Raw genomic sequence first — 52,629 nt, forward strand, 5'->3', positions numbered from 1 at the left:
CATTTCGCGCCCGTCCGGCAGAGCCTGCACTCTATATTGTCGCCACGCCAATAGGCAATCTTGGTGATATAAGCCTGCGCGCGCTGGAAGTGCTGGCATCATGCGATATGCTGGCCTGTGAGGATACGCGTGTTACCCGTATATTGCTCAATCATTATGCTATTTCCCGACGCCCATTTGCCTATCATGAGCACAATGCCGCTGAGGCAGGAGCAAAAATTCTGGAGGCGCTGGCAGAGGGCAAGAGCGTGGCGCTTGTTTCTGATGCGGGAACGCCGCTGGTTTCCGATCCGGGCTATCGTCTGGTGGAGGAGGCACGCAATGCCGGTTATAAGATTGTGCCGGTGCCCGGTGCCTCTGCGGTTATGGCGGCCTTGATGGCCAGCGGCCTGCCCACAGACAGTTTTATGTTTTGCGGGTTTTTACCGCCAAAACAAGGGCAGCGCCGCAACAGGCTGGAAACCTATAAGGCTATTGATACAACGCTGATCTTTTTTGAATCCCCTAATCGTGCGGCTGGTACATTGCAGGATATGGCTGCCGTTTTTGGCGCTGATCGCCCTGCAGCCCTGTGCCGGGAACTGACCAAAGCCTATGAAACCTTTTCAACATCAACTTTGGGCGAATTATGCGCACAATATGATGGTGAGGATCGCATCCGCGGTGAGGTGGTGTTGCTTGTTGGTGCGCCGCTGCAAAAAAGCGTAGCGGTGAGCGGGCAGGAGCTTGATGCATTGCTGGTATCTCTTGCACAGGAGCTTTCCCCGTCCAGAGCTGCCGGTGAGGCGGCGCGCATGACCGGCAAGGCGAAAGGTGAGCTTTATCAGCGCCTTATGAGCCTGAAAGCGCAGAACAGATGAAGACAGCGCGCGAGAAAAAACAACGGGCATTTTCTCGCGGAATAAGGGCGGAACGTCTGGCTGCGCTGGTTTTGATGCTGAAGGGGTTTCGCATTGTTGAGCGGCGTTACAAAACCCGTTTTGGCGAGATTGATCTGATTGCCAGACGCGGCCGGCTGGTGCTGATTGTCGAGGTGAAGGCGCGGCATTCTGTTGAGGCGGCAATGGAGGCTGTGAGCCGTACAAATTTGCAGCGCATTGAGGCGGCTGCCGATCATTGGCTGACACGCCAGCCGGATTATGATAAATTGTTTTTGCGGTTTGATCTCGTCGCGGTTTTGCCGCGCCGCTTTCCGGTGCATATACCGGCGGCAGTGAGCTTCCGGAACTAAATTTCACGAAATTTGAGAAATACGGAAAAGTGATGCGGATGTCTGTCATCCGCAGACAAGCCTGTTTCTTATCTGTTTTTATACAATGGGAGATACTCGGCATTATCTTTTAATAGTCTTGAAAGTTACCGATGATGCCCGCCAAGCAAACCAGATTAACGGCTTTTCCGGCCTTTTTCCGAGTGGAAAATGCCGTCATACTGATTGTTGGCGGTGGCTTGGAAGCATTGAATAAAGCGCGGCTTGTTGCTGAAACCACGGCACAGATCCGCATTATTGTGCCGGAGGGAGACAGGCCGCAGCCCGATCTCATTCAGTTTGTGCTGGATGGCGGCTATTCCCTGCGCACAGGCACTTTGCAGCATAATGATTTTACCGGTGTCAGGCTTGCCTTTGTTGCAAGCGGGGATGCAGCGCGTGATGCAGCCCTTGTTGCACAAATCAGGGCGCGGCATATTCCGGTCAATGTGGTTGACAGGCCGCATCTGTGCGATTTTTTCACGCCGGCTCTGGTTGCCAGCGCGCCGGTGGCTATTGCAATCGGTACAGAAGGGGCAGGGCCGGTATTGGCGCAAAAATTGCGCCGTGAAATCAGTGCCGCACTTTCGCCCCGTCTTGGCGCTCTGGCGCAACTGGCGGCGGATTACCGTGAAAAGGCCGGACATATATTGGCGCAGGGGCGTGTGCGGCGGCAGTTCTGGAACCGTTTTTTCAATGGCGCTGTGGCGCAGGCCGTTGAGCGCGGCGACCTTGAAGCAGCGCGGCAACTGGCTGATCATGCACTGGAAGAACCAGACATATCCGCCGGATATGTCTGGCTGATTGGCGCAGGCCCCGGCGCAGAAGATTTGCTGACCTTGCGTGCGCAGCGCCTTTTGATGCAGGCCGATATTATTCTCTATGATGCGCTGGTGCCGGAACAAATCGTTGCCATGGGCAGGCGCGATGCTGAACGCATTGCGGTTGGTAAACGCAAAGGCTGCCATTCCAAAACACAAAGCGAAATCAATGCATTGCTGATTGATTTGGCACTTCAGGGCAGGCGTGTTGTGCGGCTTAAATCCGGTGATCCGCTGATTTTTGGCCGTGCGGGGGAGGAAATGGCTGCTTTGCGCGCTGCTAATGTTGCTTTTTCCGTGGTGCCGGGCATTACCTCGGCACTGGCGGCAGCGGCAGATATGCATTTGCCGCTGACATTGCGCGGTGTTGCCTCATCCCTGATTTTTACAACCGGCCATGATATGGCCGGAGATGTGCTGCCAGACTGGGCGCGGCTGAGCTTAAGCGGTGCAACAATTGCTGTTTATATGGGGGCAAGTGTTGCCGCCTCTGTGGCAAAACGGCTGATCGGTGCGGGCTTGCATGAAGATACTGCCGTGGCTGTGGTGGAAAATGCCGGGCGGGCAGAACGCGTTATGCTGCACGGATTATTAAAGGATCTGGCACATCTGGAACATCATAAAGCACTGCAAGGCGCAATGACCGGCCCTGTGATGGTGATTATCGGGGATGCGGTTGCCGGTGCCTCGCTTGATGGCGCGCGCCCGCTTGCAGCACAGGCGAAGGTTCCTGCCTGATGTGCAGGTTTATGAAAGCGGCGCAACATATTTTGCAGACTGGTAAAAAGGAGAAAGCATCATGACAGGCAAGGTTCTCAGTGCCAACCGTCTGGCAGACGGTGTTTCGGTCTGGCTGGCTGCAGATGGTCATTGGGCAAGTTCTATCCGGGGTGCATTGCTTGCACGCCATCCTGAAGCGGTTGCGGCGCTGGAGGCGGCAGGCAGGCAGGCCAGCCTTCTTGATGAGGTGGTGGATATTAATCTGGTTGATGTGGAGGAACGTGGCGATCAGCTTGTGCCGCTGCGTCTGCGCGAGCGTATCCGCTTGTCCGGCCCCACGATCACGCCGCTGGTGCGGCTGCATCCCGCGGCCGGATAAAAGGCATGGATTGCACAAGGCTGATTGCACAGGGCGGAGGCGGATTGCATGTATCGTTATGATGAGTTTGACCGGGAGTTTGTATTTGCCCGTGTTGCGCAATTTCGTGATCAGGTGGCGCGCCGCCTGAACGGCGCGTTAAGTGAGGAGCATTTCAAGCCATTGCGCCTGATGAATGGCGTCTATCTGCAACTCCATGCCTATATGCTGCGCATTGCCATTCCTTATGGCACCCTGTCTTCCAGGCAGATGCGCAAATTGGCGCATATTGCCCGTATCTATGATCGCGGCTATGGGCATTTCACCACGCGGCAGAATTTGCAGTTCAACTGGCCAAGGCTCATTGATATTCCAACCATCTTGGAAGAATTGGCAACCGTGGAGATGCATGCCATTCAAACATCAGGCAATTGCATCCGCAATGTAACGGCGGATCATTTTGCCGGCGCTGCACGCGATGAGGTGGCTGATCCGCGCCCCTATGCGGAGATTTTGCGGCAATGGTCATCCCTGCATCCGGAATTTTCTTATCTGCCCCGCAAGTTCAAAATTGCGGTAACCGGTTCTGTGCGGGATCGTGCGGCCATTCAGGTGCACGATATTGGCCTGCATTTAAAAGAGGATGGTCAGGGGCAACGTGGCTTTGCAGTCTATATTGGCGGCGGGCAGGGGCGCACACCGATGATTGCCAAAAAAGTGCGTGATTTTCTGCCTGAAGCAGATTTGCTATCCTATATTACAGCTATTGTGCGGGTATATAATCTCCATGGGCGTCGTGATAATAAATATAAAGCACGCATTAAAATTCTGGTGCATGAAACCGGAATTGAAGATCTTAAAAACCAGATTGAAGCCGAGTGGCAGGTTATCAGGAACAGTGATCTGAAGCTGCCGGAAGCAGATATTGCAGCTATTAATGCCTATTTTGCCGCCCCCCGTTTGCCGGAACGGGCAGAGGGACACGGGCTGGTTGCTGCTGCAGGCAAAAATGATGCGGCCTTTGCCTCATGGGTCACGCGCAATGTAACGGCGCATAAACATCCTGATTATGGTGTGGTGACAATCTCGCTCAAGGCGGTTGGTGAAATTCCGGGCGATGCATCCGCTGATCAGATGGATATTGTGGCTGATCTTGCCGAGCGTTTTTCACAAAGCGAAATCCGCGTCAGTCATGAGCAAAATCTGGTGCTGCCCCATGTGGCAATGGCTGATCTTCCCGCACTTTTCGGGCAATTGCGGCAGGCAGGGCTTGCCGCAGCCAATGCAGGACTGATCACGGATATTATTGCCTGCCCCGGCCTTGATTATTGCGCCCTTGCCAATGCCCGTTCTATTCCGGTGGCGCAGCGCATTTCCGAGCGTTTTTCCAGTCAGGCGCGGCAGGAGGAAATCGGCGATCTGAAGATTAAGATTTCCGGCTGTATCAATGCCTGCGGCCATCATCATGTTGGCCATATCGGCATTCTTGGCGTGGAGAAAAAGGGCGAGGAGCTCTATCAGATCACTCTTGGCGGCTCGGGGGATGAACAGGCCGCCATTGGCGATATTACCGGGCGCGGTTTTTCTTCTGACGATGTGGTGGATGCGGTGGAGACAGTGGTCAATACCTATCTTGATTTGCGGCTTAACCCGCAGGAGAGCTTTATTGAAGCCTATCGCCGCCTTGGAGCCAAACCTTTCAAAGAAGCACTTTACGGGGAGACACTCCATGCAGCCTGAACAGCCGGTTTGTGCCAGAGTGCATAAGCTTAATCAGCTTTATAGTGAGGCCGATGCAACCGCCATTATCGCGGCGGCAATAGAGGAGTTTGGCGCAGGACTGGCGGCAGTTTCTTCTTTCGGGGCGGATTCTGCGGTGCTTTTGCATATGATTGCACAGCAATTGCCATCCCTGCCGGTTTTGTTTCTGCAAACCAACAAGCATTTTCCGGCAACATTGCGCTATCAGGCGCAACTGGTGCAGGAACTGGGGCTGACTGATGTGCGCGACCTGCTGCCTGATAGTGCGGCATTGAAGGCGCATGATCCGCTGGGCGCTTTGTGCCTTACAGATAAGGATTGCTGCTGCGATCTGCGCAAGACACAGCCTCTGGCGCAAGGCATTGCACCATTTCAGGCATGGTTTACCGGGCGCAAGCAGTTTCAGGCGGCAACACGGCGCGATCTGCCGGTGTTTGAACTGGTCGGGCAGCGTGTGCGCATCAATCCTTTGAGCCGCTGGAGCGCGCAGCAACTGGAGGCCTATCGCCAAAAGCATCATTTGCCGACGCATCCTCTGGCAGGGCAGGGCTATCGCTCCATTGGCTGTATGCCATGCACGCGGCCGGTTGATGAGGGGGAAGATCAGCGGGCAGGGCGCTGGTCAGGCTCAGGCAAAACGGAGTGCGGCATTCATCTAAGCGGGCTTGAGCATTATCTAACACCGCAAAATAACAAGGGGGCACAACCATGACGGGAACTGCAAATGTGCCTGTGCTCTGGACACGCGCCGGTGTGACCACAGATATTTTTACCCCTGTTGAGGCTGTTGAAGATATGGCGGGGCATAATGCGGTGATTGTGCCATTGACGCTCTGGCCGCAGATTCGTGCTGCCGGTCTGCATAGCTGCAATATCCGTATTGGTGTGCGGGTGGAAGCCGGTGAGGTACTGGACAGCCTGCTTGCGGATTTGACGCTTGTAGAAATGATCGGGCTGAATTTTCCGGCCTTTAATGACGGGAGGTCATTTTCCAAGGCGGTGCGTCTGCGCTCTCATTATGGATTTGGCGGTGAAATCAGGGCAATGGGCGCTGTGCATATTGATCAGGTCAGTGCCATGCTGCGGGCAGGTTTTGATGCGCTGGAGATCGGTGATGAATTGACATTGCAGCGTCTTCTTGCCGGAGAGCTGCATGATAGCGGCCGCTATTATCAACCGGCCGCAGGGGCGGTTTTGGGGGCAGAGCAGCCTCTGGCAGGCTATAGCTGGCGGCGGCAGGCGATATGAACAGGTTTTCGCATCGCCCCGCGCCGCAAATCCTGTTATTTTATCACTGATAGGCGGTAAGGCAGGAATAATGCTTGTTTTATGGGGCAGAAACATTATCTAGCATTATGTCATCCCACGTCTTGGCTGTTTAAAAGGCATTGTTGTGAGTTCTGATACACTTCTCATTCATGTAACGGATCAAAAAGGTGAACGTCATACGCTGGAGGCTCTTGAGGGCTTTCGCATTATGGAGGTTATCCGTGACTGGGGGCTGAATATCAAGGCGGAATGCGGCGGCGCCTGTGCCTGCGGCACTTGCCATGTCTATGTTACACCGGAATGGGCGGAAAAGCTTTATGCCCCGCAGGATGAAGAGCTGGATCAGCTGGATCAGACATTCCATGTTGAGGATAATTCCCGCCTGTCGTGCCAGATTATTATGACACCGGCGCTGAACGGGCTGGAAGTGCGCCTTGCGCCCGGCACCGAAGCAGATCGTGAAGCTGCCTGAGGCTTAAGTGTATTTTCACCCTGAATTGAGATGACTTATCCAGTGTCTGTATGGTAGACAGCCTGACATTCATTGCAGTGACTGGTTAGGAAAGACTCGTGATACGGCATATTGTATTTTTCAGCGTCAAGAAAGATCAGGACGTGGAGGATGTATGTCGCCGCCTGCGTGCTCTGGCCACGATTCCGCATTCAGAATGTTTTGAAGTGGTTGCCAATAGCAAGGTTGATCCTATGTGTGACAGGATTGATCTGGTGGTTTACGGTGAATTCCGTGATGAGGCGGCGCTGGCGGCTTTCAAGGCGCATCCGATTTATGATGCAACCACACAGGCTGTGCGCCCGTTGCGTGAATTGCGGTTTTCTGCGGATTTTACATCAACTATCGCCTGAGATAATTTGCAAAAGAATATTGGGTTTTATACCACGGCCAATGATCAGCGGTTGAAGAATTCTGAAAATAATGATTGTCTGTTATTGCGATGACAAGCAGTCAGGCATAGTGTGCGCATTGACGGATATTGAATTCAGTCAGGCTGTTTGAGAGCCGGTTTCCGGTTTACAGAACCGGTTTGTATATAGGAAATGCATATGGACGATTATGAAAAATATGCCATGAGCATGATGATTGTCTTCGGCGCAGTTATTATTGGTGCGCTGATGACGGTGCATCTGGTAGTTTATAACAAGCCGGGCTTTTTATTTGCTCTGGGCGCGGCCATTGTTGCCTGGTTCTCTGCATTTGCCGTTTTGCTTGACAAACCGCGAGTTTATGGTGCGCTGATTGCCGCAGCCATTCTTCTGGTTGCCGGTTCAATTACGGCTTATGTCAAGTAAAGCCGCGATAAGTGCCGCAATAGTTATATCATTGTCACTTTGGATAAAACGCCGCCTCAAAAGGGCGGCGTTTTTCATTCCATGCGAATTAAGGCCTAGATATAGGGCGAATAACACTGCCGCCGCGGGCCGTAATGGGGCTGGAATGTATTGTCGGATGCACGATAGGAGCGGTAGCGATTATAGCACCAGTTGATATGGGCATTGCGCCCGGGGCGAATAACCCGCTCGCGGTAATAGCGTGGCGGTGCCGGGCGGTAATAGCGATAGTGCGGTTGATAATAGGGCCGGTAATAAGGCTTGTGGTAAGGCCGGTAATAGGGCCGGTAATAGGGGCGGTGATGTCTCCAGTGGCCATGGCGGTGGCTCCGGCGTTTTGAAGAATGACGTTCGGAATAATATTGTGTGTGACGGATCATCCCCTGCCGCGCATTGTCGTCCGGCGAGATTGTCATGTGAGCCGATGGGGCTGATTGCGCCTGTGTGGCGGGACTAAAGGACAAAAGCCCCATTATTATTGCTGCGAGGGCTGTGGTGAAATACGAAACCAGCTTTCTCATCCTTATTGTCTCCTCAGGTCAGGTCAAGAATAGTTTTCCGCAGTATAAATGCGCAAAACTGTTCTCGTTTTTGGCGCGTAAAGGCTCCGGAATTCGCGCCTTTGATGAAAAAGGCACAGTTCAGGAATGGAACAGCCTAGCCTGTAAGACATGAACACAACATGACTTGTGCTTTTTGGAAATGCGCTGTCTGCACCTTTATGGCGTTGCGGCTTTCACAAATCATAACATTTCTGCATTTGGGGTGAGGATTTTCTGCGCTATATTTTATGTGCGCCCATGTTTGACATAAAGATATGTTTATGTCATCAAGTCAACTTATCGGAAGAAAAGGCAGGATAAATCATGGGCGCTTCACTGGATAATTTGTTTGGCTCGGTCGCGGAAAAGCAGGATGGGGCGGAAGTTTTCAGTGCTTTGCAAAAAGCGGCACGGGAACGAATCCTCATTCTCGATGGCGCTATGGGCACGCAGATTCAGGGGCTTGGTTTCCATGAGGAGCACTTTCGCGGCACACGTTTTGCCGGCTGTGAATGCCATTTGCAGGGCAATAATGACCTCCTCACGCTGACCCAGCCGCAGGCCATTGAAAATATCCATTATGCCTATGCCATGGCCGGCGCTGATATTCTTGAGACCAATACATTTTCTTCCACCTCTATTGCTCAGGCGGATTACAGCATGGAGGCAGCGGTTTATGAGCTGAACCGTGATGGCGCCCGCCTTGCCCGTCGTGCAGCCTTGCGGGCACAGCAACAGGACGGGCGCCGCCGTTTTGTGGCAGGTGCCCTCGGGCCCACAAACCGCACGGCATCCTTGTCGCCGGATGTGAATAATCCGGGTTACCGCGCTGTGACTTTTGATGATTTGCGCATTGCCTATGCCGAGCAGATCAATGGTCTGATTGATGGCGGCTCGGATATTATCCTGATTGAGACCATTTTTGATACGCTCAATGCCAAGGCAGCCGTTTTTGCCTGTGAACAGGTTTTTGCAGAAAAAGGCATTCGCCTGCCTTTGATGATCTCCGGCACAATCACCGATCTCTCAGGGCGCACCCTTTCCGGTCAGACGCCGACGGCTTTCTGGTATTCGCTGCGCCATGCCCGCCCTTTTACCATCGGGCTGAACTGCGCGCTCGGTGCCAATGCCATGCGCGCCCATCTGGCAGAACTGAGCAATGTGGCGGATACTTTTGTGTGCGCCTATCCCAATGCCGGCTTGCCAAATGAATTTGGCCGCTATGATGAAACGCCGGATGTTATGGCCGCGCAGATGGAGGATTTTGCCCGTGAGGGGCTGGTTAATGTGACGGGGGGCTGCTGTGGCTCCACACCGGAGCATATTACCGCAATTGCTGAAGCCGTGCGCAAATATGAACCGCGCAAGATTGTAAAACTGGCGCCATTGATGCGTTTGAGCGGCCTTGAGCCTTTTACACTGACCAGGGATATTCCGTTTGTGAATATTGGTGAGCGCACCAATGTTACCGGTTCTGCGCGCTTTCGCAAATTGATTACCGCGGGTGATTACACCGCGGCGCTCGATGTTGCCCGTGATCAGGTTAATAACGGGGCGCAGATTATTGATATCAATATGGATGAAGGCCTGATCGACAGCCAGAAAGTGATGGTTGAATTTCTCAACCTTCTGGCTGCAGAGCCGGATATTGCCCGGGTGCCGATAATGATCGACTCATCCAAATGGGAGGTTATTGAAGCCGGCCTGAAATGCGTGCAGGGCAAATCACTGGTTAATTCTATTTCGCTGAAAGAGGGGGAGGAGGCTTTTATCCATCATGCCAAACTGGTGCGCGCCTATGGTGCTGCCGTTGTGGTGATGGCCTTTGATGAGGCCGGACAGGCAGATACGCAGCAACGCAAGGTCGAGATCTGCACCCGTGCCTATAAAATTCTCACCGAAAAGGTTGGTTTCCCGCCGGAAGATATCATTTTTGATCCTAATGTTTTTGCTGTGGCTACCGGTATTGAGGAGCATAGTAATTACGGCAATGATTTTATCAATGCAGCCAGAGAAATCACAAAAACCCTGCCGCATGTGCATATTTCCGGTGGTGTCTCCAACCTGTCTTTCTCGTTTCGCGGCAATGAGCCGGTGCGTGAGGCAATGCATGCGGTGTTTCTTTATCATGCCATTCAGGCTGGAATGGATATGGGGATTGTAAATGCCGGCCAGCTTGCGGTTTATGAAACCATTGAGCCGGAACTGCGTGAGGCCTGTGAAGATGTGGTGCTGAACCGGCGCAGTGATGCAACTGAGCGCCTGCTGGAGTTGGCAGAGCGTTTCCGGGGGGTAACAGGCAGGAGCGCACAGGAAAAAGATCTGAGCTGGCGTGAATGGAGTGTTGAAAAACGCATTGAACATGCACTGGTCAACGGTATTACTGAATATATTGAGGTTGATACGGAAGAGGCGCGTCAAAATGCCGAGCGCCCGCTGCATGTGATTGAAGGGCCGTTAATGGCCGGTATGAATGTGGTGGGGGATCTGTTTGGCTCTGGTAAGATGTTTTTGCCTCAGGTGGTGAAATCTGCCCGTGTGATGAAACAGGCCGTGGCGGTTCTGCTGCCTTATATGGAGGCGGAAAAAGCACAGAATGGCGGGGAAGAAAGCCAGAGTGCCGGTAAAATTCTCATGGCAACGGTTAAGGGCGATGTGCACGATATCGGCAAGAATATTGTTGGTGTTGTGCTGGCCTGTAACAATTATGAGATTATTGATCTTGGCGTCATGGTGCCTGCGGCAAGGATTTTACAGGTCGCCCGTGAGGAGAAAGTGGATATGATCGGATTATCCGGTCTCATCACACCATCTCTGGATGAAATGGTGCATGTGGCATCAGAAATAGAGCGTGAGGGTTTTGACCTGCCCTTGCTGATTGGCGGAGCCACAACAAGCCGTGTGCACACAGCCGTTAAAATCCATCCCAAATATCAGCGTGGTCAGGCTGTTTATGTGCTCGATGCCAGCCGGGCGGTCGGCGTCGTGTCGCAGCTTTTGTCGCCGGAGCAGAAAGACAGCTATATTGCCGATATTCGCGCGGAATATGCCAAAGTAACGGCTGCTCATGAGCGTAGTGAGGCAGAGAAGAAGCGTTTGCCGCTTGCGCGCGCCCGTGAAAATGCACAGAAGCTGGACTGGGGAAACTATCAGCCGCCAAAACCGGCTTTTCTCGGGACAAAAGTCTTTGAGACCTATGATCTGGAAGAATTGTCACGTTATATTGACTGGACGCCGTTTTTTCAGACTTGGGAACTCAAGGGGCGTTTTCCTGCAATTCTAGAGGATGAGAAGCAAGGCGCTGCCGCGCGCCAGCTTTATGAAGATGCGCAGGCCATGCTCAAAAAAATCATTGATGAAAAATGGTTTGCCCCCCGTGCCGTTATAGGTTTCTGGCCTGCAAATGCAGAAGGGGATGATATTCATCTTTATAAGGATGACAGCCGTCAGGAACTTATGGATATATTCTATACGCTGCGGCAGCAATTATCCAAACGTGACGGCCGCCCGAATGTGGCGTTATCAGATTTTGTTGCGCCAAAACACAGCGGAAAGGCCGATTATATTGGCGGCTTTGTGGTCACTGCCGGCATTGAGGAAGTGGCAATTGCTGAGCGTTTTGAGCGCGCCAATGATGATTATTCCTCTATTCTCGTCAAAGCCTTGGCTGACCGTTTTGCAGAAGCATTTGCAGAAGCCATGCATGAGCGTGTGCGCAAGGAGTTCTGGGGCTATGCCGGGGAGGAAAATTTTACACCCGAGCAATTGATAGGCGAGCCCTATGCCGGTATCCGTCCGGCGCCAGGCTATCCCGCACAACCGGATCATACGGAAAAGACCACCTTGTTCCGCCTGCTGGATGCTACAAAAACCACAGGTGTGGAGCTGACAGAAAGTTTTGCAATGTGGCCCGGCTCTTCCGTATCGGGGCTCTATCTTTCCCATCCGGAGAGCTATTATTTTGGTGTTGCCAAGGTTGAGCGTGATCAGGTGCAGGATTATGCCGCGCGCAAAAATATGCCCGTGGAAGAAGTGGAACGCTGGTTGGGGCCGATTCTTAATTATATGCCTGATGCCTGAGCAATAGTGCATTATATAGGGCATTTATGACAGGGCAGGCGCAGCGATTGAATAAAAAACTGCGGCGCCTGCCGGTAAGGAGTTTTTCTTTTACAATAAAAATATTTTTCCTCGCGATATATTTCATCTTTTTATAAATTTTGTTCATCTGTCGTTCAGCTTGATTGGGTGATATTTCCGTTGCGCAATCAATGGATTGCACCAGATTCACCGGTGTTTAAAATGCTGAGCTGTTTCAGCGAATGCCGCTGTCTGCAGCTATAAGGTCACTCATTATGAAACGCTTTATTATTGCAATTGCTGCCCTTGGTATGATCGCTCCTGTCGCCGCACAGGCTGCATCTTCCGCTTCAACCCCTGTTGCCGTTCAGACACAGAAAACCTCTGCTGTCGCCAAGGCACAGAAATCCATGACACAAAAGGCCGCTGCCCATAAGACTGTTAAGGGCAAAAAAGCCGCTCTCCATAAAACGACCAAGCAGCCGGCAAAAAAGGCAGCAGCCAAACAGACTAAAAAATAATTTTAAAAGACCGGAATGCCGGATTTCCCATCCGGTTGAAGGTAGTTTTTTTGAATGCAAGGCATAAATATCGCAAGATATTTATGCCTTTTTAATCGGGTAGAGCGGTGTTTTCTGATTAAAAAGCTGAAATGCTCTAGATCAGACCATTGACATAATTTGCAATGGCCATGCTGGAAGTGAGCCCCGGGCTCTCAATGCCAAACAGATTTACCAATCCTTCTATTCCATGCTGTTGCGGGCCGGAAATATAAAAATCGGCGGCTGCTTCGCCTTTGCCGCTGAGTTTGGGGCGGATGCCGCTATAGGTTGCCTGCAAGGCACCGTCCGGCAAGTCCGGCCAATAGCTGCGGATGGCAGCATAAAAACGCTCGCCCCGTTGCGGGTTGACAGAATAATCAGGATTGACGGCTGAGCTGCCTTGCTCAAGCCATTCCACATCAGGGCCAAATCGCATCTGTCCGTTAAGATCCAGCGTCAGATGAACACCAAGCCCGCCGTCTTCCGGCACCGGATAAATCAGATGCGAAAACGGATTCTTACCGGTCGCAGAAAAATAATTGCCTTTTGCAAGGTAAAGCTCCGGCACAAATTTCGCCGATAAGCCTTCTGTGTTGGAGGCAATAGTTTGTGCGCCAAGGCCTGCAGCATTAATGAAACACTCTGCCAGCAATGTGAATTCCTCACCGCTTTCACGGTCACGGGTGGTGATGCAAAAACCGCCGGACATATGCTTAATACGCATAATCTCTGTGTTGAAGGCAATGGCAGCACCGTTATTTTCTGCATCTCCCTGCAAGCTCAGCATCAGTGCGTGGCTATCAATAATACCGGTGGAAGGGGAGAATAAAGCCGCTTTTGCGCGGATGGAGGGTTCAAGCGCGTGCACTGCATCTGCATCCATTTTTTGCAAATCATGCACGCCGCAGGCCGCAGCGCGGGCGGCAATGTTATCAAGGGCTGCACATTGGCTATCAGATGTGGCAACAATGAGCTTGCCGCAGCGTTTATGCGCAATGCCCTGCGCCTGCGCATAAGCATAAAGCCGCTCCTTGCCCTCAACACAAAGCCGTGCTTTCAGGCTGCCGGGCTCATAATATATGCCTGCATGAATAACTTCAGAATTGCGCGAGGATGTTTGCGTGCCGATCATATTTTCGGCTTCCAGCACCAGTGTTTCAAAACCGTGCAGCGCCATTTCACGCGCGATGGCCAGCCCAACAACGCCAGCGCCTGCAACAACACAAGCAATTTTTTCCATCAGTCTCCCCGCAATCAAATAACCGTTGCAGTTATGACGGCTGGCAATGCGCAAGCCAAGCAAAAAGAACAGGACTGTCCTGTATTATGGCAGGTTTTGCACATGTGAGAACAGCATTCCACTAGCTGCAATAATAGCGCAATGAAAATGACATTAGCCGTGTAACTTCAAGATTTCATCCTTTCTCATCTTTGTGGGTTTTAGGCAGGATAAGGCCAGTTCAATTCTGGTTTATGCCATTATTCCAATGGCATGGCTGCAATATATGGAAAACACTATGAGCCTGGCGCTGCATTATGCGGATCTTGTGCCGCTTTCTCAGGATGCACCGGTCACCGTCAGGGATCGGGCAATCAGCCCGTTAACCCATCTGCAAAGGCTGGAGGCGGAAGCAATTCACATTTTTCGTGAGGTGGCCGCCAGTTTTGCAAAGCCGGTCATGCTTTATTCCGTAGGCAAGGATTCTTCTGTCATGTTGCATCTGGCGCGCAAGGCTTTTTATCCTGCGCCGCCGCCTTTTCCGTTTCTCCATGTGGATACAACATGGAAGTTCCGGGAGATGATCGCTTTTCGTGATGCACAGGCTAAAGCTTTCAAGCTTGATCTTCTGGTGCATATTAATGCTGAAGGTGTGAAAGCGGGCATTAATCCTTTTGTTCATGGTTCCAATGTGCATACGGATGTGATGAAAACACAAGCCCTGAGGCAGGCGCTGGATAAATATGGTTTTGACGCGGCCTTTGGCGGTGCGCGGCGGGATGAGGAGAAATCCCGCGCCAAGGAGCGGATATTCTCGTTTCGCAATGCATCCCATGGCTGGGATCCGAAAAATCAGCGTCCGGAAATGTGGAATATCTATAATACGCGGATCAAAACTGGTGAATCGATCCGTGTGTTTCCGTTATCCAATTGGACTGAGGCTGATATCTGGCAGTATATTTATCAGGAAAATATCCCGATTGTGCCGCTTTATTTTGCGGCTCCGCGCCCCGTGGTCAGGCGCGATAATATGCTGATGCTGGCCGATGATGAAAGGCTGCAATTGCGGGCGGGCGAGGTTGTTGAAACCCGTATGGTGCGTTTTCGCACATTGGGTTGCTACCCGTTAACAGCGGCGATTGAATCACAGGCGCAGACCTTGCCGCAAATTTTGCAGGAAATGTTGCTGACACGAACTTCTGAGCGTCAGGGACGCCTGATCGACCGCGATGAGAGCGGCTCCATGGAAAAGAAAAAGCGGGAAGGATATTTTTAAAATGACAGCAAGCATTTCCCGCAAAATTATCCGCCCGGAGGGTGCAGAAAATGCAAATGACAGCCCTGCGGTTATCGCCAATCTGCAACTGCATGAGGATAAGGCGCATTTGCGTTTTCTTGCCTGCGGATCTGTTGATGACGGCAAATCCACGCTGATCGGGCGGTTGCTCTATGAGGCCAAGGGTCTTTTTGAAGATCAGATTGAGCAGCTGGAGCAAGATAGCCGCAATCATGGCACCACAGGTGGTGATATTGATTATGCATTGCTGGTGGACGGGCTGGAAGCCGAGCGTGAGCAAGGGATCACCATTGATGTGGCTTATCGGTTTTTTGCAACGCCAAAACGCCGTTTTATTGTGGCAGATACGCCCGGACATTTGCAATATACGCGCAATATGGTGACGGGTGCCTCCAATGCTGATTTGGCGATTGTTTTGGTGGATGCCCGTAAAGGCCTGCTTGAACAGACGCGGCGCCATAGTTTTATTGCAGCACTTTTAGGCATTCGCCATATTGTGCTGGCGGTTAACAAGATTGACCTGATTGGCTATGATGAGGCGGTCTTTAACAAAATTGTTAAGGATTATCAGGATTTTATCAAAGATCTTGGGTTCACGACCATTCAGGCTATCCCGCTTTCGGCACGTCTTGGCGATAATGTCAGCACGCGCTCACAAAATATGCGCTGGTATCAGGGGCCGCTCTTGCTGGAATGGCTGGAGAATGTGGCGGCAGACAGAGCGGCTGAAGCAGATGCCGGGTTTCGTTTCCCTGTACAATATGTCAGCCGGCCTCATGCGGATTTTCGGGGATTTGCCGGTACAATTGCCTCCGGAAAGGTTAGTACTGGGGATAAGATTGTGGTGGCGCGCTCGGGAACGCAAGCCACAATCCGCTATATTGTAACAGCAGACGGCGAGCTTGAAACTGCACAGGCAGGACAGGCCGTTACATTGGTGCTGGAAGAGGAGCGCGATATTTCCCGCGGGGATATGCTGGCTCATCCGCAGGCGCGCCCGCAGATCAGTGACCGGCTGGCAGCACATCTGGTCTGGTTCGGGCAGGAACCGCTCAGGCCGGGGCGGCACTATTGGCTGCGCAGCCAGACAGATCAGGTCAGTGCCACTGTTACCAATCTGCATTACCGGATCAATATTGAAGAGAGTGAGCGCCAGTTTGAACACCAGCCCGCAGAACAATTGCATCTCAATGAGATCGGGCAGGTGGCTTTGCAGCTTTCCTCCGCTTTGGCTTTTGATCCTTATGAGGAAAACCGTGCCACAGGCTCTTTTATTCTGATCGATCGCCTGACCAATGCAACCGTTGCTGCAGGGTTGATTGATCATTCCTTGCGCAAGGCCTCGCATGTTCATCTGCAGGCTGCCAAAATCAGCGCTGCAGACCATGCCGCGCAAAAATATCAGAAACCGGCACTTTTATGGTTTACCGGCCTTTCAGGCTCAGGAAAATCAAGTATTGCAACAGTTCTGGAGCAGCGCCTGCATGTGGCAGGCAAGCACACATTCATCCTTGATGGCGATAATTTGCGCCATGGCTTGAACAGTGATCTGGGTTTTTCAGAGGAAGATCGCCGTGAGAATATCCGCCGTTTGGCAGAGACGGCGCGTTTGATGCTGGATGCCGGACTGATTGTGCTGGTATGCGCAATCTCGCCTCTGGCGCAGGATCGCGCGCTGGCGCGCAGGCTTGCCGGTGATTATGAGTTTGCGGAAATATTTGTTGATACGCCGCTTGCGCTTTGCGAGGCCAGAGATGCGAAAGGGCTTTATGCCAAAGCCAGAGCCGGAAAAATTCGTGATTTTACCGGCCTTGATGCTCCTTATGAGCGCCCTGAAACACCGGAATTGCATTTGCAGGGGCAGGCTGGCACTGAGGATGATTTGGCAGATGAGGTGGAGAAATATCTCAATCAGCGTGGGATAATCCGCACCTATGCCGGCGAAGGATGGTCGATCTGATGTGAGGACGGGCTGATCTTAATTGCGATATCCGATAAGGCGATGATATAATATGCCTGCAAAATATGAGGATCAGCATGGCAGGGAATCAGAATAGTTTGGCCACGGCTGAATTAATGGCAATCATGCAGCAGGCAGCACTTGAGGCGGGGCGGCAGATTATGCATTTCTATGCCGCCGGTTGTGTTGTCACCTTCAAGCCTGATGCTTCCCCTGTCAGTGAGGCTGATCATGCGGCAGAGGCTGTTATCCTTAAATATTTGCATGGCTTCTTGCCGGATATCGCAGTGATTGCAGAAGAGGAAATGGCGGCCTGCAGCGCGATGAAGCAAATTGGCAGCAGATTTTTTCTGGTTGATGCTCTGGATGGCACCCGGGAATTTGTGCAGCGCAATGGCGATTTTACTGTGAATATAGCCTTGATTGAGCAGGGTGTGCCTGTGGCAGGTGTTGTCTATGCGCCTGTGCGCAAACATTTATATTGCGGATCAGCGGCAGGGGCATGGCAATATGTGGCCGATCAGGCGCAAAGCCTCGTCTTGCAGCATGGGCAGCCTTTGCAGGTGCGTGCCGGAGGGAAGGAAAAGATAGCCGTAGCCAGCCGGTCTCATAATACACCGGAAACGGAGGCCTATTTGCGCGAGCAGGCAATCACATCCTGTATCAGTGTCGGTTCATCGTTGAAATTTTGCCTGCTGGCGGCAGGCAAGGCCGATATTTATCCGCGTTTCAGCCGCACAATGGAATGGGACACTGCCGCTGGTGATGCGGTGTTGCGTGCGGCAGGAGGCAAGACACTAACCCTTGATAATGCGCTCCTGACCTATGGCAAGCGCAGCCCCCGGCCGGGGGATGATTTTGCCAATCCTCACTTTATCGCTTATGGCGGCTGAGCACAGATATTTGAAATTATATCCGCCCGCAACTGCGCAGCTGTGCCGCATAGCGTTGAGAAATATTGGTTGCTTTGCGGGCTGCATTTTGCACAGCCTGATTGCCGCGCCAGCTGCCCTTTGCATAGCCGCCATGGCCGGCATAATAAGCCAGATAGAGATTATAGGGATCGTTGAGTGAGATACCGTTTTTGATATTGCTCTGGCGATGGTACCAGCCAACAAAATGGATGGCATCGCCAAAATTGGTGCGGCTTGCACCATGGCGTCCGGTTTCACGCATATAACGCGCCCAGGTGCCGTCCAGCGCCTGTGAATAACCATAGGCTGATGACTGGCGCTTCCAGGGGATAAAACCAAGCAATTTGGTGCGTGGCGGGCGGGCATAGGGCTGAAAACTGGATTCAGTATAAATTGTTGCCATCATGATCGGAATCGGCACGCCAAAATCACGTTCTGCTTTTTTGGCATCCTTGTGCCAATTGGTGATCCAGCCATCGCGCTGGTCAAAAATTGCGCAGGCATTATTGACAGATTTGGGAGCTGAGGCACATCCGGCAAGAAAAACAGCAAGAATGAGAATAAATTTTTTCATGGCGGCATCTCTCAGACAAAACAGATATTTTCGCTTTGCAGTGTAATCTGCCTGCAAAGCGGCATAACAGTTATGCCGGAAGCATAACGCCAAAAGTTTTGGCAAAATGTGGTCTAAACGGGTTTGGAACGATAATGTTTGTTTGCGTGGTTAATCACGGGTTAAGCGTGCGCCTGAAACATTTCTGATTTGCTGCCATTGTGCGCCTGTCAGGCTTTGCCTGACAATCTGATTAAGCATTCAGGCTTTGCCTGGCCATTGTTGCCGGCCAGCAAAATGCATGACAGAAGAAAAAACAGGCGAAATAAAATAGCCGGCTTATCCGTAACAGATATTAATCTGTATAAGATGCGTTATTATCAAGCCGATCTTTAAGGAGGAATGGTCGGAGCGAGAGGATTCGAACCTCCGACCCCCTGATCCCAAATCAGGTGCGCTACCAGACTGCGCTACGCTCCGTTGACCGTGAGCCGGCTTATAGCGCCGCATTTTGCTCTCTGCAAGCAAATTATGCAAAAAAATCAAAACAATTGTTTATTATGCGTTTTTTGCGGTTTGGGTGTTGAAAACACGCTTTTTTAACGGAGCGTTTTTCGTACCGTAAAACGACCTTGAATCTGCATATATTCGTAAAGAAAGAAATTATTACTTTATAAATAAACCAATATAATCAATTATTTAGTTCCTATATTTTCAGATAAAAATCTATTGGATTTTTCTGTTTTTGATGAAAATTTGCTTGGCAAAGATGAAAATTCAAGCCTATGCTCTTTTTATCAGGGTTGAATGGTTTTCAGCTGTTGTTGACTGTGCGGGGCAGCCCCCGTCACGGCGTGCATATTTTTTGATTCTTTTCAGGGGCGAATATGCAGACATATATGAGACAGAAGCAAAATCAGGCAAATTATCCGCAGGCTGATCAGGCTTTGGATAATCATGTTCCGGACAATCATCTTCTGGCTGATGGCTTTGTACCGGTTTCCGGAATTTTTACGCAAGAGGCGCTGTCGCAGGAAAATCAGCCCCTGATCCGGCCGGAAGGGTTCAGGGAATATGATGCGCGCTGGTGGCTGGGCTTGAATGGTTCAGAGAAAGCGCCTGAAATTAATCTTGCCGGTATTGAGGCTGTCGGGCTGGGGCTTGCACATATGCTGCATCAGCGCAATGCTGATCCGGCAATTATTGTGGGTCATGATTTGCGCAGCTATTCCCTTGCTGTCAAAACCGCTTTTATCAGAGGGCTTGTTTCAGGCGGTGCGCAGGTTTGTGATATTGGCCTTGCTCTGTCGCCAATGGCATATTTTGCACAATTTGCATTGAATATTCAGTCGGTAGCCATGGTCACCGCATCGCATAATGAGAATGGCTGGACGGGGCTTAAAATTGGTTTTGAACGCCCTTTTACCTTTGCCAATGCAGATATGGCAGAGTTGAAAACCATAGTGTTGCAGCAAAAAGCGGCGCGTATCGGCGGTGGCAGCTATCACTTTGCTGGCAATGTGGGCAAGCTCTATGCCACAGCCCTGACGAAAGGGCGTTTTTTATCGCGCAGGCTTAAAGTAGCAATTATCTGCGGCAATGGTACGGCGGGTTTGTTTGCGCCGCAAATCCTGCGCCTTATCGGCTGTGATATTGTTGAGGTAGATTGCGAGCCGGACTGGCACTTTCCGCATTATAATCCCGATCCTGAAGCTGCGCCGATGCAAAAAGCAATGATAGCAGCAGTCAGGGAGCATGGGGCTGATCTGGCTTTTGGTTTTGACGGGGACGGCGATCGCTGTGGCGTGGTTGATAATGAGGGCAATGTGCTTTTTGCAGATCGTGTCGGGCTGTTGCTGGCACGTGAATTTTCGGCACGCCATCATGGCGCGCATTTTGTTGTTGATGTCAAATCAACCAGCCTGTTTGCAACAGATCCGGTTTTGGCGGCACATCAGGCTACGGTTGAATACTGGAAAACCGGCCATTCTTATATCAAGCGCCGTTTGAAAGAGTGCTGCGGATTGGCAGGGTTTGAAAAATCCGGCCATATTTATTTGTGCCCGCCTCTCGGACTTGGTTATGATGACGGGCTTGCAACGGCAATAGCCGTGTGTGAAATGCTGGCAGAACATCCCGGGCAGACACTGGCCGGATTACACCGGCAATTGCCACCGAGCTTTGCCTCGCCAACCATCAATATACCCTGTTGTGACCGGCTTAAATATGATGTTGTCGGGCGCATCACGGCATATTTAAGCCGTCTTGAACGGGAAGGGCAGTGTTTCTGCGGGCATGAAATCACAGATATTTTGACGATTAACGGCGCGCGTATCACCGTGGCTGACGGCACATGGGGGGTGATCAGGGCGTCTTCCAACAAGCCGGAACTGGTGATGGTGGCAGAAAGTCCTGTCTCCCCTCAACGTTTGCAGGCAATGCTCGCAGCACTGGAAGATGTGCTGCAGGTTTTCAATATATATAATACATGAAAATAACAAATACAGATTAAAAATAATGAATATAAACAAAGTGTTGATAGCTTGTACGGGGGTATGGCTATGGCATATGATCTGGCAGCGCCGGAATTTGAAACAGGGAATAAGCTTAATTTACCGTTTTTAAGTTTTGTGATGTGTGGCGGCAGCGGCACGCGTTTATGGCCTTTGTCGCGGGCTGACAGGCCAAAGCAGTTTCATGCCCTGCATGGCGACAAGAGCCTGTTAACAGCCACTTTGGAGCGGTTGCAGGCGCAATCGTTTTTTTTTGAACCGCATCAATATGATCGGCGTGGCACAACACCGCCTGCAAATTCATCAGGCAATCGCCGCTTGCAACAAACCGGATACGGGTGCCTCCGGCATAAAGCTGATACTGGAGCCGGTGGCGCGCAATACTGCCGCAGCCATTGCCGTGGCTTGTGCAACAGCCTTGCGGGAACATGATGATGCATTGCTGTTATTGTGTCCGGCAGATCATGCAATATCAACAGCGGGTCAGTTCTGGCACAGTGTGAGACAGGGCGTTGCTGCCGCTATGCAGGGGGCTGTCGTCACTTTTGGCCTGTTACCGGAACGGCCGGAAACGGGTTATGGTTATATTGAGGCGGATAATATGCAGGGTGAGGTTTTTCCCATCCGCCGCTTTGTTGAAAAACCGGATTATGACACAGCGGTGAATTTTATCCGTCAGGGCTGTTTTTTCTGGAATTCCGGTATTTTTCTGGCGCGCGCCCGCATAATATGCAGGGCTTTTCTGGAATATGCGCCGGATATATGGCAGGCCGTGCAGGCCGCGCTGAACGGGGCGGGCAGGGGTGGAGAGGCAGATATTCTGCTGCCGCAGAAAGCCTATGAGGCAATACCGGCCATTTCCTTTGACCATGCGATTATGGAAAAGCTCAATAATTGCGCAATGGTGCCGGCATCATTTTACTGGAGTGATCTTGGTTCATGGCAATCTTTGCTGCATTTCCAGCAAACCCGCCATGAGGAGGATAGCCGCGGTAATATTATTAGCGGCGATGTGATTGCTGAGGGCTGCCATAACAGCTATCTGCGCAGCGAAAGCGGATTGCTTACGGTGTCCGGTCTTGCGGATATGGCGGTTATCGCAACGGGTGATGCCACATTTGTTGCCCCGCTGGCGCAGGCACATCATATGCAGGCGGTGATCGGGCAGCTTGAGGCACAAGCCCGCAGAGAATTATATTATGCGCCGGCTCCCCCTTTATCGGACTGGCACACACAGGTGCGCCATTGGTTATTTGATAAGGCGCTGCCTTATTGGGCGGCAAACGGGGTGGATTATCAAAATGGCGGGTTTTATGAGCGCCTGTCCCTGCAGGGCAAGCCTGTGGCTGGTCTGCGCCGGTCACGCACCATGGCGCGGCAGATCTATGCTTTTGCCAAAAGCCATATGGCGGGATGGGCAGGGGAGGAGGCGCTGCCGCTGATCACGCATGGTCTGGCTTTTATGCAGGCTCGGGGGCGCAGCCAAAAAGCTGGCTGGCTGCAGTCTTTTCATGCTGACGGGGCTGTGGCGCAGGAGGGGCATAATTTTTATGATCAAACCTGCATGTTGCTGGCGCTGGCCTATGCCAAGGCGGCAGGGCACAATCATGCTTTGCACTTGGCGCAGGAGACGTTTTATTTTCTCGATAAAGAAATGGCGCATCCTGAAGGCGGCTTTTTTGAAACGGATGCTGATCGCAATCAGGCTGGTGCAATATTGAGCGCGAATGCACATATGCATTATCTGGAAGCGTGCCTTGCCTGGCATGAGATAAGCGGGGACACGGGTTTTCTGCATCGTGCAGCAGAGATTGCGGAGCTGTGCCACCATGTTTTTTTCGATCAGGATAACTGGTGTATCGGTGAGTTTTTTGACCGGAACTGGCAGCGGGCAAGAGCCGGACAAGGTGATTATACGCAGCCGGGTCATGCGTTTGAATGGGCTGCATTGCTTAGTGATTATGCGCTGCGCACCGGCTGTATGGCTTCCCGTCAGATAGCGTTTCGCTGCTATAGCCACGCAATGGCGGCCGGCACAAACCGCACAACCGGTCTGGTTTATAATGCCCTGTCACGGGCAGGCAGGCCGCTTGATCGCGGTAGCCGCAGCTGGCAGCAATGTGAGGCCATTAAAGCTGCTATTATGCTGAACGGATATAATGATATTGATTTGCGGCCGGAAATTGAAAGCCGGATTGAGACATTGTTTCGCTGGCATTTGCAGCCGGCACAACAAGGTTTATGGATTGATCAGATTGATCATGCGGGCATCAAGTGTTCCGGCTTTGTGCCTGCCTCTATTCTCTATCATCTGGTCAGTGCCTTGACGCTCTTTCTGGAAAAGACCGGAGCAAAAAATATGCCGGATCATGCGGCAGCCAAAATAACGCGGAATGATTCAGGCTCTTTTCATGCAGCATCATATCTGCCGGTGTGATGCTAATGTGCTGCGTGATTTGCGGCGTGTTGTCTGGCTATGGCCAAAAAGCTTCATGTTAAAAAACAGGCTATTTACCGGGCATTGCCGGTTTCTTGAAGTACAGATAGCGAGTGTTCTCCTGGTGGCATTATCGTGATCAATGGTGGAAATTATTGTCATATGAAATAAACTTGACAGGATACCGGTTTCATCTGCTTGTGTTCAGCCAATGATAGGCTATCTTGAGAACTTCTGTTTTTGTGAGCATCGGGCGGATTTTTATGCAACATTCTCCACGACATCGCGCCATTCTTGAACTGGCCAAACTCAAAGGTCAGGTTTTGGTGGATGATCTTGCAGAGCGGTTTCAGGTCAGTCCGCAGACAATCCGTAAAGATCTTAATGATCTGTGCCGCTCACAATTGCTCACGCGCACCCATGGCGGGGCGCTGTTTCCGTCGGGTGTGGAAAATCTGGAATATGAGGCGCGCCGGCAGATTGCCGCTTCTGAAAAACAGGCCATTGGCAAGGCCGCCGCGGCATTGATACCGGAAGGCGCATCATTATTTATCAATATTGGCACGACGACCGAGGCTGTCAGCCAGTATTTGCTGGCACATAGTCAATTAATGGTTATTACCAATAATATTAATGTGGCGAGCCGGCTGCGTGTTTATTCCGGCATTGAGGTCATCATTGCCGGCGGTGTGGTGCGTGCCAGTGATGGCGGCATTGTTGGTGAGGCGGCAGTTGATTTTATCCGCCAGTTCAAGGTGGATTATGCGATTATAGGCGTTTCAGCCATTGATGCGGATGGGGCCTTGCTGGATTTTGATTATCGTGAGGTCAAGGTGGCGCAGGCAATTATCGCCAATGCCCGTCATGTGATTCTGGTTGCTGATTCCACCAAAATGGAGCGCAGTGCGCCGGTACGGATGGGGCATTTATCGCAAATTGATACTTTTATCACCGATGAATGCGCAGAACCGGCCTTGCGGCAAATTTGTGCCGATCATGATGTGAGATTGATTGAGGCGATGAAACAGAACAATCCGGCCTGACTATAGCCAGCTTTATCACGCATGACAGGATATTGCAGGCAAGTGTGCGGTGCGGTTCTCCCGGCATCTGCCTATTGGCAAGGCAAATAGCCGCCATTACCCTGCAACAGGCAATCTATTTGTGTGAAGTTTCGTTTTTTCGCTCGATTTAGTTTCGTTTTTTACTATATTGCTTTCATGTGGTGGCCGCTGCCGCATAAAAGGCGATTTTGGTGCGCACTTTTTAAGGTGTCACAGCCCTGTCAATTTTTCATGCTTCAAGCAGCGGGATATTTTACAGGCATGGCTTTTCTGCGGAGTTTGCGGCGTGGTTGCAAATACGGATTTTGATATTTTCATTATTGGCGGCGGTATTAATGGTTGCGGTATTGCCCGTGATGCGGCAGGGCGCGGCTATCGCACGGGCCTTGCTGAAATGAAAGATCTTGCCAGCGGCACGTCTTCGCGTGCAACCAAGCTGATTCATGGCGGTTTGCGCTATCTGGAATATTATGAGTTTCGACTGGTGCGGGAAGCATTGATGGAGCGTGAGGTGATATGGGCCAATGCACCGCATCTGGTTAAGCCGATGCGCTTCATCCTGCCTTATCATCGTGGCGGTTTGCGTCCGGCATGGCTGTTGCGGCTTGGTCTGTTTCTTTATGATCATATTGGCGGTCGTAAATTGCTTCCTGCAACACGCACGCTGAATATGCGCACAGACAAGGCGGCTGCACCGCTCAAAGACCTGTTTACCAAGGCATTTGAATATTCTGATGAATGGGTTGATGATGCGCGCTTTGTTGCGCTCAATGCTATGGATGCCAAAGAGCGGGGTGCAGATATCCGCACCCGCACCAAGGTTACCAGTGCAAGGCGCATTGGCGGTATCTGGCATATTACGCTCACAGATCTGCGCAGCAATCAAACAAGCGAAATCACATCACGCCTTCTGGTGAATGCCGCAGGGCCGTGGGTTGACCGTGTTCTTGCCGGCATGGAAGGGCTGGCAGAGGTGCATAATGTGCGCCTTGTGCAGGGCAGCCATATTGTGGTGCGCAAGAAATTTGATGGCGAGCGCTCTTATTTCTTCCAAAATAATGACGGGCGCATTATTTTTGCTATTCCTTATGAAAATGATTTTACGCTGATCGGCACCACGGATCAGGATTATCATGGTGATCCGGCAAAGGTGGAAATTACTGATCAGGAGACAGATTATCTGTGCGCTGCCGCCAGCGAATATTTCCGTGATCCTGTGTGCCGCGAGGATATTGTCTGGTCTTATTCCGGTGTGCGCCCGCTCTATGATGATGGTGCCGATAAGGCGCAGGAGGCCACCCGCGATTATGTGCTGAAGGAAGATGCCGGTGAGGGCAAGGCACCTTTGATCAATATTTTTGGCGGTAAAATTACCACTTATCGCCGTTTGTCTGAGCATATGCTGCAAAAAATTGAGTATTATCTGGGTAAAAAAGGTGCGCCATGGACACATAAGGCACCTTTGCCGGGCGGAGATTTTCCTGTGCAGGATTTTGGCCGCATGAGTGCAAAACTCAGCGCTTATTATCCTTATCTTACACCTGCACATGCGGCGCGTTTGTTCCGCATGTATGGCACGCGTGCCCAGTGGGTTTTGGGTAATTCCGCTGGCTATAAAGATCTTGGCCGGCATTTTGGCGCTGATCTTTATGAGGCGGAAGTGCGCTATATGATGGTGCAGGAATGGGCGCTGACGGCGGAAGATATTGTCTGGCGGCGCAGTAAGCTTGGCCTGCGTATGAGTGACAGTGAAATTGCAGCACTTGATGATTTTATGAAAGCTGAAACCGGCTATCAGGGCGCCTGAATTTGCAAATATTGGCCGCGTTTTAACCAATGCGGCTTTAGCCGGTGCAATGCCGGTTTGCCGCTCGCGCAATCTTGTTCTTCACAGCAGGTTAAATCTGGACTATCATTGCCCGCAGACTTTGAATGAAGTGGCGGAATATGTTGAAGCCGAATATCCGGGCAGGTCATCCGGCCAATGAGGTGGCTGGTTATCTGCAATAAGCCGCATTTAATTCTTTTCATTGTGCCATTCCGCATTCAGGCCGCGTTATAAGGGCTTTTGAAGGCGGGGCAGGTATCAAAAAAGCGAACAGGTAAAAATCTGTCCGGATCTGTAAAATACATTCGTATTTTGGGCAAAAAATCAGGCTTTTTCGTTTTCCGTATACAGTGTCAGTATTGTCATATCTTGCCGGCTTTTTTTAAAATGCTGGTTGAAAATGCTCTGGGAGGGGCATGGGATGGACATCGGGGCAGGCGGTATATCGGTAATAAGTGCGGAGCGGGCAGGTTTTGCAGCCCATGCTGAGCGGATACATTCAGCTATAGGCGGCAATGGCGCGGCGCGTTCTGCCCTTATTGCCTCATGGCAGCGTTCTGCACGTTTGCATGGCCTGCAACCGCAAAATACCGGCAGGCCACAAACCATCAGCGAGCAGGAATTGCGGCAATTGCGCGAGCATAGCGGGGCGCTTATCCATTTGGCGCAGCCGGTGCTTGACCGGTTGTTTTTATCTGTCGGCGGCATTGGCTGCTGTGTTTTGCTGGCTGACAGCAATGGAGTGCCGGCAGAGCGCCGCGGTGCCGCTGCCGATGATGATACATTCCGCCAATGGGGATTGTGGACAGGGGCAATCTGGAGTGAAGCCAGTGAAGGCACCAATGGCATTGGCACCTGCATTGTTGAGCAGCGCGCGGTTACCATACACCGCGAGCAGCATTTTCATGCCAGAAATGCGGGGCTTTCCTGTTCTGTTGCCCCGATTCATGATTATTTGGGGCGTCTGGTGGCGGTGCTGGATGTCTCTTCCTGCCGTTCAGACCTGACAGAAGCCTATGCAGGCCTGATATTTGCCGCTGTCAATGATGCGGCGCGCAAAATCGAGACGGATTATTTCCGCTATCATTTTCAACAAGCCCGTATCGTTTTTGCACCGGTGGCCGAGCATAACAGCGGTGCATTATTGGCCATTGACCGTGATGATATGGTGATTGGCGCCAGCCGTGCGGCACGGATTGCGCTGGGGCTTGGCGAGGATGGTTTGAAAGGTCCCGTTCCGGCAGCGGATTTTTTTGGCAATCCGGATGATCAGGCAACGGATTTGGCTGAAGCTGAGCGTGGCGTGATTATTCGCGCGCTTGCCCGTGCGGAGGGCAAGGTATCGCTGGCAGCAAAAATACTGGGCATGAGCCGTGCAACCTTGCATCGCAAGCTGAACCGGTTGCAGATTTTGCGCCCGCAAAACGGGCGCTGACACAGCCACTTTATTTTGTTGCGCAATCAATGCGGTGTATTTTTATTCTGTCCTGGAAACTGTCTCATTCTTGCGACATTGCCGGCAATTGACTGCCGTGAACACTCAGCCTGTCACATGACAGGCTGAGGGATTCGGGCAAGATTATTGGAGGAGCCGGTATTTGATCTGAGGAGAGGTCTGTGCCGGTGTGTGAGGCGCATACGGATGGCCGGATATTATCTTGCAGAAAGATGCGCATTGAAGACAGGGAGAGAGACTATGAATAAGGTTGAGGTAAGCCGGACAAGTCATCCGAAATTTGCCAAACGCTATGGCAATTTTATCGGCGGTAAATGGGTGGAGCCGAAATCTGGACGTTATTTTGAAAATATTTCACCGGTTAACGGACAGGTTCTTTGTGAAATTGCCCGTTCCGATGCTGCTGATGTGGAACTGGCGCTGGATGCTGCCCATGCCGCCAAAGAGGCCTGGGGGCGCACCAGTGCTGCAGAACGTGCATTGATCCTTAATAAAATTGCCGACCGTATGCAGGATAATCTGACTTTGCTTGCTGAGGCGGAAACCTGGGATAATGGCAAGCCTATCCGTGAAACCACCAATGCTGATCTGCCGCTGGCAATTGATCATTTCCGTTATTTTGCCGGTGCCATACGCGCGCAGGAAGGTGGAATTTCTGAAATTGATCATGATACGGTTGCCTATCACTTCCATGAGCCATTGGGGGTTGTCGGGCAGATTATTCCGTGGAATTTCCCGATTTTGATGGCGGTGTGGAAACTGGCGCCGGCACTGGCTGCGGGTAATTGTGTGGTGTTGAAACCGGCAGAACAGACACCGGCTTCCATTTTGGTGCTGGCAGAACTGATCGGCGATCTCCTGCCTGATGGCGTGCTTAATATTGTCAATGGTTTTGGCCTTGAGGCCGGCAAGCCTCTGGCCTCCAGCCCGCGCATTGCAAAAATTGCCTTTACAGGTGAAACCACCACCGGCCGCCTGATCATGCAATATGCCAGCCAAAATCTTATTCCGGTTACACTGGAGCTGGGCGGCAAATCGCCCAATATCTTCTTTGAGGATGTGACAGCGGAAGATGATGATTATCTTGATAAGGCAATTGAAGGTTTTGTTATGTTCGCCCTTAATCAGGGTGAGGTATGCACCTGCCCGAGCCGCGCGCTGATTCATGAAAAAATTTATGATAAATTCATGGAAAAAGCCCTGAAACGGGTCGATGCGATTGTGCAGGGCAACCCGCTTGATCCGGCGACTATGATCGGGGCGCAGGCTTCACAGGAACAGTTGGAAAAAATCCTTGCATATCTGAATATTGGTCGTCAGGAAGGCGCACAGGTGCTGGCTGGCGGTGAGCGTAACCAGCTTGGCGGTGATCTGGCCGGCGGTTTCTATGTCAAGCCGACGGTTTTTAAGGGCAATAACAAGATGCGGATTTTTCAGGAGGAAATTTTTGGTCCTGTGGTCTCTGTCACAACATTCAGGACAGATGAAGAAGCCTTGTCGATTGCCAATGATACACTATACGGCCTTGGCTCTGGTGTGTGGACGCGTGACGGCAACCGTGCTTACCGTTTCGGCCGTGGTATTCAGGCAGGCCGCGTCTGGACAAACTGCTATCATGCTTATCCCGCTCACGCAGCCTTTGGCGGTTATAAGCAATCGGGTATCGGGCGTGAAAATCATCTGAAAATGCTTGATCATTACCAGCAAACCAAAAATATGCTGGTGAGCTACAGCCCCAAAAAACTGGGCTTTTTCTGATCATATTGACTGAGCAAGGGAGGGCATTATGGACAAAACGCAGACCAAGGCAGAACCCCCGCTGCTTGATAAAGTCAGCGCAACGCCTGATGCCCTCAAGCTGATTGCGGAATTGCAGGCAGAATACGGGCCGGTGATGTTTCACCAATCCGGTGGTTGCTGTGACGGGTCATCACCAATGTGTTATGCGCAAGGCGATTTTCTGATTGGTGATCAGGATGTGCTGCTTGGAGAAATCGGCGGCGCGCCATTTTATATCAGCCGCCCGCAATATGAAGCATGGCAACATACAAATCTTATTATTGATGTGGTGCCGGGGCGCGGCGGCATGTTTTCTCTGGATAATGGGCGGGAGGTACGTTTTCTCACCCGATCGACCATTTGCCCGCTATGAAATTTTCTCCCAAGGCGCGTGTATAAAACCGCGCGGCACAAAAAGGGCGGAAATTCCGCCCTTTTTGCGCTTTGTCATGGCAATTTATAGGCTAGCACATAATCGCCGGGCTTGGTGCCAACGGAGCCATGGCCGCCGGCAACGATCAGCACATATTGCGTGCCGTCCTTGCCGCTATAGCTCATTGGTGTTGACTGGCCGCCTGCAGGCAGGCGAGCCTGCCACAATTGCTTGCCGGTGGTAAGATCATAGGCGCGCAAATAATCATCCACCGCAGCACCAAGGAAGACAACGCCGCCGGCTGTGATCATCGGGCCGCCAATACCCGGAACCCCCAGTTTCAACGGAATTGGCAATGGTGTCATATCCTCAATGGTGCCGTTTTTGTGCTTATAGGCGATTTTTCCGGTGCGCAGGTCAACGCCGGCCACATAGCCCCAGGGCGGCGCCTGACACGGCACACCAAGCGGCGATAAAAATGGCCCGAGAAATACGCCATAAGGGGCGCCGTCATTGCGGTTCAGCCCTTGCTCGCTGGCTTTTTCATCCTGCCCCTTGGGCGGAATTTTGTCGGCTGGTACAAGGCGCGAGGTGAAGGCCAGATAGGTTGGCATGCCAAACATCACCTGCCGCTTCGGATCTACCGCCACACTGCCCCAGTTAAATACGCCGAAATTACCGGGATAGACAATGGTGCCCTGCAGCGAAGGCGGCGTATAGCGGCCCTCATAGCGCAATGAACGGAATTTAATGCGGCAGGCTAGCTGATCAAACAGTGTTGCGCCCCACATATCGGCTTCTGTGAGGGGCGGCGGGTTGAATGTGAGGCCGGAAAGCGGCTGTGTCGGGGCAGAGAAATCTTCCGCTATCGCCCCTGTTGGTGCGGGAACCTCTGTTACCGGTATAATCGGCTCGCCCGTGCGCCGGTCGAGCACATAAATATCCCCCTGTTTGGTCGGGCCAACCAGTGCGGGCACGGTTTGCCCGTTCTTGTCGGTAATATCAATCAGCACAGGCTGTGCCGGCACATCCATATCCCACAGGTCGTGATGCACCGTTTGCCGCACCCAGCGCACCTGACCTGTTTTTATATCAAGGGCAGTGATCGAGGAGGAATATTTTTCTACAGCCGCACTGCGCCCCATACCAAGCTGATCCGGCACCTGATTGCCAAGCGGGAGATAGATGAGCCCCAGCTTTTCATCGGCACTGAAAACCGACCAGCTATTGGGGGAGTTGGTGGTGTAATATTCGCCTTCTGCCAAAGGCGTGGTGACATCGGGGTTGCCGGAATCCCAGTTCCACAGCAACTGGCCGGTAAGAATATCAAAGGCGCGGATAACACCTGATTGCTCATGTATTGAGAAATTGTCATTCACCGCCCCGCCAACAATAATTTTGCCATCAATCGCGGTTGGCGGCGAGGTGGAATAATAATAACCGGACGGGTTATATTTCATGCCATGGGTTAAATCGAGCACGCCTTTTTCGGCAAAGCCTTCGCAAAGCTTGCCGGTTCTGGCATCCAGTGCAATCAGATGGGCATCGGATGTGGGCAGATAAACCCGCTCATAACAGGCCTGATCAGCCGAGACAGTCTGATCTTTCCAATAGGTCACGCCGCGGCAGGTTTGGTGCTGGCGCTGTGTATTGGCACTGATTTGCGGATTGTAGCGCCATTTCTCCTTGCCTGTATCCGCATCAAGCGCAATGGCAATATTATGCGGCGTGCAAAGATAGAGCGTATCCTCAATTTTAAGCGGGGTGACCTGATAGGTGGTCTCCGTTATATCCTGCGGCTGGCGCACATCGCCGGTGCGATATGTCCATGCAAGCTGAAGCCTGCCCACATTTTCAGGCGTGATTTGCGCAAGCGGAGAATAACGTTGGCCATATTGCGTGCGGCCATATTGATGCCACTCACCATCCGGCATGGTATTGCCGGTATCCGGTGTTGCGGCCACATCCTGGCTTGGCAGTGAGCCATCCAGATTATGCGGATCTTTTAAGAGAGAGATGCCGGCAACAATCAATGCTGCGGCAATAGCCGCCAGCAGCGGCAGGGGGCTGGCGCTGCCCGTACGCGCCTGTGCCACGGTTGGCGCAATTTCACGCGTGGCAGGGCTTAGCGCCCTGCGGATCGGCGGCAGGAGCAACCACAGGCCAAGCAGCACTATAACACCGCCGCGGGAGCCGAGCGGCCACCAGTCAAACCCGACCTCATAGAGCGCCCAGCCTAATGTGCCAAGTATAATCAGCGCATAGAGCCAAAGAGCCGCCTGACGGCGCATGAAGAGTAATATAGCGGTCAGCAGAAATCCGGCCGCTGTGATGATGTAATAAAGGCTGCCGCCCAACAGGGCGAGCTTGATACCGCCAAGGCCAAGCGCAATGCCGATAAAAGCAAAGAGGATGGCTGTTAAAGAAATCAACACAATGCTACCCCTTCTTTATTGGATGGGGGAAAATATAGCTCAGTAAAACGCTCAGGAAAGTGCTGCGACATATTTATTTGAAAATAGAACAAATGAATCGCTGCGGATACAGCTAATTATGACAGGAAAAATGGCGGGTTTTTCTGCAAATTCGTAAATTCCGGTAAATGGCCGGCTATAACGCCGCGCCGCAATGGCGGGCAGCAAGGATATATCCGCAGATATTTTACAGGCAGCAATAAGCAGATTTTATATGCCGGCTATGAATTGTAATTGTTTCGAATATTCACAGAGTTAAAAATTGTCCTGCAATTTGAAGTTTTATCGCTTTTAGTGGCGCTGATATGCTGATAAATATTGTGCATCATAAATATCTTATCGGCTTAAATGATATCCGGTATTGCGGGCAAAACCTAAATGAAATGCTATGTGATCAATCTCAATCGCTCAACGGATCGTCTGTCCCATATTGAGCGGGAATTTGCGCGTGCGGATGTGGCTTTCACCCGTGTGGAGGCTGTTGACGGCCGCCTGCTCACGCAGGAACAGATCGATAGTTTGATTGATCCGGTGCAGCGTTGGGAAATTCGCATACCGCCGTCGGAGATTGGCTGTTTTCTCAGTCACCGCAAATGTCTGGAAATTATCGCCGGAGGGACGGAAACCTATGGTGCGATTTTCGAAGATGATATTGCCCTGACCGGCCATGCCCATTGCCTGCTGACCTCAGAGGACTGGATTCCTGAAGGCGCGGATGTGGTGAAATTGGATACGTTTAAAACGGTTGTGCTGCTGGATAATTTCCGGAAAATTCCGCAGTCATCCTGTCAGGTGGCGCGGCTGCATACCAAGCATTTATGTTGTGGCGGCTATATTGTTTCCCGCGTGGCTGCACGCCGGATTTTAAAACGCATGGATAAGATTTCCGTGCCCGTTGATAATCTTATTTTTGATCCGGCCTATGAGCTGTTCAGCGATTTGCAGATTCATCAGGTAACGCCTGCACTTTGTGCGCAGGTCGGGCTCACCAGCCTGATCGAGGCCGATCGCAAACAGGAGCGCAGGCGGGTTATTGCCCGCCCTTCATTGCCCGGTCTTATTGTGCGGGAAATTGCACGCAGCTACAGGCGCTCATCACATATTCTCAGCCCGGCAAAATGGTGGACGCGTTTTACCACATCCGGACGCTGGACAAAGGTGCCCTTTATTCTCTGATCTGGCACGGGCATTTTATCTTAACCGCAACGGCGCAATGCTTTTGCCTTAATTTTTGTTTTTCGCGATAAAGCGCAGATTTCCGCTATTATAGCGGGCAATAAAATCGCAAATATCGGCCTGCGCCATGGGTTTTCCGGTGAAAAAGCCCTGCACCTCGCCAAAATGTTCATTTTTGAGCTGTAAAAGCTGCTCATATGTCTCCACCCCTTCCGCGGTGGTGATGATATTAAAGGCACTGCCCAGCGACACAACGGCCTGAATAATTGCCAGATTGCGTTTATCGCCCTGCATATCGGACACAAAGCTGCGATCAATTTTGATTTTATCAAAAGGAAAGGTGCGCAGATAGTTCAGCGATGAATGGCCGGTGCCAAAGTCATCCATGGCAATGCTCACGCCCAGTTGCCGCAATTCATGCAATATATTGAGATTATAGCCGGTATCGGAAAGCAAGACTGTTTCTGTAATTTCAAGTTCAAGACGATCTGCCTGCAGCCCGCTTTCCTGCAGGGCGCTTTTTACAGTCTCCAGAAGATTGCGGTTGCCAAATTGCACCGGTGAGAGATTAACGGAGACCTTGATCTTTTTGGGCCATTTCATAGCATCCCTACAGGCCTGTTTCAGTACTTGCGCACCGATAGCACAGATCAGGCGGCTGTCTTCGGCCGCAGGTATAAATTCATCAGGCAAAACCAGGCCCCGTATCGGGTGCTGCCAGCGCAAAAGCGCCTCACAACCGGTAATTTCATCTGTGTTCAGGGAAAATACCGGCTGATAGAACAGCCTGAATTCATCGCTGTGCAGGGCGGTGTGCAATTCCGTAACAGTACGGTGATGTTTTTCTGCGGTTGCAAGCATGGTTTCGTTGTAAAACCGGTAACCGCCGCGATTATTGAGCTTGGCGGCGCTGAGTGCCAGATCGGCATTGCGCAGCAGGGTTTCAGCCGTATCACCGGCTTGCAATACAGGCACAATACCCAAAGTGCAGCTTACATATTTATGGCTGTGATTGATCTCAAACGGAGCTGTGAAGGCAAGGGCGATTTTATTGGCAAAAGCGGCGGCAGCCGGTTGCTCATTCTGTTGCCTGTCATGGGTTTGCGGCGGCAAAAACCGGATAAGTGCAAATTCATCACTTGCAAAACGGGCAATGTAATCCTGCGGGTTAAGAAGAGCGGACAAGCGGGAAACAATTGCGCATAATAGCTGGTCGCCGGCAGCATGGCCGGTGCCGTCATTGATCTGTTTGAAATGGTCAATATCAAGAAAAATCAGCGCAAAATCCTGTTGTTTTTCTTTGAGAAGTTGTGTGAGAAATTGCAGTAATCCTGCCCGGTTGGGCAGGCCGGTTAACCTGTCATGCAAGCTTGTATGGTCAAGCTGCGTCTGCAGTGACTGTTCCGTGCTGCGGTCTTCAATCACACCGAGAAGATAACGTGGTGTTTCACCGGATCTGATAGCAAGGCCGGTTTTGGTTACCCGCACCGGATGCGCCTGTGCATGATGTGTGCAGTCATCGTTTATCGTCAGTGTTTTGTTGTTTTCAATAACGTAATAATCCTGATCCCTGAGCAGGCGCGCCGTATCCGGATCATAAATCTGGCTGTCTGCCTTGCCGATAATAGAGCCGGCATTTTTTCCGGTCAGTGCGCAGGCGGCCTCATTAAAAACAATATAGCGTCCGCCCTGCTGCATATCTTTTATAAAAATACCAATGGGCAATCGCCGCATAAACCTGATTAACAGGTTGTAATCCCTATCCCCGATACCGTTTTCTTGATCCGGATCGTGCGCATCAGCAGGCGCAGCCATATTTTGCAGGTAAGAAGGGGGACGGTTGCCGTTTGGGGTGGTTGTCATAGAGGCTCCGTATTATATGCGGGGCATATTGTGCCTGCAACAGCATGGCGGTGGTATTCTTGTCGCGGAAAAACTGTATTTCCAAATAAATACAGCCCGGATCCGCAGTTTTTGTTTCGTTGTATTATCCGTATGTAGAATATTGCATATTTGCAGAACCGGATAATATGCGCCGGAATTATAGCATTGATCACAAATCTTAAAACCGCATTACAGTCCCGCGAAGAGATTTTGCCGGTAAAATTTTCTATAAAATACGTTATATTATTGTACCTCATTGAAAATATGGGGTTTTCTCCTGCTCACTATTTTTCATTCGGGATAAAAAATAGTGACATTGCACCATGGACGGCGATTTAAAAGCTTAGCAATCACCGCTTTCGGCATAAAGCGGGCTTTATGCTGTTCTGCACATCTTGCACAGTTTTATTGCTTTCCCTAGAACTATCATGATTTGTGACATTTTTATGAAGTCTTTATGAAGGTCCGGCAGGGCTTTTGCAAAGCCTGCCGCCGCGCAAAAAAGCGGATTATTGAGGAAGTATAGAGTGAATAATCTTGCAATACCGGTTATGGAAGAAAACCCCTGTGTGCAAGACACAGGCAAGAATGCCCCGCAGGCAGAGCTGCGCGGGCAGCGGTTTCGTAACTGGTTTTTGCATCGTTCAGTCCTTCGCCGGATAATATTGGCAAGTGCGGGCGGATTTATTCTGTCGCTGGCGGTTTTAATGGCCGCAGAGGCTTTGATGCGCAGCAGTGCTGCATCATGGATGCACTATTTCAGCCTGTCCAACCGGCCGTTCTGGACAACAATGGCGCTGATTTTTCTTGCGCTTTTGCTGCTGGATGCTGTGCTGGGGCGGTTATGGCAGGGCATTTTGATCCTTGCGCCGGTTTTGCTGGGGCTGGCCTGGTTTAGCCGGCAAAAGGGCATGTATCTGGGGGATCCGATTTATCCCAGCGATCTGCTTTATACCCGTCAGGTGGTTGATCTTATGCCTTTGCTGGTGCGTGACCGGCCGGCGGATGCTGTATTGATTGTGCTCGCACTGGCCTGCGCGGCCGGTGCGCTTTACAAAGGCTGGCGGTTCTTTCGGCGCACAATGCCGCCTCTTGGCTGGTGCGGACGTCTTGTGCGTATTGCCGTTGCGGCGCCGCTACTGATCTGGTTCGGTATCATTTCGGATTACGGTACATTTTCCTATATGCGTGACCGTATGGAGATTGTGCCGATGATGTGGGATCAAAAGGCAAATTATGCGCATAACGGGCTGGTGGTTGCCTTTATATTCAATATTCCTATGGCCAATGTTTCTGCGCCTAGCGGTTACTCGCAGGAGCGTATTGAGAGCATGGCTGATTATCTTTTCCCGGCTGAAGCCGATAAGGTTCCCGCACACGCGGCAATGCCGGTTGCTCTGCATGAGGAGAAAAAACCGGATATAATTGTGATTATGAGCGAGTCATTCTGGGATCCGGACCGGCTTCCGGGGGTGGCTTTTGATGAAGATCCAATCGCGACAGTGCGTGCCAATCAGTCCGGCCATGTTTTTTCGCCGGAATTTGGCGGCATGACGGCCAATGTTGAATTTGAGGCACTGACCGGTTTTTCCAATGCGTTTTTGCCCAATGGCAGCATACCTTATCAGCAATATATCCGCCATCCGGTGCCGTCTCTGGCATCGTTTTTCCGCGATCAGGGCTATCAGACCCGTGCCTTGCACCCTTATCGGCAGTGGTTCTGGAATCGCGGCGCTGTTTATAAAAATTTCGGTTTTGAAAAATTTCTGTCCGAGGAAAATCTACCCGCATTAACCAAAAAGGGGCATCTGGCTTCGGATGAGGAATTTACCAGAGAGATAATCCGCGCGGCGGAACAAGCTGACCGGCCGCTGTTTTTATTTGGCGTATCGCTGCAGGGGCATGGCCCCTATGCGCCAAGCCGCTATCCGGATAGCAAAATCAAAGTGCTGACCGATGCTGATAGTGGCGTGAGCGAGGCTGCCAGAGCCACAGTGCGCTCCTATGCGCAAGGTGCAAAAGATGCTGATATAAATCTGAAGAAACTGATGGACTGGGCTGAGAAGCGTGAGCGTGAAACCATCATTGTGTTTTTTGGCGATCATTTGCCGCCACTTGGTGATGTTTATATACAAAGCGGTTTTATGAAAACCCGTACTGCAAACCGCGTGGATACAGCTGATAATATGCTGGCTCAGCATGAAACACCGCTGGTGTTATGGTCGAGCCGCAATGGCAGCCTGCGTGGCAGCGGCACGCTCAGCCCGTCTTTTCTGCCGCTTTATATTCTGGAAATGGCAGGCTTTGAGCATCCTTATTATACCGGTTTTTTGCGCAAGGTGCATAATAGCTATCGGGTGGTAGACAGCCATATGCTGCTGGACAGGGATTATGTGCCGCAGACGGGATGGCAGCAAAAAGCTGAAATTGCTCAGATTTTGCAGGATTACCGCCAGGTGCAATATGATGTGATGTTCGGCAGCGGATTTTCCAGGGCAAAATTTTTTCCGTTTTTAAGCGCTGAATATTTTGCGCCTCAGGCAGGGCTGCATCAAAAACTGACTTTTAAATATTAGACTTATCTTTATTTGTGCCTGTTGTTCGCTTGATGCAGAGAGATATTTTTTTTATGCTTTATCAGTTATGATGCATGAATATCTGTATCATGCTGTTTTTTCAGAAACAGTCACTGTTCTGACATGCGCATAAATATATTTGGCAAAATACTGGTTTGTCGGGGGAGGCGGGTTTGAAGCGACATCTCACGCAGTTTGCGCTCGCGCTGTTGCTTCCGCTTATTGTGCTTGTTGGGTTCTTTCTGTGGCTTTTGGTGTTGCAGGAAAGAAATTATATTGAAAATCAAACAGTTGACACGGCGCAGTCACTAACCGTAGCCATTGACCGGGAGGTCTATGGCCTGCAGCGCACAGCAGAAATTATCAGCTATTCTGATTTGTTGAAAAACGGTCGTCTCGATATATTCCGGCAGACGATAGAAAAAATGGCGCGTGATCTGAAAATAAATATCGCGCTTTATAATACTGAGGCCGCTTTGCTTCTGTCCTCTGATTTTGCCGGTGCAGAAAACTGGCCTTTGGTAACAAAGGAAGATCTGGATGCGGCAGCTGCGCTTGAGCAGCCCTATGTCACCGGAGTGCGGCAGGCGCATAAGGATGCGCCTTTTTGTTTTACTGTTGTGTATCCAGTGAGAATACAGGGGCAAATCCGCTATTATCTGGGGCTGAGCATGAAGGTTCAGCGCATTACAGAGCTTTTGCTGGCCGGTGGCCTTGGGCAAGACTGGCTTGCTGTTGTTATCGGACGTGATAACAGGATTATTGCCCGCAGCAGGGGCAGCAAGCTCTATACCGGCTATTTGTTGCCGGAGGAGCTGCACACTATTATGGCCGGAGATAGCGGGCATTGGGATGGCCGGATTCTTGATGGCGAGCGGGTATTGGGAGCCTATCAGCGTTCATCTTTCAGTGGCTGGCGGGTTGGCGTGGGGGTTAAACGCTCAGATTTTAACAAGCCTGCATGGATGGCGCTTGCTTATTTTGGCTTTCTTCTGGCAGGCACCTTGCTGCTCACTGGCGTGCTGGCCGGTATATTCTGGCGGCAGATTTCGGCACCGGTGCACAAATTGGCGCAACAGGCCATGGCAATGGGCAATGGGCAGGCTGTGCGGCCGCTGCATTCGGGTATTGGTGAGTTGGATGTGGTCAGTGATGCGCTGGTGCTGGCGGATCAGCGCAATCGTAAGAAAGAAATCCGGCTTACGGAGGCGCAATTGCGCCTGCAAATGGCGCTTGATGCAGGCCGTATCGGCATATGGGAGTGTGATCCCCAAACCGGTATTGTGCAGATGGATGAAGTGACCGGACATATGCTGTCTGCACAAGGCAGGCGCAAGGCAGATTTCAGGCGGGATTTTCTGCCGGCAGTGCATCGCAGGGACAGGGCGAGAATTGAGGCGGCTTATACAAATGTCATTGGCACCGGCACAATCATGCGTGAGACTTTCAGGGTTTATACACCGGTGCAGAGAAAATTTATCTGGGTCAATGGTATAGGGCGGCGGATTTATAATGATGAGGGCAGGCCGGTTGTGCTGGGGCTGGTTGTTAATGTGACAGCGGAACGGGCAGCACTTGAGCAACGCGAAGTTGTGGCACAGGAGCTTAATCACCGGCTGAAAAATATGTTTGCGGTTATTATCAGCCTGATGAGCCTTTCTGCCCGTGGCTGGACGGATGTGCAGGATTATGTGGCACAGTTGCGCCAACGTATGATGGCGCTGGCCGATGCTTTTGAATTGACTTACCAAAAAAGCACAGCACTGTTTCAGCACAATGACCGGATCTTGCTGAATGATCTTCTTGAACGGCTGATGCAGCCTTATATGTTCTCCGGTCATAATCCTATTGAGATTGAAGGCGAGGCTCTGACCTGTCCCTTGGCGCATGTTACGCCGATGAGCCTGGTCTTTCATGAACTGGTGACCAATTCTGTCAAGCATGGCGCGCTTTCAGTGCCAGAGGGGCAGGTGAAAATTCGTCTGTCAACACAAGACGGGCAGATGATTATTGAATGGCGTGAGTGCAACGGGCCTGAAATTGTGCAAGAGCCGCGACAGCGCGGTTTTGGTTCGCGTTTGAAGAAAATGAGTATTGAGGCGCAGATGCAGGGTTCCTATGAGGATATCTGGAATAAAAGCGGGCTGGTCTGTATCATCCGCATTCCGCTGCCCGATATGCAGCCTGAAAGCGATATACAGGCAGAAGGACAGCTTTAGAGGCATATTTTGCCGGCATCTTTGCAAAATGTTTTATCGCGGTTTTGTTACCGGATGGTTTTATTTTGATGTTTTATGCTTATGACACGGAGCCTCATTTTCGTGTGGTGCCAGGCCATCAATAATGGCGCAATCTGGCGTGTCATCGCCATGGCAGCGGTCTGCCAATTGCTGCAATGTATCGGCCATGGCGCGCATATCAGCAATTTTTTCTTTAAGCTCTGCCACATGCGCGAGCGCAATCTGCTTGACCTCGGCAGAACTGCGCTGATCATTATGCCAGAGATTAAGCAGTAATCTGATCCGCTCCAGCGAAAGCCCAAGATCACGGCACTGGCGGATAAAACGCAAATTCTGCACATCACGGTCGGAATAAACCCGATAGCCGGAGGCTGTGCGCTGTGCCGCCTCTATCAAGCCGATAGATTCATAATAACGGATCATCTTGGCGGATATGCCTGATGCTTTTTCTGCTTCGCCGATAATCATATCTGTCCGGTCCTGACGAATGTTTCAGGAGATTTTTTACTTTATATGGAAGTGGCAGGGCTTGCAATCAAAGGCAAGAGTTAAAAAAATCTGTAACAGCGGTTATGAATGCGATCAGGCTGATGACAGCGGCAGAATTTTATTGTAATAACTGATATATCACATTCATTCCGAATGATCATGGCCTGATACGGCTTCAGCCATAGCCAGAAGTGAAAATATGAGATTAATCTTGATGCATCATATATGATGATGCCGGATATTGAGCAATTGCATAAGACGGTTTTGGCGCAAAGGGGAGTTTGCAACAAATGACATTACACAAAAATCTGATCGGCGGGGAATGGCTCGGCGGAGAGGCGATTCCAAATATCAGCCCGTCTGATACCAATGATGTGGTGGGCGAATATGCCCGCGCCACACAGGCCGATGCCCTGAATGCGATTGCCGCCGCCAAAGCAGCATTTCCGTCCTGGTCGCGCTCCGGCATTATGGAGCGCCATGCAATCTTGCGCAAAACTTCAGATGAAATTCTGGCGCGCAAAGATGAGCTTGGCCGGTTGCTGGCGCGTGAAGAGGGTAAAACCTTGCCGGAGGCCATTGGCGAAACGATGCGCGCGGCACAGATTTTTGATTTTTTTGCCAATGAGGCATTGCGCCTTGCCGGTGAGGTTTTGCCTTCTGTGCGGCTAAATATTGGTGTGGAAATTACCCGTGAGCCGGTTGGCGTTGTTGGCATTATTACGCCGTGGAATTTTCCGATTGCCATTCCGGCATGGAAAATTGCGCCCGCGCTTTGCTATGGTAATACGGTGGTGTTCAAACCTGCTGATCTGGTGCCGGGCTGTGCCCATGCCATTGTTGATATTCTCCATCGTGCCGGCTTGCCAAAGGGTGTGCTCAATCTGGTGATGGGTAAGGGCTCTGTTGTCGGTCAGGCCATGCTCGACAGTCCGGATATTCATGCGCTCACCTTTACCGGCTCCACCGCTACCGGCCAGCGTGTTGCGGCCGCATCTATTGCGCATAACCGCAAGTTCCAGCTGGAAATGGGGGGTAAAAATCCGTTTGTGGTTCTGGATGATGCAGATCTGGATGTGGCGGTTGATGCCGCTCTTAATTCCTCGTTTTTCTCCACCGGTCAGCGTTGCACAGCCTCATCCCGTCTGATTGTACAGGAGGGTATCCATGACCGTTTTGTCGATGCTTTGGTGGAACGGATGAAAACGCTGGTGGTTGATGATGCGGTGAAACCGGGCACACATATCGGACCGGTGGTGGATGAAAGCCAGCTGCAACAGGATATGGACTATATTGCCCTTGGCAGTCAGGAAGGTGCAAAACTGGTCTTTGGCGGTGAGCGTCTGGAGCGTTCAACACCGGGCTTTTATCTGCGCCCTGCCTTGTTTACGGAGGCAACCAATCAGATGCGCATTTGCCGCGAGGAGATTTTCGGGCCTGTGGCAGGTGTCATCCGTGTCAAATCCTATGAGGAGGCGCTGGCTGTTGCCAATGACACGGCTTTTGGCCTGTCTTCCGGCATTGCAACTACCAGTCTTAAATATGCGACCCATTTCAAGCGCAATTCGGAAGCGGGCATGGTGATGGTCAATCTGCCGACTGCAGGCGTGGATTTTCACGTGCCGTTTGGCGGCCGCAAAGGCTCCAGTTACGGTTCACGCGAGCAGGGGCGCTATGCGGCCGAGTTTTACACAACAGTAAAGACCGCCTATACGCTGGCAGGCTGAATACTAAACAAAACGGAGAGGTTACCCTCTCCGTTTTTCTATGCGCCGGCACTTCAGGCCAGCGGTTTGAGATTGCGCTCAATGGCTGCGCGCTGATGCTCAAGAAATGGCGGCAGCGACAGGCTCTCGCCAAGATTTTCCAGCGGTTCATCTGTGGCAAAACCCGGTCCGTCCGTGGCAATTTCAAAGAGAATGCCATTGCCCTCACGAAAATAGAGCGAGCGGAAATAAAACCTGTCAATTTCACCGGATGAGCGTACGCCGCGCTCATTGAGCATGCACTGCCATTCATGCAGACTGGCCGCATCTGGCGTGCGAAAGGCCACATGGTGCACTGCACCAGCCCCCTGACGGGCAACCGGAAGATCAGGCTGCACGATAACATGCAGCTCTGCTGCCGCTCCCCCGTCACCCATTTCATAAACATGCACATGGCCGCCTTTTTCAGCATAGTCACGGCTTTTGCGCATATTCATCAATGACACAAGATAAGATTCAATATGTCTGATATCCGCCACGCTGATGGTTACAGGCCCCAAGCCGCGGATTTGATGTTGCGCGGGAACCGGGCTTTTCTCCCACGGATGGGACGGGGTTGCTTGCCCCTCATCCAGCAGGCGAAAACGCTGGCCTTCGCCATCTTCAAAATCAAGCGATGCACGCTTGTCAATCAGCCGGATATCACCGGTTTTAACACACGCTTCATTAAGCCGCTTGTGCCAGTATTCCAGTGTTCTCTCACCGGAGATACGCAGCCCTGTGCGGCAAACAGAGCGGGTGCCGCGTTTTTCCGGTTGTGCCGGCCAGTCAAAAAAAGTGAGATCAGAGCCAGGCGATGCCAGGCCATCGGCATAAAACAGGTGATAGGCACTTGTATCATCCTGATTGACGGTTTTTTTGACCAGCCGCATGCCAAGAACATCAGTGTAAAACAGTTTGTTTTGCTGTGCCTGTGCAGTGATTGCAGTCACGTGATGAATACCGGTCAGATTGAGCGACATCATATTCTCCTTGCGCCGGAATAAAATTCTTCCGGCTTGTTGATCGCAATATAAGGCAGGCTGTCAGCGGTAAAAGAGAATAAATATAAAACACTGTGTCTGCTCAGCGGCGCAGGCGGCGCACTGCTGCTTCATTGAGTTGTGCACGCCATGCCAGCAAAGTTTTGAGTTGTGCGGCAGACAGGCGCTTTTTACGCAGGAGCAATAAAATAAGAAATTGCATAAAATGGCTCATTGTTAAAAGAATAAGGCAGATCAGCCGTGTTAATAAACGAAGCCGTTGTGGAGACCTGTGAAACGGCGGTCTTGATGGCGCGGATTTGCGGGGAGAGGAGCGCCGTGGCGGCTGTGGGTTGTGCGGGGGGCGATAACAGGCTGCCGTTGGAAAAGCAGGAATTGTGGAACAGGCAGGAAAAGAATGGGGCTTCCTTTTCAGCTGAGATTGGCTACCGGCTGTTTTGTTAAAAAACAGCCGGCAAAAGAGTGGCTTGAATTTTTGGCTTCAGAACCCCGGCTTCAGAACCATTGCCCGAAGCGACGCATATAAATCGTTTTCATACCCTGTGCGACGATGCAGTAGCTGATAAGTGTTGCGGCGAGCCAAGGGAAATATTCCCATGGAAGCGGCACAAGACCAACGGTGGCACCAAGTGGCGAGAACGGAATATAGATACCGATTGCCATGATCAGTGTGGTCATCAGCATAACCGGCAGGGCGGCAGTGCTCTGGATGAACGGGATCTTTTGGGTGCGCAGCATGTGCACAACAAGGGTTTGGGACAAAAGGCCTTCAATAAACCAGCCGGACTGGAACAGTGCCTGCATTTCAGGGGAATTGGCAGCAAAGACATACCACATCAGCGCAAAGGTTGTGATGTCAAAGATCGAGGATGTAGGCCCGATCCAGAGCATAAAGCGCCCGATATTTCTGGCATCCCACTTGCGTGGCTTGCTGAGAAATTCCTTATCCATCTTGTCCCAGGGCAATGCCAGTTGTGAAATGTCATACATCAGATTCTGGATCAGAAGATGAATGGCCAGCATTGGCAAAAAGGGAATAAAGGCCGAGGCAACCAGCACCGAAAACACATTACCAAAATTGGAGCTGGCGGTCATATTAAGATATTTGATGATATTACCGAAGGTCTCGCGGCCTTTGATAACGCCTTCTTCAAGCACCATCAGGCTTTTTTCGAGAAGGATAATATCAGCGGATTCCTTGGCAATATCAGCGCCGCTATCAACGGAAATACCCACATCGGCATCACGCAGTGCCGGTGCATCATTGATACCATCGCCAAGGAAGCCAACCGTGTGGCCATTAGCCTGCAATGCCTTGAGCACGCGCGATTTTTGCAACGGGGTCAGCTTGGCAAAGACCGTTGTCTCCTCAACAATTTCCCGCAGCCGGGCATCGTCCATTTTTTCCACGTCACGCCCCATCACAGGTGTGCCGGGCTCCAGTCCGACTTCACGGCAGATCTTGGTGGTGACGATTTCATTATCTCCGGTGAGAACCTTGACTTTCACACCATTATCACGAAGGGCAGCCAGTGCCGGCGCCGCAGTTTCTTTTGGCGGATCCAGAAAGGTCAGAAAACCTTCAATCACCAGTTCACATTCGTCATTTTCGCTATATTGCGGTTTGGCAGCCTGATGGGGGATTTCGCGCGTGGCGATAATCAGCACACGGAAGCCATCCTGATTATAGGTGCGGGCAAGGGCTGTCAGCTCGGCGCGGCGCTTGTCATCAAGTGCAACAATCTCGTTACCGTCTCTGACCTGTGCGGAGATTGCAAGCATCTCTTCCACAGCGCCCTTACAAACCAGAAGATGTTCCCCATGAATTCCCTCCACCACAACGGAGAGGCGGCGGCGGATAAAGTCAAACGGCAATTCGTCAATCTTGCGGTAGAAAGATGCGGCACGCAGCTTGTCACCAAGGCCGCTGGAAAAGCGGATTACAGCCTGATCCATGAGGTTTTTCATGCCGCTTTGATGGTAGCTGTTCAGCCATGCAAGGCGCAGAACATTATCATCACGTTCATTTTGTGTGTTGACGTGATGTTCAAGAATAATCTTGTCTTGTGTCAGCGTGCCGGTTTTATCGGTGCAGAGCACATCCATAGCGCCGAAATTCTGAATGGCATTGAGGCGTTTGACCACCACCTTGCGCCGTGACATGGCAACCGCACCCTTGGCAAGGTTGGATGAAACAATCATTGGCAGCATTTCCGGTGTCAGGCCAACGGCTACAGCCAGCGCAAACAGAAAGGCCTCTGTCCAGTCGCCTTTGGTGAAACCATTGATCAGCAGCACAATCGGCACCATCACCAGCATGAAGCGGATTAACAGCCAGCTGACAGAATTAACGCCGCGGTCAAAGGCAGTCTCGGCGCGTGAGCCGACAATTGCCTTGGCAAGTGAGCCAAAATAAGTGCGTGAGCCAGTGGCCACAACCACAGCTGTGGCTGTGCCCGATACCACATTGGTGCCCATAAAACAGATATTGGGCAGATCCAGCATATCCATATCAGCGCCGGCTGTGGCACTGGCGGATTTTTCAGCAACCGAGCCCAGCGTGTCATATTTTTCAATCGGCAGGGCTTCACCCGTCAAAACAGCCTGACTGACATAGAGATCGCGTGATTCAATCAGCCGGATATCAGCCGGAATCATATCGCCGGCAGAAAGCATCACGATATCGCCGGCAACCAGTTCACGCATCGGGATCTCATGGCGTTCTGCCTGATTGCCGGTGCTGCTGCGCCGCAGCACGGTGGCTGTGGTGCGCACCATGGCTTTCAGCGCCTCAGCGGCCTTGCCGGAGCGGTATTCCTGCCAGAAACGCAAAAGACCGCTGAGCACCACCATTGTGACGATGATGGCCACACCGGTATAATCTGCCTCCTCGCCGTCGCGCAAGGGCAGCCAGATATCTGTAAAAGAGCTGATAATGGCAAGCACCATCAGCACCATGATAAACGGATTATTGTAAGCCTGTAACAGCTGGATGAGTGCATGAGGGCGTTTGTCATGCGCCACTTCATTGGCGCCGTTTTCCTGCAGGCGCAGGGCGGCATCGGCAGTGGCCAGCCCCTGCTCGTCGGTGCGCAGATTGGCAAATGTTGTTTCAAGGCTGTTATGAGCTTCTTTCATTGCCCGCGAGGAGAGTTTACTCTCCTTTGGATGTGCGGTTTTATCCGCTTTGAAAGCGGATTTATTCAGCGGTTTATTCATGATGTTCTCCTGCGATGACCGGCATAAACCGGTTTGTCACGGCAATGGCACAGCGGCTGAGAACCCTGTGTCTTATAGGCACAGGGCTGCTCCGCTCCGATGGCTGGTTAAAATAAGGGGGAAGTGGCTGTGTATGGTCTGAAAGGGGAGGGCATGCCGCCGCTGTCAGACCACACACAGCCAGCGGCTACTGTCAGGAGCCATATGCATCTCCATTTTCATTCCCGTTTTTACGGGCTTGTTTTTCTGCATCCTGCAGGCGCAGATAATCTTCACGCAGGCCAGCCCTGACCTGCAGGCGGATAAAACTTGCAGCAAGCATAAAAAGCGCAAAACCAAAGACGGCCAGAGTTTCAAAAAGAATATTCATGGCTGCAACTCCGCGGGCTTGTTCTGTGTTGTTGCATCTTCTGCTGAAGACCAGACACATTCGAGTTTGCGGGTTTTGCTGTTGCGTACCCAGCGGGCAACAGGCTGGTTCGTGCCATCTGCAATAATGGCAATCACATCCATACCATCTGCCAGACGCGGCAGGCGGGATGAGCGGACAAAACGGTGGTTATCACCGCTGTGTGAGCGGCACAAAATCTGTACCATGCTGAGAATTGGATAGGTCATGTTTCACCTCATTTGCCGCAACGGCACGGGCGAAACCGGATAAAAGGCTTAACCCTGTTGCTGCTGCGGCCTGATTTGTTGGCTACTGTCGCTTGGCATGGAAGCCGGCATCCTTTTATCTGTCTGCGGAAAGCCTGATATGTTTTCCGCAAAATGTGATCCTGGTTTCAGAACGGTCAGGTTCTGATGTTTGAACAAGCATATATGCTGTTCTGCCTTGTCTTTAAAACGGTGAAGCTTTTACCTCAAGCATGAACAAAGATGCTTCCTCTATGATTAAGTTCATAAAATATATACGAAAGTATATTTTTTGAGGATTTACTTGTTTTTCTTTAAGAAAACAGACAGGTACCAGCAATTATCCGTAAAATATGTCTGTCTGGCCACTTCATATGGCTGTTGTATCAGGGTGATAGCGGATCAAAACCTGTAAAATTTTAATCTATGGGCGAGATCATGATTTCAGTTGAAAGCCTTTTACACACATTTGCCAGCTTAATGGCTGCCTTTCTGCTTGGGGGGATTATTGGTTTTGAGCGCCAGTGGCGGCAGCGTCTGGCAGGATTGCGCACCAATACTCTGGTGGCCGTGGGGGCGGCAATATTTGTGTTATTTGCTTCCCTGATTGATGGTGATACCAGCCCGACCCGCGTGGCGGCGCAGATTGTTTCCGGTATCGGCTTTTTGGGTGCGGGCATCATTTTCAAGGAGGGGTTTAATGTTCGCGGGCTTAACACGGCAGCAACCTTGTGGTGTTCTGCGGCCGTGGGGGTTCTGTGCGGTGCCGGTTTTTATATTCATGCCGCGATTGCCACCCTGTTTATTATCAGCGTCAATCTGTTTTTGCGGCCGCTGGTACATCTGATTGACCGGCAACCCCATAATAGTACGGAATATGATAACCGCTATGCGGTGAGCATTGTTTGTTTGGGTGATGCGGAGGCCCATGTGCGGGGCTTGCTCTTGCGTGATCTTGGTACAGTCCTGCATATTCAGGATCTGGAGAGCAGTAATATTGAAGATAGCAACCGTGTTGAGGTGAATGCGCTGTTTCGGGCTGATAATAATCAGGATCCGCTTCTGGAGCAGATTATCGGCCGCCTGAGCCTTGAGCCGATGGTGACTTCTGTGCGTTGGCGCTATGTTACGGCAGATGATTTTGACAAGGATTATTGAAAGCAGATGATGCGCAATAAAAAACGCCCGCTTGAAGATAATGTCAGGGAAGATCATCTGATGCCGGCGCTCCGTCCGCTTTTTCTGCAGGATGGTGCGGGGCTTTGGGCATTGCTGGCCGGTATTGTGCTGATTACCATCATCTTTATTGCCGATACGGTGACCGATCTCGAAATTGCGGCGGCGGTTTTTTATGTTGCAGTGGTTTTGCTGGCAGTGCGCCTGTTGCAGCCCAAAGCCGTGCTGGCCACGGCGGCTTTGTGTGTGTTTCTGACTATTGTCAGCTATTTTCTTACCCGCAGCGGCTCGCCGGAATCCGGCATTGTCAATGCATTGATCAGTATTGCCGCCATTGGCGTGACAACATGGCTTGCCCTGCAAATTCGCAATGCCCAGCAGGCAGCTGAAGAGGCGCGGCGACAAATGGCGCATATGGCGCGGGTGATGACGCTTGGTGAATTAACAGCTTCCATTGCCCATGAGGTGAACCAGCCGCTTGCAGCGGTGGCAACCAGTGCGGCAGCCTGCCAGCGATGGCTGGCAACACAGCCGCCCAATATTAAAAAAGCACAACAGGCAGCAGAGCGTATCAGCAAGGATGTCGCCCGCGCCGGCGAGGTTGTGGGGCGGGTGCGGGCGCTGGTACAGCGCCAGCCTTCCTTGCGGGAGAATATTTGTCTCAATGCGCTTGTCCAGGATGTTTTGTCGCTGATCCGTGGTGATCTGGAGCGGTCAAAAATTACTGTGCGCCTTGATCTGGATGAAAATCTGCCCGTTATTTATGCAGATAAGGTGGAGATTGAGCAGGTTCTGCTGAATTTATTGGGCAATGCTGTTGAGGCGGTGCGTGATATTACCGCGACAGTTTTGCGGGAGATTACCATTATATCGCGCAGTGACAGCGATGATACGGTGCGGATTACTGTGGCAGATAACGGCAAGGGTGTGCCTGCTGAGCGATTGAAATCCATGTTTGACGCATTTTACACCACCAAACTGGACGGTATTGGCATTGGCCTTGCCATCAGCCGCACTATTGTCGAAGCCCATCGGGGCACAATCCGCGCCTTTCCGCGCCATCCCCGCGGGCTGAGTGTGGAATTTACATTAAGCAGTGAGGCAGAAACATGATGCAGTCACCAGAAAATGCAAACCACGCGGATTCGGTGGTTTATATTATTGATGATGATCAGTCTTTACGAGAAGCCATAGAGGATTTGTTACATTCCGTGGGGCTGCAGGCTGTATCCTTTGCTTCTGTGCAGCAATTTCTTGATGCCGGGCAGCAGGATGCGCCCTCCTGCCTTGTGCTGGATATCCGCATGCCGGGCATGAGCGGCCTGGATTTTCATCGGGAGATGAATAAATGGGATGTGCATTTGCCGGTAATTTTTATCACCGGTCACGGTGATATTCCGATGTCGGTACGGGCGATGAAACAGGGAGCGGTGGAGTTTCTCACCAAACCGTTCCGTGAGCAGGATTTGCTGGATGCCATTCATCAGGCATTGGCGCTGGATCGTGAAAATCGTGCCGTGCGCAATAATTATCAGATATTGCGAACACGTTATGCATCACTGAATGATGGTGAACGTGATGTGGTGCAACAGGTGGTGGCAGGACTTTTAAACAAGCAGATCGCGGCTGAACTGGGCGTGAGTGAAATCACCGTAAAAGTGCGTCGTGCGCAGGCGATGCGCAAAATGCAGGCCACATCCTTGCCGGAACTGGTACGGATGATAGGGCAATTGCAGGCTGTTAAAAGACCGGTCTGAACAATCCCTATCCCCTTGAATCTGCAAATATGTTTTTACAACCGCAAATAGATATCAAGAATTTTGTATCGTCATGCGCGAAATGCTTTACATTATTTTATTACTAAAATGCTTAATTTAAAAATTAATACAAACAAACAGTAATATTCTGATAAAAACGCGCGTTTCCTGAAAGACATAACCCCTCATTTTTTGTCTCGTTCACTCTGAATACCGTCTGAGTTGGGGGCTTGGGAGCGTTGATGCGTTACATTACGCGCGCATCTTTTTTGCAGGTTGAGCTTCCCTCTCTGCCGGTTGGTGGATTTTTGAGGGGGACTCAATATGCGAAACTCAATTTCGCTGAGCGGTTTGCTGCACAATTCGGCAAAGGTTTTTGGCAAAACACAGAAAATTTCTTCTGTTGTTTTATTCAATAACCGGAAGACGATTGTGCGCCGCGGTTTTTCTCATTTGCGCAATGCAGCTGTTGCCCTGAGTGCTGTGACAATGCTCATTGCCGGTGGCAGCGATCATGCGGCCGCACAGACTGCTCAACCTCCGTTTGCCTGCACCTCCACCATGTATCTGGCGCAAAACGCCCCGACGGGGCTTTTCAGCTTTGATACAAGTAGAAATCCTATTACCGTCAAGCCTGTTGGTAAAGCATCTGCATATACTTATAACGCAGTCGCTTATAATCCGCAGGATAATTTCCTTTATGGTTTTTCCAATACAGGTGATCTTCTTCGTATAGGCAGTGATGGCAGCGTTGTTAATCTGGGCAAGGTGCCCAATCTTAACCTGCCTGCGGAAACGTTCAACTCCGGTGAAATTAGTCCGGACGGCATTTTCTATGTGCGCCAGCAAGGGGGGAATCAGCTTTACCGGATTAATCTGAGCACGAAAGCCGTCTCAGTTCTCACATTAAGCCAGTCTTTATCAATCGCCGATCTCGCATGGCATAATGGCCTGCTCTATACGGTGGATAATGCGACGGCAACGCTTTATACAATCAACCCCTCCGGTGGGCAGGTTACAAGGGTCGGGCCGACAGGTGCGTCAGGTGCCGTGTTTGGCGCCCTGTTTGGCGCCAGCAATGGCCTTTATGGCGGCAACAATAAGGGTGGTTTTTATCAATTTGATCTGACCACCGGCGCAGCAACGCTGATTTCAAATTTGCCAGGCTCTACCAATAATGATGGTGCCAAATGTGCCGTCACCCCCATGGAGTTTCCTGTTGATCTGGCCATTACCAAAGATAATGGCCGTGATGTTGTTGTGCGGGGTAAAACCACCTACACGATCGCAGTTTCCAATGCAGGCCCTTTTGGTGTGCAGAATGTACTGGTTAATGATGCACTGCCCGCAGGCATTACAGAAGCGCAATGGACATGCAGTGCGCCTGTCAAAGGCGGTGTGTGCGGTGTGGCAAGCGGCACCGGCGGGATGGATAATGTGCCGGTTAATTTGCCGGCAGGTGCTTCTGTCACATTTGAGATGACTATGACGGTGCCGGCAAGTTTTACCGATAATCTGGTTAATACGGCAACGGTAACCAGCCCCGAAGGCTCTCCGGATATCAATTCCGATAATAATACCGCAACCGATATTGATACGCATCAGCTGGATTTTGGTGTGTGTGATGCCACCATGTATCTGGCGCAATATAACAATACGCAGCTGTTTCAGTTTGATGCCAGATCAAACCCCTTCATTGTCAACGCTGTCGGGTCGGCTTCAGGCAAAATGTATAATGCCATCGGTTTTAATCCTGTTGATAAATATATCTACGGGGTTCAGGGGTCAAATCCACCCAATCTGGTGCGGATCGGGCAGGATGGCAGTCTTGTGAATCTCGGTCCGGTTGATGGCTTTACCGGTGGTTCAGTGGCGGCTGAAATCGGCCCTGATGGCACATTTTATGCATTGCAGGCCGGGAGAATAACCAAAATCAATATCCCGTCCATGACCGCCACCTCGGTTCCGCTGAGCATGGGCGTGTCTGCGCATGATCTGGCCTGGCATAACGGAATGCTTTATGCCGCAGCCGCTAAGCTCAGGACTCATTGATTTAGCCAGAAGATGACGGTTGCAGCGATGCAGATGGCGGAGAAGAAGGTGTGCGCGCATCGGTCGTAGCGAGTATGGATGCGTCGCCAGTCTTTGAGTTTTCCGAACATATTCTCAAT

Annotated in this window: 42 protein-coding genes, 1 tRNA gene and 1 pseudogene (1 of these 44 only partly in view); 31 read left to right on the top strand and 13 right to left on the bottom strand. The window is 51.4% G+C overall.

Going from position 1 to position 52,629, the window contains the following annotated elements; translation table 11 throughout:
- The 10 genes from rsmI to ACSTTO_RS10950 form a co-directional block, all read left to right on the top strand.
- Positions 1 to 860 carry the 3' portion of a 16S rRNA (cytidine(1402)-2'-O)-methyltransferase gene (gene rsmI / locus ACSTTO_RS10905; RefSeq protein ID WP_439273285.1) on the top strand. 28 nt of this gene lie to the left of the window's left edge, so only the last 860 of its 888 coding nucleotides appear in the window; its start codon lies off the left edge, out of view; its stop codon occupies positions 858 to 860.
- A complete protein-coding gene (locus ACSTTO_RS10910) occupies positions 857 to 1,231 on the top strand; it encodes a YraN family protein (RefSeq protein ID WP_439273209.1) in 375 nt (124 codons plus the stop codon). Before rsmI ends, ACSTTO_RS10910 begins: the two co-directional genes overlap by 4 nt.
- Positions 1,232 to 1,362: 131 nt before the next feature.
- The gene (gene cysG / locus ACSTTO_RS10915) at positions 1,363 to 2,808 is read left to right on the top strand and encodes a siroheme synthase CysG (protein ID WP_439273210.1); all 1,446 of its coding nucleotides are present in this window, start codon (positions 1,363 to 1,365) and stop codon (positions 2,806 to 2,808) included.
- A gap of 61 nt (positions 2,809 to 2,869) precedes the next feature.
- Entirely contained in the window at positions 2,870 to 3,169 is a 300-nt protein-coding gene (locus ACSTTO_RS10920; protein WP_439273211.1) for a DUF2849 domain-containing protein, read from the top strand.
- 48 nt (positions 3,170 to 3,217) lie between these two features.
- Positions 3,218 to 4,888 (top strand): nitrite/sulfite reductase, encoded by a 1,671-nt coding sequence (locus ACSTTO_RS10925; RefSeq protein ID WP_439273212.1) that lies wholly within the window; start codon positions 3,218 to 3,220, stop codon positions 4,886 to 4,888.
- On the top strand, positions 4,878 to 5,621 hold the full coding sequence (locus tag ACSTTO_RS10930) for a phosphoadenylyl-sulfate reductase (protein WP_439273213.1): 744 nt from the start codon (positions 4,878 to 4,880) through the stop codon (positions 5,619 to 5,621). The genes ACSTTO_RS10925 and ACSTTO_RS10930 overlap by 11 nt, the downstream gene beginning before the upstream one ends.
- Positions 5,618 to 6,157, top strand: coding sequence for a DUF934 domain-containing protein (locus tag ACSTTO_RS10935; protein WP_439273214.1), 540 nt, complete (start codon positions 5,618 to 5,620; stop codon positions 6,155 to 6,157). Before ACSTTO_RS10930 ends, ACSTTO_RS10935 begins: the two co-directional genes overlap by 4 nt.
- 145 nt (positions 6,158 to 6,302) lie before the next feature.
- Positions 6,303 to 6,650: a 2Fe-2S iron-sulfur cluster-binding protein gene (locus ACSTTO_RS10940; protein WP_439273215.1), complete on the top strand. Its 348-nt coding sequence runs from the start codon at positions 6,303 to 6,305 to the stop codon at positions 6,648 to 6,650.
- A gap of 98 nt (positions 6,651 to 6,748) precedes the next feature.
- The gene (locus ACSTTO_RS10945) at positions 6,749 to 7,042 is read left to right on the top strand and encodes a Dabb family protein (RefSeq protein ID WP_439273216.1); all 294 of its coding nucleotides are present in this window, start codon (positions 6,749 to 6,751) and stop codon (positions 7,040 to 7,042) included.
- Positions 7,043 to 7,240: 198 nt separating this feature from the next.
- Complete coding sequence (locus tag ACSTTO_RS10950; RefSeq protein ID WP_439273217.1) at positions 7,241 to 7,486, top strand: hypothetical protein; 246 nt, start codon at positions 7,241 to 7,243, stop codon at positions 7,484 to 7,486.
- Between the two features lie 95 nt (positions 7,487 to 7,581).
- On the opposite strand, the gene ACSTTO_RS10955 is transcribed toward ACSTTO_RS10950, so the two are convergent.
- Entirely contained in the window at positions 7,582 to 8,046 is a 465-nt protein-coding gene (locus tag ACSTTO_RS10955) for a BA14K family protein (protein WP_439273218.1), read from the bottom strand.
- 345 nt (positions 8,047 to 8,391) lie between these two features.
- On the opposite strand from ACSTTO_RS10955, the gene metH reads away from it, so the two are divergent.
- Together metH and ACSTTO_RS10965 are read left to right on the top strand one after the other, a co-directional pair.
- The gene (gene metH, locus ACSTTO_RS10960) at positions 8,392 to 12,147 is read left to right on the top strand and encodes a methionine synthase (RefSeq protein WP_439273219.1); all 3,756 of its coding nucleotides are present in this window, start codon (positions 8,392 to 8,394) and stop codon (positions 12,145 to 12,147) included.
- 275 nt (positions 12,148 to 12,422) lie between these two features.
- Positions 12,423 to 12,668 carry a hypothetical protein gene (locus ACSTTO_RS10965; protein WP_439273220.1) on the top strand — a complete coding sequence of 82 codons (246 nt, stop codon included), beginning with the start codon at positions 12,423 to 12,425 and terminating at the stop codon, positions 12,666 to 12,668.
- Positions 12,669 to 12,804: 136 nt separating this feature from the next.
- Here ACSTTO_RS10965 and ACSTTO_RS10970 read toward each other — a convergent pair whose 3' ends face one another.
- On the bottom strand, positions 12,805 to 13,929 hold the full coding sequence (locus ACSTTO_RS10970; protein WP_439273221.1) for an NAD(P)/FAD-dependent oxidoreductase: 1,125 nt from the start codon (positions 13,927 to 13,929) through the stop codon (positions 12,805 to 12,807).
- A 277-nt stretch (positions 13,930 to 14,206) separates the two neighbouring features.
- Here ACSTTO_RS10970 and cysD point away from each other — a divergent pair, with 277 nt between their 5' ends.
- The 3 genes from cysD to cysQ all read left to right on the top strand — a co-directional run bounded on the left by cysD (position 14,207) and on the right by cysQ (position 18,058).
- Positions 14,207 to 15,184, top strand: coding sequence for a sulfate adenylyltransferase subunit CysD (gene cysD / locus ACSTTO_RS10975; RefSeq protein ID WP_439273222.1), 978 nt, complete (start codon positions 14,207 to 14,209; stop codon positions 15,182 to 15,184).
- Between the two features lies 1 nt (position 15,185).
- The gene (gene cysN, locus ACSTTO_RS10980; RefSeq protein ID WP_439273223.1) at positions 15,186 to 17,165 is read left to right on the top strand and encodes a sulfate adenylyltransferase subunit CysN; all 1,980 of its coding nucleotides are present in this window, start codon (positions 15,186 to 15,188) and stop codon (positions 17,163 to 17,165) included.
- A gap of 65 nt (positions 17,166 to 17,230) precedes the next feature.
- The gene (cysQ, locus tag ACSTTO_RS10985) at positions 17,231 to 18,058 is read left to right on the top strand and encodes a 3'(2'),5'-bisphosphate nucleotidase CysQ (RefSeq protein ID WP_439273224.1); all 828 of its coding nucleotides are present in this window, start codon (positions 17,231 to 17,233) and stop codon (positions 18,056 to 18,058) included.
- A gap of 16 nt (positions 18,059 to 18,074) precedes the next feature.
- On the opposite strand, the gene ACSTTO_RS10990 is transcribed toward cysQ, so the two are convergent.
- Positions 18,075 to 18,653, bottom strand: coding sequence for a transglycosylase SLT domain-containing protein (locus ACSTTO_RS10990; protein WP_439273225.1), 579 nt, complete (start codon positions 18,651 to 18,653; stop codon positions 18,075 to 18,077).
- A gap of 382 nt (positions 18,654 to 19,035) precedes the next feature.
- A tRNA-Pro gene (locus ACSTTO_RS10995) sits at positions 19,036 to 19,112 on the bottom strand.
- 419 nt (positions 19,113 to 19,531) lie between these two features.
- Here ACSTTO_RS10995 and ACSTTO_RS11000 point away from each other — a divergent pair.
- From ACSTTO_RS11000 to glpD, 5 genes and pseudogenes are all read left to right on the top strand, one after another.
- Positions 19,532 to 21,124 (top strand): phosphomannomutase/phosphoglucomutase, encoded by a 1,593-nt coding sequence (locus ACSTTO_RS11000; protein WP_439273226.1) that lies wholly within the window; start codon positions 19,532 to 19,534, stop codon positions 21,122 to 21,124.
- Positions 21,125 to 21,265: 141 nt separating this feature from the next.
- Positions 21,266 to 21,376: pseudogene (locus ACSTTO_RS11005) on the top strand (sugar phosphate nucleotidyltransferase); the annotation flags it as partial.
- Between the two features lie 22 nt (positions 21,377 to 21,398).
- The gene (locus ACSTTO_RS11010) at positions 21,399 to 23,582 is read left to right on the top strand and encodes an AGE family epimerase/isomerase (RefSeq protein WP_439273227.1); all 2,184 of its coding nucleotides are present in this window, start codon (positions 21,399 to 21,401) and stop codon (positions 23,580 to 23,582) included.
- A 263-nt stretch (positions 23,583 to 23,845) separates the two neighbouring features.
- The gene (locus tag ACSTTO_RS11015; RefSeq protein ID WP_439273228.1) at positions 23,846 to 24,625 is read left to right on the top strand and encodes a DeoR/GlpR family DNA-binding transcription regulator; all 780 of its coding nucleotides are present in this window, start codon (positions 23,846 to 23,848) and stop codon (positions 24,623 to 24,625) included.
- A gap of 307 nt (positions 24,626 to 24,932) precedes the next feature.
- On the top strand, positions 24,933 to 26,453 hold the full coding sequence (gene glpD, locus ACSTTO_RS11020; protein WP_439273229.1) for a glycerol-3-phosphate dehydrogenase: 1,521 nt from the start codon (positions 24,933 to 24,935) through the stop codon (positions 26,451 to 26,453).
- Here the strand turns inward: glpD and ACSTTO_RS11025 are convergent.
- Positions 26,441 to 26,677, bottom strand: a complete 237-nt coding sequence (locus ACSTTO_RS11025; protein WP_439273230.1) for a hypothetical protein — start codon at positions 26,675 to 26,677, stop codon at positions 26,441 to 26,443. The two genes, glpD and ACSTTO_RS11025, sit on opposite strands and share 13 nt — an antisense overlap.
- A 218-nt stretch (positions 26,678 to 26,895) precedes the next feature.
- Here ACSTTO_RS11025 and ACSTTO_RS11030 point away from each other — a divergent pair, with 218 nt between their 5' ends.
- The 3 genes from ACSTTO_RS11030 to ACSTTO_RS11040 all read left to right on the top strand — a co-directional run bounded on the left by ACSTTO_RS11030 (position 26,896) and on the right by ACSTTO_RS11040 (position 30,082).
- On the top strand, positions 26,896 to 27,909 hold the full coding sequence (locus ACSTTO_RS11030) for a GAF domain-containing protein (RefSeq protein WP_439273231.1): 1,014 nt from the start codon (positions 26,896 to 26,898) through the stop codon (positions 27,907 to 27,909).
- A 261-nt stretch (positions 27,910 to 28,170) separates the two neighbouring features.
- Complete coding sequence (gene adh / locus ACSTTO_RS11035; protein WP_439273232.1) at positions 28,171 to 29,688, top strand: aldehyde dehydrogenase; 1,518 nt, start codon at positions 28,171 to 28,173, stop codon at positions 29,686 to 29,688.
- Positions 29,689 to 29,716: 28 nt separating this feature from the next.
- Positions 29,717 to 30,082, top strand: a complete 366-nt coding sequence (locus tag ACSTTO_RS11040) for a DUF779 domain-containing protein (RefSeq protein WP_439273233.1) — start codon at positions 29,717 to 29,719, stop codon at positions 30,080 to 30,082.
- A gap of 74 nt (positions 30,083 to 30,156) precedes the next feature.
- Here the strand turns inward: ACSTTO_RS11040 and ACSTTO_RS11045 are convergent, their stop codons facing one another.
- Complete coding sequence (locus tag ACSTTO_RS11045; RefSeq protein WP_439273234.1) at positions 30,157 to 32,517, bottom strand: glucose/quinate/shikimate family membrane-bound PQQ-dependent dehydrogenase; 2,361 nt, start codon at positions 32,515 to 32,517, stop codon at positions 30,157 to 30,159.
- A 417-nt stretch (positions 32,518 to 32,934) separates the two neighbouring features.
- On the opposite strand from ACSTTO_RS11045, the gene ACSTTO_RS11050 reads away from it, so the two are divergent.
- Positions 32,935 to 33,732, top strand: coding sequence for a glycosyltransferase family 25 protein (locus tag ACSTTO_RS11050; RefSeq protein WP_439273235.1), 798 nt, complete (start codon positions 32,935 to 32,937; stop codon positions 33,730 to 33,732).
- A 48-nt stretch (positions 33,733 to 33,780) separates the two neighbouring features.
- On the opposite strand, the gene ACSTTO_RS11055 is transcribed toward ACSTTO_RS11050, so the two are convergent.
- On the bottom strand, positions 33,781 to 35,595 hold the full coding sequence (locus ACSTTO_RS11055; protein WP_439273236.1) for a putative bifunctional diguanylate cyclase/phosphodiesterase: 1,815 nt from the start codon (positions 35,593 to 35,595) through the stop codon (positions 33,781 to 33,783).
- Positions 35,596 to 36,143: 548 nt separating this feature from the next.
- On the opposite strand from ACSTTO_RS11055, the gene ACSTTO_RS11060 reads away from it, so the two are divergent.
- On the top strand, positions 36,144 to 38,192 hold the full coding sequence (locus ACSTTO_RS11060; RefSeq protein ID WP_439273237.1) for an LTA synthase family protein: 2,049 nt from the start codon (positions 36,144 to 36,146) through the stop codon (positions 38,190 to 38,192).
- A 173-nt stretch (positions 38,193 to 38,365) separates the two neighbouring features.
- Entirely contained in the window at positions 38,366 to 40,411 is a 2,046-nt protein-coding gene (locus ACSTTO_RS11065) for a sensor histidine kinase (protein ID WP_439273238.1), read from the top strand.
- Positions 40,412 to 40,471: 60 nt separating this feature from the next.
- On the opposite strand, the gene cueR is transcribed toward ACSTTO_RS11065, so the two are convergent.
- The gene (cueR, locus tag ACSTTO_RS11070; RefSeq protein WP_439273239.1) at positions 40,472 to 40,900 is read right to left on the bottom strand and encodes a Cu(I)-responsive transcriptional regulator; all 429 of its coding nucleotides are present in this window, start codon (positions 40,898 to 40,900) and stop codon (positions 40,472 to 40,474) included.
- A gap of 311 nt (positions 40,901 to 41,211) precedes the next feature.
- Between cueR and ACSTTO_RS11075 the strand changes: the two genes are divergently transcribed.
- Positions 41,212 to 42,648, top strand: coding sequence for an aldehyde dehydrogenase family protein (locus ACSTTO_RS11075; protein ID WP_439273240.1), 1,437 nt, complete (start codon positions 41,212 to 41,214; stop codon positions 42,646 to 42,648).
- A 53-nt stretch (positions 42,649 to 42,701) separates the two neighbouring features.
- Here the strand turns inward: ACSTTO_RS11075 and ACSTTO_RS11080 are convergent, their stop codons facing one another.
- The 4 genes from ACSTTO_RS11080 to ACSTTO_RS11095 form a co-directional block, all read right to left on the bottom strand.
- On the bottom strand, positions 42,702 to 43,649 hold the full coding sequence (locus tag ACSTTO_RS11080; RefSeq protein ID WP_439273241.1) for a ring-cleaving dioxygenase: 948 nt from the start codon (positions 43,647 to 43,649) through the stop codon (positions 42,702 to 42,704).
- Positions 43,650 to 44,165: 516 nt separating this feature from the next.
- Complete coding sequence (mgtA, locus tag ACSTTO_RS11085) at positions 44,166 to 46,889, bottom strand: magnesium-translocating P-type ATPase (protein WP_439273242.1); 2,724 nt, start codon at positions 46,887 to 46,889, stop codon at positions 44,166 to 44,168.
- A gap of 193 nt (positions 46,890 to 47,082) precedes the next feature.
- Positions 47,083 to 47,259 carry a hypothetical protein gene (locus tag ACSTTO_RS11090; protein ID WP_439273243.1) on the bottom strand — a complete coding sequence of 59 codons (177 nt, stop codon included), beginning with the start codon at positions 47,257 to 47,259 and terminating at the stop codon, positions 47,083 to 47,085.
- Complete coding sequence (locus ACSTTO_RS11095; protein WP_439273244.1) at positions 47,256 to 47,507, bottom strand: hypothetical protein; 252 nt, start codon at positions 47,505 to 47,507, stop codon at positions 47,256 to 47,258. The genes ACSTTO_RS11090 and ACSTTO_RS11095 overlap by 4 nt, the downstream gene beginning before the upstream one ends.
- 456 nt (positions 47,508 to 47,963) lie before the next feature.
- On the opposite strand from ACSTTO_RS11095, the gene ACSTTO_RS11100 reads away from it, so the two are divergent.
- From ACSTTO_RS11100 to ACSTTO_RS11115, 4 genes are all read left to right on the top strand, one after another.
- Entirely contained in the window at positions 47,964 to 48,683 is a 720-nt protein-coding gene (locus ACSTTO_RS11100; protein ID WP_439273245.1) for an MgtC/SapB family protein, read from the top strand.
- 6 nt (positions 48,684 to 48,689) lie between these two features.
- A complete protein-coding gene (locus ACSTTO_RS11105; protein WP_439273246.1) occupies positions 48,690 to 49,814 on the top strand; it encodes a sensor histidine kinase in 1,125 nt (374 codons plus the stop codon).
- Positions 49,811 to 50,458 (top strand): response regulator transcription factor, encoded by a 648-nt coding sequence (locus ACSTTO_RS11110; RefSeq protein ID WP_439273247.1) that lies wholly within the window; start codon positions 49,811 to 49,813, stop codon positions 50,456 to 50,458. Before ACSTTO_RS11105 ends, ACSTTO_RS11110 begins: the two co-directional genes overlap by 4 nt.
- A 324-nt stretch (positions 50,459 to 50,782) precedes the next feature.
- Positions 50,783 to 52,510: a DUF11 domain-containing protein gene (locus tag ACSTTO_RS11115; RefSeq protein WP_439273248.1), complete on the top strand. Its 1,728-nt coding sequence runs from the start codon at positions 50,783 to 50,785 to the stop codon at positions 52,508 to 52,510.
- On the opposite strand, the gene ACSTTO_RS11120 is transcribed toward ACSTTO_RS11115, so the two are convergent.
- A partial coding sequence (locus ACSTTO_RS11120) for a transposase (protein WP_439271086.1) occupies positions 52,504 to 52,629 on the bottom strand: 126 nt, incomplete at its 5' end. The two genes, ACSTTO_RS11115 and ACSTTO_RS11120, sit on opposite strands and share 7 nt — an antisense overlap.

The sequence above is a fragment of the Pseudochrobactrum albidum genome, assembly GCF_051851455.1.
GTDB lineage: Bacteria > Pseudomonadota > Alphaproteobacteria > Rhizobiales > Rhizobiaceae > Pseudochrobactrum.

What these genes read in the sequence shown, in the direction of transcription:
- ACSTTO_RS10965 (WP_439273220.1), top strand. Translation starts at nt 12,423, where the DNA reads ATGAAACGCTTTATTATTGCAATTGCTGCCCTTGGTATGATCGCTCCT.
- cysN (WP_439273223.1), top strand. Translation starts at nt 15,186, where the DNA reads ATGACAGCAAGCATTTCCCGCAAAATTATCCGCCCGGAGGGTGCAGAA.
- ACSTTO_RS11025 (WP_439273230.1), bottom strand. Translation starts at nt 26,677, where the DNA reads ATGAAAAGAATTAAATGCGGCTTATTGCAGATAACCAGCCACCTCATT.
- ACSTTO_RS10950 (WP_439273217.1), top strand. Translation starts at nt 7,241, where the DNA reads ATGGACGATTATGAAAAATATGCCATGAGCATGATGATTGTCTTCGGC.
- cysQ (WP_439273224.1), top strand. Translation starts at nt 17,231, where the DNA reads ATGAGGATCAGCATGGCAGGGAATCAGAATAGTTTGGCCACGGCTGAA.
- ACSTTO_RS10935 (WP_439273214.1), top strand. Translation starts at nt 5,618, where the DNA reads ATGACGGGAACTGCAAATGTGCCTGTGCTCTGGACACGCGCCGGTGTG.
- ACSTTO_RS10920 (WP_439273211.1), top strand. Translation starts at nt 2,870, where the DNA reads ATGACAGGCAAGGTTCTCAGTGCCAACCGTCTGGCAGACGGTGTTTCG.
- ACSTTO_RS11110 (WP_439273247.1), top strand. Translation starts at nt 49,811, where the DNA reads ATGATGCAGTCACCAGAAAATGCAAACCACGCGGATTCGGTGGTTTAT.
- ACSTTO_RS11050 (WP_439273235.1), top strand. Translation starts at nt 32,935, where the DNA reads ATGAAATGCTATGTGATCAATCTCAATCGCTCAACGGATCGTCTGTCC.
- cysD (WP_439273222.1), top strand. Translation starts at nt 14,207, where the DNA reads ATGAGCCTGGCGCTGCATTATGCGGATCTTGTGCCGCTTTCTCAGGAT.
- ACSTTO_RS11030 (WP_439273231.1), top strand. Translation starts at nt 26,896, where the DNA reads ATGGACATCGGGGCAGGCGGTATATCGGTAATAAGTGCGGAGCGGGCA.
- ACSTTO_RS11095 (WP_439273244.1), bottom strand. Translation starts at nt 47,507, where the DNA reads ATGACCTATCCAATTCTCAGCATGGTACAGATTTTGTGCCGCTCACAC.
- ACSTTO_RS10955 (WP_439273218.1), bottom strand. Translation starts at nt 8,046, where the DNA reads ATGAGAAAGCTGGTTTCGTATTTCACCACAGCCCTCGCAGCAATAATA.
- ACSTTO_RS11090 (WP_439273243.1), bottom strand. Translation starts at nt 47,259, where the DNA reads ATGAATATTCTTTTTGAAACTCTGGCCGTCTTTGGTTTTGCGCTTTTT.
- ACSTTO_RS11100 (WP_439273245.1), top strand. Translation starts at nt 47,964, where the DNA reads ATGATTTCAGTTGAAAGCCTTTTACACACATTTGCCAGCTTAATGGCT.
- ACSTTO_RS11015 (WP_439273228.1), top strand. Translation starts at nt 23,846, where the DNA reads ATGCAACATTCTCCACGACATCGCGCCATTCTTGAACTGGCCAAACTC.
- ACSTTO_RS11055 (WP_439273236.1), bottom strand. Translation starts at nt 35,595, where the DNA reads ATGACAACCACCCCAAACGGCAACCGTCCCCCTTCTTACCTGCAAAAT.
- ACSTTO_RS11040 (WP_439273233.1), top strand. Translation starts at nt 29,717, where the DNA reads ATGGACAAAACGCAGACCAAGGCAGAACCCCCGCTGCTTGATAAAGTC.
- cysG (WP_439273210.1), top strand. Translation starts at nt 1,363, where the DNA reads ATGATGCCCGCCAAGCAAACCAGATTAACGGCTTTTCCGGCCTTTTTC.
- cueR (WP_439273239.1), bottom strand. Translation starts at nt 40,900, where the DNA reads ATGATTATCGGCGAAGCAGAAAAAGCATCAGGCATATCCGCCAAGATG.
- ACSTTO_RS10990 (WP_439273225.1), bottom strand. Translation starts at nt 18,653, where the DNA reads ATGAAAAAATTTATTCTCATTCTTGCTGTTTTTCTTGCCGGATGTGCC.
- ACSTTO_RS11075 (WP_439273240.1), top strand. Translation starts at nt 41,212, where the DNA reads ATGACATTACACAAAAATCTGATCGGCGGGGAATGGCTCGGCGGAGAG.
- adh (WP_439273232.1), top strand. Translation starts at nt 28,171, where the DNA reads ATGAATAAGGTTGAGGTAAGCCGGACAAGTCATCCGAAATTTGCCAAA.
- ACSTTO_RS10930 (WP_439273213.1), top strand. Translation starts at nt 4,878, where the DNA reads ATGCAGCCTGAACAGCCGGTTTGTGCCAGAGTGCATAAGCTTAATCAG.
- ACSTTO_RS10970 (WP_439273221.1), bottom strand. Translation starts at nt 13,929, where the DNA reads ATGGAAAAAATTGCTTGTGTTGTTGCAGGCGCTGGCGTTGTTGGGCTG.
- metH (WP_439273219.1), top strand. Translation starts at nt 8,392, where the DNA reads ATGGGCGCTTCACTGGATAATTTGTTTGGCTCGGTCGCGGAAAAGCAG.
- mgtA (WP_439273242.1), bottom strand. Translation starts at nt 46,889, where the DNA reads ATGAATAAACCGCTGAATAAATCCGCTTTCAAAGCGGATAAAACCGCA.
- ACSTTO_RS10910 (WP_439273209.1), top strand. Translation starts at nt 857, where the DNA reads ATGAAGACAGCGCGCGAGAAAAAACAACGGGCATTTTCTCGCGGAATA.
- ACSTTO_RS11115 (WP_439273248.1), top strand. Translation starts at nt 50,783, where the DNA reads ATGCGAAACTCAATTTCGCTGAGCGGTTTGCTGCACAATTCGGCAAAG.
- ACSTTO_RS11000 (WP_439273226.1), top strand. Translation starts at nt 19,532, where the DNA reads ATGAGACAGAAGCAAAATCAGGCAAATTATCCGCAGGCTGATCAGGCT.
- ACSTTO_RS11080 (WP_439273241.1), bottom strand. Translation starts at nt 43,649, where the DNA reads ATGTCGCTCAATCTGACCGGTATTCATCACGTGACTGCAATCACTGCA.
- ACSTTO_RS10925 (WP_439273212.1), top strand. Translation starts at nt 3,218, where the DNA reads ATGTATCGTTATGATGAGTTTGACCGGGAGTTTGTATTTGCCCGTGTT.
- ACSTTO_RS11105 (WP_439273246.1), top strand. Translation starts at nt 48,690, where the DNA reads ATGATGCGCAATAAAAAACGCCCGCTTGAAGATAATGTCAGGGAAGAT.